50 protein-coding genes and 1 tRNA gene (1 of these 51 only partly in view) are annotated in these 57,043 nt (G+C 72.5%); 27 read left to right on the forward strand and 24 right to left on the reverse strand.

Translation table 11 applies throughout. The annotated features are described in order from the left end of the window. The 6 genes in view from ABD665_RS11950 to ABD665_RS11975 are tightly spaced (at most 11 nt apart) and all read left to right on the forward strand, a layout consistent with a single transcriptional unit that may run on beyond the window. Positions 1-563, forward strand: partial view of an alternate-type signal peptide domain-containing protein gene (locus ABD665_RS11950; RefSeq protein WP_204910460.1) — the 3' portion only. 1 nt of this gene lie to the left of the window's left edge; 563 of the gene's 564 nt are visible here — the last part of the coding sequence; the start codon is cut by the window's left edge — 2 of its three bases fall inside, at positions 1-2; it ends in the stop codon at positions 561-563. A gap of 11 nt (positions 564-574) precedes the next feature. Further along, on the forward strand, positions 575-1,216 hold the full coding sequence (locus ABD665_RS11955) for a hypothetical protein (protein ID WP_204910459.1): 642 nt from the start codon (positions 575-577) through the stop codon (positions 1,214-1,216). Then, positions 1,213-1,839 carry a signal peptidase I gene (locus tag ABD665_RS11960; protein WP_204910458.1) on the forward strand — a complete coding sequence of 209 codons (627 nt, stop codon included), beginning with the start codon at positions 1,213-1,215 and terminating at the stop codon, positions 1,837-1,839. Before ABD665_RS11955 ends, ABD665_RS11960 begins: the two co-directional genes overlap by 4 nt. Next, a complete protein-coding gene (locus ABD665_RS11965; RefSeq protein WP_204910457.1) occupies positions 1,836-2,402 on the forward strand; it encodes a SipW-dependent-type signal peptide-containing protein in 567 nt (188 codons plus the stop codon). The genes ABD665_RS11960 and ABD665_RS11965 overlap by 4 nt, the downstream gene beginning before the upstream one ends. A 6-nt stretch (positions 2,403-2,408) precedes the next feature. Beyond that, the gene (locus tag ABD665_RS11970) at positions 2,409-3,434 is read left to right on the forward strand and encodes a S24/S26 family peptidase (protein WP_204910456.1); all 1,026 of its coding nucleotides are present in this window, start codon (positions 2,409-2,411) and stop codon (positions 3,432-3,434) included. After that, positions 3,425-3,988, forward strand: a complete 564-nt coding sequence (locus ABD665_RS11975) for a hypothetical protein (RefSeq protein ID WP_204910455.1) — start codon at positions 3,425-3,427, stop codon at positions 3,986-3,988. The genes ABD665_RS11970 and ABD665_RS11975 overlap by 10 nt, the downstream gene beginning before the upstream one ends. A 19-nt stretch (positions 3,989-4,007) precedes the next feature. On the opposite strand, the gene ABD665_RS11980 is transcribed toward ABD665_RS11975, so the two are convergent. Together ABD665_RS11980 and ABD665_RS11985 are read right to left on the reverse strand one after the other, a co-directional pair. Beyond that, on the reverse strand, positions 4,008-4,808 hold the full coding sequence (locus ABD665_RS11980; RefSeq protein ID WP_204910454.1) for a hypothetical protein: 801 nt from the start codon (positions 4,806-4,808) through the stop codon (positions 4,008-4,010). After that, positions 4,805-5,431, reverse strand: a complete 627-nt coding sequence (locus tag ABD665_RS11985; protein ID WP_204910453.1) for a DedA family protein — start codon at positions 5,429-5,431, stop codon at positions 4,805-4,807. The genes ABD665_RS11980 and ABD665_RS11985 overlap by 4 nt, the downstream gene beginning before the upstream one ends. An 86-nt stretch (positions 5,432-5,517) precedes the next feature. On the opposite strand from ABD665_RS11985, the gene sppA reads away from it, so the two are divergent. After that, positions 5,518-7,179: a signal peptide peptidase SppA gene (sppA, locus tag ABD665_RS11990; RefSeq protein ID WP_204910452.1), complete on the forward strand. Its 1,662-nt coding sequence runs from the start codon at positions 5,518-5,520 to the stop codon at positions 7,177-7,179. A 19-nt stretch (positions 7,180-7,198) separates the two neighbouring features. On the opposite strand, the gene ABD665_RS11995 is transcribed toward sppA, so the two are convergent. The 3 genes from ABD665_RS11995 to ggt all read right to left on the reverse strand — a co-directional run bounded on the left by ABD665_RS11995 (position 7,199) and on the right by ggt (position 10,784). Further along, positions 7,199-7,942: a hypothetical protein gene (locus ABD665_RS11995; RefSeq protein WP_204910451.1), complete on the reverse strand. Its 744-nt coding sequence runs from the start codon at positions 7,940-7,942 to the stop codon at positions 7,199-7,201. Positions 7,943-8,057: 115 nt separating this feature from the next. Then, on the reverse strand, positions 8,058-8,789 hold the full coding sequence (locus tag ABD665_RS12000; RefSeq protein WP_204910450.1) for a GAF domain-containing protein: 732 nt from the start codon (positions 8,787-8,789) through the stop codon (positions 8,058-8,060). A gap of 96 nt (positions 8,790-8,885) precedes the next feature. Then, positions 8,886-10,784: a gamma-glutamyltransferase gene (gene ggt, locus ABD665_RS12005; protein WP_344742399.1), complete on the reverse strand. Its 1,899-nt coding sequence runs from the start codon at positions 10,782-10,784 to the stop codon at positions 8,886-8,888. A gap of 227 nt (positions 10,785-11,011) precedes the next feature. Between ggt and ABD665_RS12010 the strand changes: the two genes are divergently transcribed. Together ABD665_RS12010 and ABD665_RS12015 are read left to right on the forward strand one after the other, a co-directional pair. Continuing rightward, positions 11,012-11,491, forward strand: coding sequence for a DUF4383 domain-containing protein (locus ABD665_RS12010; RefSeq protein WP_204910449.1), 480 nt, complete (start codon positions 11,012-11,014; stop codon positions 11,489-11,491). Positions 11,492-11,520: 29 nt separating this feature from the next. Continuing rightward, positions 11,521-12,666, forward strand: coding sequence for an EAL domain-containing protein (locus ABD665_RS12015; RefSeq protein ID WP_204910448.1), 1,146 nt, complete (start codon positions 11,521-11,523; stop codon positions 12,664-12,666). Here ABD665_RS12015 and ABD665_RS12020 read toward each other — a convergent pair. Then, positions 12,615-14,960, reverse strand: coding sequence for a diguanylate cyclase (locus ABD665_RS12020; protein WP_204910447.1), 2,346 nt, complete (start codon positions 14,958-14,960; stop codon positions 12,615-12,617). The two genes, ABD665_RS12015 and ABD665_RS12020, sit on opposite strands and share 52 nt — an antisense overlap. A gap of 126 nt (positions 14,961-15,086) precedes the next feature. On the opposite strand from ABD665_RS12020, the gene ABD665_RS12025 reads away from it, so the two are divergent. Both ABD665_RS12025 and ABD665_RS12030 read left to right on the forward strand, forming a co-directional pair. Next, on the forward strand, positions 15,087-15,914 hold the full coding sequence (locus tag ABD665_RS12025) for an NAD(P)H-binding protein (RefSeq protein WP_204910446.1): 828 nt from the start codon (positions 15,087-15,089) through the stop codon (positions 15,912-15,914). Between the two features lie 135 nt (positions 15,915-16,049). Next, a complete protein-coding gene (locus ABD665_RS12030) occupies positions 16,050-17,120 on the forward strand; it encodes a glycerophosphodiester phosphodiesterase family protein (RefSeq protein ID WP_204910445.1) in 1,071 nt (356 codons plus the stop codon). A 42-nt stretch (positions 17,121-17,162) separates the two neighbouring features. On the opposite strand, the gene ABD665_RS12035 is transcribed toward ABD665_RS12030, so the two are convergent. Genes ABD665_RS12035 through ABD665_RS12045 form a run of 3 tightly spaced genes read right to left on the reverse strand, consistent with a single transcriptional unit; the run spans position 17,163 to position 20,127 of the window. Then, positions 17,163-18,008 (reverse strand): ATP-binding cassette domain-containing protein, encoded by an 846-nt coding sequence (locus ABD665_RS12035; RefSeq protein WP_204910444.1) that lies wholly within the window; start codon positions 18,006-18,008, stop codon positions 17,163-17,165. Beyond that, positions 18,005-19,078, reverse strand: a complete 1,074-nt coding sequence (locus tag ABD665_RS12040; protein ID WP_204910443.1) for an iron chelate uptake ABC transporter family permease subunit — start codon at positions 19,076-19,078, stop codon at positions 18,005-18,007. The genes ABD665_RS12035 and ABD665_RS12040 overlap by 4 nt, the downstream gene beginning before the upstream one ends. Continuing rightward, positions 19,075-20,127 (reverse strand): iron chelate uptake ABC transporter family permease subunit, encoded by a 1,053-nt coding sequence (locus ABD665_RS12045; protein ID WP_204910442.1) that lies wholly within the window; start codon positions 20,125-20,127, stop codon positions 19,075-19,077. The genes ABD665_RS12040 and ABD665_RS12045 overlap by 4 nt, the downstream gene beginning before the upstream one ends. 47 nt (positions 20,128-20,174) lie before the next feature. On the opposite strand from ABD665_RS12045, the gene ABD665_RS12050 reads away from it, so the two are divergent. Further along, entirely contained in the window at positions 20,175-21,179 is a 1,005-nt protein-coding gene (locus ABD665_RS12050) for an ABC transporter substrate-binding protein (RefSeq protein WP_204910441.1), read from the forward strand. Between the two features lie 117 nt (positions 21,180-21,296). Here ABD665_RS12050 and ABD665_RS12055 read toward each other — a convergent pair whose 3' ends face one another. The 7 genes from ABD665_RS12055 to ABD665_RS12085 form a co-directional block, all read right to left on the reverse strand. After that, entirely contained in the window at positions 21,297-23,345 is a 2,049-nt protein-coding gene (locus ABD665_RS12055) for a hypothetical protein (protein WP_204910440.1), read from the reverse strand. Continuing rightward, positions 23,342-24,406, reverse strand: coding sequence for a glycoside hydrolase family 130 protein (locus ABD665_RS12060; RefSeq protein WP_344742400.1), 1,065 nt, complete (start codon positions 24,404-24,406; stop codon positions 23,342-23,344). The genes ABD665_RS12055 and ABD665_RS12060 overlap by 4 nt, the downstream gene beginning before the upstream one ends. Beyond that, a complete protein-coding gene (locus tag ABD665_RS12065; protein WP_344742401.1) occupies positions 24,403-25,248 on the reverse strand; it encodes a carbohydrate ABC transporter permease in 846 nt (281 codons plus the stop codon). The genes ABD665_RS12060 and ABD665_RS12065 overlap by 4 nt, the downstream gene beginning before the upstream one ends. A 26-nt stretch (positions 25,249-25,274) precedes the next feature. Beyond that, positions 25,275-26,222 (reverse strand): carbohydrate ABC transporter permease, encoded by a 948-nt coding sequence (locus tag ABD665_RS12070; protein ID WP_344742402.1) that lies wholly within the window; start codon positions 26,220-26,222, stop codon positions 25,275-25,277. Positions 26,223-26,226: 4 nt separating this feature from the next. Then, complete coding sequence (locus ABD665_RS12075) at positions 26,227-27,531, reverse strand: extracellular solute-binding protein (RefSeq protein WP_204910439.1); 1,305 nt, start codon at positions 27,529-27,531, stop codon at positions 26,227-26,229. 60 nt (positions 27,532-27,591) lie between these two features. Next, on the reverse strand, positions 27,592-28,644 hold the full coding sequence (locus ABD665_RS12080; protein WP_204910438.1) for a substrate-binding domain-containing protein: 1,053 nt from the start codon (positions 28,642-28,644) through the stop codon (positions 27,592-27,594). 167 nt (positions 28,645-28,811) lie between these two features. Beyond that, entirely contained in the window at positions 28,812-31,349 is a 2,538-nt protein-coding gene (locus ABD665_RS12085) for a LamG-like jellyroll fold domain-containing protein (RefSeq protein ID WP_204910437.1), read from the reverse strand. Between the two features lie 328 nt (positions 31,350-31,677). Here ABD665_RS12085 and ABD665_RS12090 point away from each other — a divergent pair, with 328 nt between their 5' ends. Continuing rightward, positions 31,678-31,881 (forward strand): cold-shock protein, encoded by a 204-nt coding sequence (locus tag ABD665_RS12090; protein ID WP_183342061.1) that lies wholly within the window; start codon positions 31,678-31,680, stop codon positions 31,879-31,881. A gap of 64 nt (positions 31,882-31,945) precedes the next feature. Here ABD665_RS12090 and ABD665_RS12095 read toward each other — a convergent pair whose 3' ends face one another. After that, positions 31,946-32,428 carry a hypothetical protein gene (locus ABD665_RS12095; protein WP_204910436.1) on the reverse strand — a complete coding sequence of 161 codons (483 nt, stop codon included), beginning with the start codon at positions 32,426-32,428 and terminating at the stop codon, positions 31,946-31,948. A 103-nt stretch (positions 32,429-32,531) separates the two neighbouring features. On the opposite strand from ABD665_RS12095, the gene ABD665_RS12100 reads away from it, so the two are divergent. The 3 genes from ABD665_RS12100 (at position 32,532) to ABD665_RS12110 (ending at position 37,930) form a co-directional block, all read left to right on the forward strand. Beyond that, the gene (locus ABD665_RS12100; RefSeq protein WP_204910435.1) at positions 32,532-33,635 is read left to right on the forward strand and encodes a fatty acid desaturase; all 1,104 of its coding nucleotides are present in this window, start codon (positions 32,532-32,534) and stop codon (positions 33,633-33,635) included. Between the two features lie 185 nt (positions 33,636-33,820). Further along, positions 33,821-36,898 (forward strand): DEAD/DEAH box helicase, encoded by a 3,078-nt coding sequence (locus tag ABD665_RS12105; protein WP_425562152.1) that lies wholly within the window; start codon positions 33,821-33,823, stop codon positions 36,896-36,898. 87 nt (positions 36,899-36,985) lie between these two features. Further along, on the forward strand, positions 36,986-37,930 hold the full coding sequence (locus tag ABD665_RS12110; protein WP_204910433.1) for a restriction endonuclease: 945 nt from the start codon (positions 36,986-36,988) through the stop codon (positions 37,928-37,930). A gap of 106 nt (positions 37,931-38,036) precedes the next feature. On the opposite strand, the gene ABD665_RS12115 is transcribed toward ABD665_RS12110, so the two are convergent. Next, positions 38,037-38,112, reverse strand: a tRNA-Ala gene (locus ABD665_RS12115). Between the two features lie 269 nt (positions 38,113-38,381). Here ABD665_RS12115 and ABD665_RS12120 point away from each other — a divergent pair. Then, entirely contained in the window at positions 38,382-38,801 is a 420-nt protein-coding gene (locus ABD665_RS12120) for a DUF5318 family protein (protein ID WP_204910432.1), read from the forward strand. Continuing rightward, positions 38,794-40,941, forward strand: a complete 2,148-nt coding sequence (locus ABD665_RS12125; protein ID WP_204910431.1) for a transglycosylase domain-containing protein — start codon at positions 38,794-38,796, stop codon at positions 40,939-40,941. Before ABD665_RS12120 ends, ABD665_RS12125 begins: the two co-directional genes overlap by 8 nt. A gap of 35 nt (positions 40,942-40,976) precedes the next feature. Here the strand turns inward: ABD665_RS12125 and ABD665_RS12130 are convergent, their stop codons facing one another. Further along, entirely contained in the window at positions 40,977-41,930 is a 954-nt protein-coding gene (locus ABD665_RS12130; RefSeq protein ID WP_204910430.1) for a Dyp-type peroxidase, read from the reverse strand. A 48-nt stretch (positions 41,931-41,978) separates the two neighbouring features. Here ABD665_RS12130 and ABD665_RS12135 point away from each other — a divergent pair, with 48 nt between their 5' ends. The 7 genes from ABD665_RS12135 to ABD665_RS12165 all read left to right on the forward strand — a co-directional run bounded on the left by ABD665_RS12135 (position 41,979) and on the right by ABD665_RS12165 (position 50,813). Beyond that, positions 41,979-43,394, forward strand: a complete 1,416-nt coding sequence (locus ABD665_RS12135) for a glycosyltransferase family 87 protein (RefSeq protein WP_344742403.1) — start codon at positions 41,979-41,981, stop codon at positions 43,392-43,394. Further along, entirely contained in the window at positions 43,391-44,557 is a 1,167-nt protein-coding gene (locus ABD665_RS12140; RefSeq protein ID WP_344742404.1) for a hypothetical protein, read from the forward strand. The genes ABD665_RS12135 and ABD665_RS12140 overlap by 4 nt, the downstream gene beginning before the upstream one ends. A 42-nt stretch (positions 44,558-44,599) precedes the next feature. Then, positions 44,600-46,069, forward strand: coding sequence for an MGDG synthase family glycosyltransferase (locus ABD665_RS12145; RefSeq protein WP_204910429.1), 1,470 nt, complete (start codon positions 44,600-44,602; stop codon positions 46,067-46,069). A 77-nt stretch (positions 46,070-46,146) separates the two neighbouring features. Continuing rightward, the gene (locus ABD665_RS12150) at positions 46,147-47,205 is read left to right on the forward strand and encodes an aldo/keto reductase (protein ID WP_204910428.1); all 1,059 of its coding nucleotides are present in this window, start codon (positions 46,147-46,149) and stop codon (positions 47,203-47,205) included. A gap of 20 nt (positions 47,206-47,225) precedes the next feature. Further along, positions 47,226-48,416, forward strand: a complete 1,191-nt coding sequence (locus ABD665_RS12155) for an MFS transporter (protein WP_204910427.1) — start codon at positions 47,226-47,228, stop codon at positions 48,414-48,416. Positions 48,417-48,447: 31 nt separating this feature from the next. After that, positions 48,448-49,278 (forward strand): tyrosine-protein phosphatase, encoded by an 831-nt coding sequence (locus ABD665_RS12160; protein WP_204910426.1) that lies wholly within the window; start codon positions 48,448-48,450, stop codon positions 49,276-49,278. Between the two features lie 5 nt (positions 49,279-49,283). Beyond that, entirely contained in the window at positions 49,284-50,813 is a 1,530-nt protein-coding gene (locus tag ABD665_RS12165; RefSeq protein ID WP_204910425.1) for an FAD-dependent oxidoreductase, read from the forward strand. 44 nt (positions 50,814-50,857) lie between these two features. On the opposite strand, the gene ABD665_RS12170 is transcribed toward ABD665_RS12165, so the two are convergent. The 3 genes from ABD665_RS12170 to ABD665_RS12180 form a co-directional block, all read right to left on the reverse strand. Beyond that, positions 50,858-51,094, reverse strand: a complete 237-nt coding sequence (locus ABD665_RS12170) for a hypothetical protein (RefSeq protein WP_204910424.1) — start codon at positions 51,092-51,094, stop codon at positions 50,858-50,860. A gap of 112 nt (positions 51,095-51,206) precedes the next feature. After that, positions 51,207-52,265 (reverse strand): alanine racemase, encoded by a 1,059-nt coding sequence (locus ABD665_RS12175; RefSeq protein ID WP_204910423.1) that lies wholly within the window; start codon positions 52,263-52,265, stop codon positions 51,207-51,209. A 1-nt stretch (position 52,266) separates the two neighbouring features. Continuing rightward, positions 52,267-53,391, reverse strand: coding sequence for a peptidoglycan bridge formation glycyltransferase FemA/FemB family protein (locus ABD665_RS12180; RefSeq protein ID WP_204910422.1), 1,125 nt, complete (start codon positions 53,389-53,391; stop codon positions 52,267-52,269). A 124-nt stretch (positions 53,392-53,515) separates the two neighbouring features. Between ABD665_RS12180 and uraD the strand changes: the two genes are divergently transcribed. Both uraD and uraH read left to right on the forward strand, forming a co-directional pair. Next, on the forward strand, positions 53,516-54,067 hold the full coding sequence (uraD, locus tag ABD665_RS12185; RefSeq protein WP_204910421.1) for a 2-oxo-4-hydroxy-4-carboxy-5-ureidoimidazoline decarboxylase: 552 nt from the start codon (positions 53,516-53,518) through the stop codon (positions 54,065-54,067). Next, on the forward strand, positions 54,064-54,411 hold the full coding sequence (uraH, locus tag ABD665_RS12190; protein WP_204910420.1) for a hydroxyisourate hydrolase: 348 nt from the start codon (positions 54,064-54,066) through the stop codon (positions 54,409-54,411). Before uraD ends, uraH begins: the two co-directional genes overlap by 4 nt. Before the next feature lie 133 nt (positions 54,412-54,544). Here uraH and ABD665_RS12195 read toward each other — a convergent pair whose 3' ends face one another. Next, positions 54,545-56,005 (reverse strand): amidohydrolase family protein, encoded by a 1,461-nt coding sequence (locus ABD665_RS12195; protein WP_204910419.1) that lies wholly within the window; start codon positions 56,003-56,005, stop codon positions 54,545-54,547. Beyond that, positions 56,002-56,907 carry a factor-independent urate hydroxylase gene (gene pucL, locus ABD665_RS12200; protein ID WP_204910418.1) on the reverse strand — a complete coding sequence of 302 codons (906 nt, stop codon included), beginning with the start codon at positions 56,905-56,907 and terminating at the stop codon, positions 56,002-56,004. The genes ABD665_RS12195 and pucL overlap by 4 nt, the downstream gene beginning before the upstream one ends. Positions 56,908-57,043 lie beyond the last annotated feature (136 nt).

Genomic DNA, 57,043 nt, shown 5'->3' on the forward strand with positions numbered 1-57,043 from the left:
TGACGACACTGGCCCACGAAGCCTTCTCCGGACGACACAGAGCCACGAAGGGGATCGCTGCGCTGGCCGCGGCCGCCGCGCTGCTGCTGAGCGGCTACGGCAGCTACGCGCTGTGGACCGACACCGAGTCGCTGAACGGTGGTGACATCAACGCGGGCGAGCTCAAGATCACGGACGTGACCCCCGGGGTGTGGCGCGACGTGTCCGGCGGCGGCGCGGGCACGGTCATCCCCGACATCACCACGTTCCTCGTGGTGCCGGGCGACGTCCTCACCTACACCCTGGACGCCAAGGTGCTGGCCAAGGGCGACAACCTCCAGGCGACCCTGACCGCCGACCCGGCCTCCGTGACCGGTGACGCACCGCTGCGGGACGACATCACCGTGAGCACCGCGATCAACGTGAACGGGGCGCCGAGCACGGCCATCACCGAGGCCAACGACGGGCAGACCCTGCAGGCCGTGGTCACGCTCGACTTCGACGAGGCCTCCCTGAACCCGTCCCAGCTCCAGAACCTCGACCTGTCGGAGCTCAGCCTCGTCCTGAACCAGAACGCGCGCTGAGCGGGGCGGGGGTGGGCACGGTGCGGAACCTGGCGGGCGCTGCCGCCGTGCTCACCGTCGTCGGCTGGTCGGCGACCGGCACCTGGGCCTCGTGGGAGGGGGTCCAGCCGCTGGACCTCGGCCAGGTCCGGAGCGGTCACCTCGCGCTGCGTCTGAGCGGGGACGGCGTCGTCCAGGTCCCACCCTCCGGCGGGCTCACCTCGGTGAGTCCCGTGGGCCTGGACGATGCCGTTCCCGCTCAGACCACGTCGTACGAGCTGACCCGGCTGCAGGCCTCGGCCCTGCGTCCCGGGCACCACGTGCAGGCCCGCGTCACGGTCGGCAACGCCGGTTCCGTGGGGCTGCGCTACGGGATCAGCCGGGTCGCCGCGTCGAACCCCACCCTCGGCGCCGCCCTCCGGCTGACCGTGTGGCCGGTCGGCCCGGCGGGCTCGTGCCCGTCGGGGGCGGACGTCGCCACCCCCACGCCCGTCCCCGCCCCGCTCTTCGCCGGCACCCTCGACGGCGCGGCCACGCCCGTCGACCAGGCCCTCGCCCCCGGGGCGGCCACCGACCTGTGCCTGCGGGTGGGGCTGCCCACCGCCACCACCGACCGCCGTACGGAGGGCACCAGCACCTCGGCCGTCCTGACCTTCTCGGCGGAGCAGGCATGAGGGCGGCGAGGTTCGGCTGGTCCGTCCTGAGCTGGGTCGTGCTGCTCCTGCTCGTCGCCGTGCTCGCGCTCGGCGTCATCGGCCCGCGGCTGCTCGGCGGCCAGGCCTGGACGGTGCTGACCGGCTCGATGAACCCCCGCTACCCGCCCGGCACCCTCGTCGTCACCCGTCCGGTGGCGCCCGCCGAGCTGGGCGTCGGCGACGTCATCACCTACCAGCTGGAGTCCGGGCGCCCCGCCGTGGTGACCCACCGCATCGTGGCGGTCGGCACGAACGCGCGCGGGGAGACCGTCTTCACCACCCGCGGCGACGCGAACGAGGCGGCGGACCCCAGGCCCGTCCAGGTCGGCCAGGTCCGGGGGGAGCTCGCGTACGCCGTCCCCGTGCTCGGCCGCGTGAACGCGCTGCTCACCCCGGACCACCGCGTCTGGGTCGTCGCCGCCGGCGCGGTCAGCCTCGTCGGCTACGCCCTGCGGATGTTCGTCGGCGTCGCCCAGGACCGCCGCCTCGCCCGCCGGCGCCGGGCCGCCGCCACCGACGCCACCGCCGCCGGCCCTCCGACCCCGTCCGCCCCCGGTCCCGTCCTCGCCCCCGTCCCCGCCCTCGAAGAGGTGACGCCATGAGCACCCGCACCCGACGTCCACCCCGCACCTGGGACAGGGTGCGGGCCCTGCTCGCGCTCGGCACCGTGCTCGGGCTCGGCGCGGTCGGCACCCGGGCCGCCTGGACCGACGACGTGAAGGCGACGACCGGGACCTTCACGACCGGCACGGTCGACATCAAGCTGGGTGCGGCGGGCGGCACGACCGGCAGCGACGCGTACGCCTTCACCACCTTCACCGCCGCGAACCTCAAGCCGGGCTCGTCGACGGAGGCCTCGATCGAGGTCCGCAACGCGGGCACGCTGCCCTTCACCTACGCCCTGGGCAGCACCACCGTGACCGGCAGCTCCGCCACCCTCGGGCCCGCCGTCGACCTCAAGGTCGCGCCGGGCACGTGCACCGCCACTGCGGTGTCGGCCGCCGGGTCGACCCTCGACAGCGTCTCGCTGACCAGCCCCCGCACCCTGGCCTCCGGCGCGACGGAGACGCTCTGCTTCCGCGCCACGCTGGCCGCCACCGCCGGGACGGGCCTGCAGGGCCAGACGGGCAGCTACACCTACGTCTTCACGGCCACCAACACCTGAGCCGCGATGCCCGCCACGGTCGAGACCCCCGTCGACGCCCCCGCCCTGCCCGGCGGGGAGCACCCCCGCCAGCCCGTCCGGGAGCTGGCGCTGACGCTCGGTGCCCTCGCCGGCGTGCTCTGCCTCCTGGTGACGATCGCGGCGTCGGCGTGGCAGCTGACGCCGCTCGTGTTCCGCTCCGGGTCGATGGGTCCGGACATCCCCGTCGGGTCGCTCGGCGTCGCCCGCCGGGTGCCGGCCGGCGCGGTGGTCCCCGGGGACGTGGTGAGCGTCGACGACGCCGCCGGCGCCCGGGTCACGCACCGCGTGGTGCAGGTGACCCCGGCCGGGGGCGACGGGCCGACCCTGCTGCGGCTGCGCGGCGACGCCAACCCCGTCGAGGACGCGCAGCCCTACCCGGTGCGCGAGGTCGACCGCCTGCTGTGGTCGGCCCCGCGCCTCGGCTACGCCGTGGCGTGGCTGAGCAGCCGCCCGGCCACGTTCCTCGGCGGCCTCCTGGTCGGCGTCGCCGTCGCCTGGGCCTTCGGCCTGCGTCCGCCGACCGGTGCCCGGCGGGCCCGTCGGGACGGGCCGGGCGCGGGGACGACCGGCGGCGCACCGCGTCGCGCGCTGCTCGTCCGCCGCTCGACGGCCGCGGTCGCCGGCGCCGTGGTGCTGAGCACGTCCGTCGGGGTCGACAGCGCGTCGGCCGCCTTCACCGACACCGCTCCGGCGACGTCGGGGACCTTCACCGCCTACCAGGTGCCGACCCCGCCGACCCTGGGCTGCAGCACGGGGCTCGGCACGATCACCTTCAGCTGGGCCGCGCAGACCGGGCCGCTGACCCTGAACCTGGCGGTCAGCGGACGCACGAGCAACGTGGCCCTCGCCGCGGGGCAGACGAGCTACACCCTCACCTCGAGCCTGCTCGGCACCGGCGGCGGGACGGCCACCCTGCAGCGCAGCGAGGCGTTCACCTCGACGACGTGGACCGCGCTCGGCAACACCCGGAACATCACGATGGTGCTGGGGCTGCTGACGTCATGCAGCTGAACGGCGGCGGCCGACCGGGCCGCGGACGGACGATCCGGACGCTCGACCACGCCCACTTCTGGGCCGTCGTGGCCGCGATGGGGCCCGAGCTGATCCCGGCCCGGATGTTCATGACGCTCAGCGCCCTGGGCTGGGAGGAGCGCCAGGCGTTCTGCGAGCACCTGCGCCAGGTGGAGGACGCCCTGACCAGCGACCCGCACGAGCGCTCCGCCGCCACGGCCTGGGAGCTGCTGCGGCCGGGTCCCGGCCGGGCCGGAGCAGAGGATCACGACGACCGCGGACGCGCCGAGCAGCAGGAGCGGCACCGGCCACGGCTGCCGGCGGAGGCCGCCGACCTCCGGCTGACCGTGGTCGCCCACGGCTACGACGCCTGGGCCGCGGTCGTCGCCGTGCCCACCCTGCTCGGCGGGGCCTGGCCCACCGCGCTCGGCCGTTCGTTCTCGCTCACGGTGGCCCAGGCGTGCGGCACCAAGACCGGTTCGGTGGTCCGCGGACGCGGGGTGTCCCCGCGCCCGTCCGGAGCCGCGGGCGGGCCGTGGACGAAGGTCGTCTAGCCGTTCGCCGCCCGGCCGCTCAGCGCAGGTCGTCGAACGGGACGCCGCGCCGGTGGGCGGCGACGAGCGCCGCGCCCGTGAGCAGGCCCCAGGCCAGCAGCCCGAGGACCAGCAGCTCGGCCCCGTGCAGCCCGGGCCCGGGCGGGAGCCGGAGGGCGCGCGTCAGGTAGCGGGGGAGCGCCGACATCGGGTCGACCGCGACGCAGAGCGCGTACGGCGTCCCGAGGCAGACGAGCCACCGCACGGTCCGGGGCCAGACCCGGCGCTCCCGCCACCGCGTCACGAGCGGCACCGGCCAGTAGGGCAGCAGCACCGAGACGAGGTTGCCCACGCCCAGCCAGGTCAGCACGGGGTAGAGCACGCCCGGCAGCGTGAGCTCCAGGCGGTAGTTCGCCTCGTCGTGGATGGTGATGGCGGCGGTCGCGACCAGGGTCGGCAGGCCGACGATGACGAGCAGCACGAGGTTCTTGACCAGCAGGATCCGGGCCAGCGACAGGCCGCGCATCAGCCGGAGACGGGTGCGTTCGGTGTCGACGCCGAGCACGTTGGTGGTCGTCACGTCGGCGAGCACGAACACGGCGAAGTAGGTCCCGACGAGGATCGCCCAGTCCCGGTGGGTGCCGTCCCGCAGCGGGACGACCACGAGGTAGGCGAGGGACAGCAGCAGGTTGATCCCGATGCCGAGCAGCCAGCCGTACGGGCGGCGGAAGGCCCAGCGCAGGTCCTGGGCGACCAGCCGCGCGAGCCCGGGGTGGGCGTACGGCGTCGACGTGGCGGTGGCGGCGGTGGCACCCGCGAGGGGGGCGCCGAAGGTCGTCACGACCCCAGCCTGCCAGCGGCGGAGCGGTTCTCGCGCACGCGCCGGACGACGACCACCACCACGGCCAGCACGGCCAGGACGATCACCACCTCCTGGAACCGGCCCACCCAGGTCTGCACGACCTCCCAGCGGGACCCGAGGCCGTAGCCGGCGAGGATCAGCAGGGTGTTCCAGACCAGGCTGCCGGCCGCGGTGAGCAGCACGAAGCGGCCCACGGGCATCCGGGCGACGCCCGCCGGGATCGAGATCAGGCTCCGGACGCCCGGGACCATCCGGCCGAAGAACACGGCCTTGCCGCCGTGCCGGGTGAACCAGTCGTCCACCTTGTCGATGTCGGCCTCGCGGACGAGCGGGATCCGCCGGGCGGCCGCCCGCAGCCGGTCCTCGCCGACCTTGGCGCCGAGCAGGTAGAGGACGAGCGCGCCGACGAGCGAGCCGAGGGTGGTCCACGCCACGGCGGCGACGAGGTCGAGGTCCCCCCGGCTGGCGGCGAAGCCGGCCAGCGGGAGGATCAGCTCGCTCGGGATCGGCGGGAAGATGCTCTCGAGCGCGACGAGCAGGCCCGCTCCGGGGCTGCCCAGCCGCCCCATCAGGGACACGATCCAGTCGGTCACCGTCCCCATTGTCCGGGTTCGGCCGCACGCTGCCGGGTCGTCGGCGAACCTCGCCTTCCGGAGCGGCCGTCCCGACGCCGACCTACCGTGGACGGATGCCGTCTCCGACAGGTTCGCGACGGGCTCTGCCCGGCACCGGCCCGCTGCTGCTCGAGATCGACCTGACCGCGCCTCCCGCCGACCCGGCCCCGGGCGACCCGCTCGCCCGGCTCGCCGCCCGGGGGCGTGCGACCCGCGGACCTCTGCTGCGAGCCCTGCACGAGGCGGGCGCGGACCACCGGGTCGTGGGCCTCGTCGCCAAGGTCGGGGGCACGCTGCCGTGGGCGGTCGCGCAGGAGCTGCGGCTCGGGGTGGCCGCGTTCGCGGCGGAGGGGAAGCCCACGGTGGCGTGGGCGGAGAGCTTCGGCCAGGGCGGCGGCGACCTCCCGGCGTACGTCCTGGCCAGCGCCTTCGACGAGGTCTGGCTGCAGCCGAGCGGCGACCTCGACCTGCTCGGCGTGGCGGTGGAGACGACGTTCCTGCGCGGCGCGCTCGACAAGCTCGGCGTCGAGCCGGAGCTCGAGGGTCGCTACGAGTACAAGAACGCGGTCGACCGCATCACCCGTACGGGGCTGACCCCGGCCCACCGCGAGTCCCTGGAGCGGCTGAGCGGTTCGCTGCTCGACCGGGCGGTGCGCGACGTCGCCGAGGGTCGCGGGCTGACGACCGAGGAGGTCCGGCGGCTGGTGGACACCGGCCCCCGGACCGCCGACGCCGCCCGGCAGGCGGGTCTGGTCGACCGGCTCGGCTACCGCGACGAGGTGTACGCCTCCGTGCGCGACCGCGTCGGGCACGCGGAGCTGCTGTTCGCGGACCGGTGGCGCCCGCGGCGGCTGCCGTCCCTGCCCTCCCTGCCAGGACGCCCGCGCGGGCACGTCGCGCTCGTCGAGGTGCGCGGCGGCATCGTGGCGGGTCCCAGCCGCCGGGGGCCGATGGGCCGGTCGGTCGGCAGCGACACGGTGACGGCGGACCTGCGCGCCGTCCTCGAGGACGACGCGGCGAAGGCCCTCGTCCTGCACGTCGACTCGCCCGGCGGTTCGTCGGTCGCCTCCGACACCATCTGGCGCGAGGTGTGCCGCGTCCGCGACGCCGGCAAGCCGGTGATCGTGTCGATGGGCGCGCTCGCCGCGTCCGGCGGCTACTACGTCGCCTGCCCCGCCGACGTGATCGTCGCGCTGCCCTCCACCCTCACCGGCTCGATCGGCGTCTTCGGCGGCAAGCTCGTCGTCACCGAGCTGCTCGACAAGCTCGGCCTGACCACGGGCGCCGTCGAGCAGGGCGCCCGCTCACGGATGTACTCGAGCCGCCGCCCCTTCACGCCCGACGAGCGCGAACGCGTCGACGCCGCGCTGGACGCGGTCTACGAGGACTTCACTCGCCGGGTCGCCGAGGGACGGCACCTGTCCCGCGAGGCGGTCGAGCAGGTCGCGCGCGGCCGCGTCTGGACCGGCGCGGACGCGCTCGAGGTGGGGCTGGTCGACGAGCTCGGCGGCCTGCGGGACGCCGTCCGGGTCGCGCGGGAGCGGGCGGAGCTGCCCGAACGTGCCCCGGTCCGGCCCGCCCGGCACGTCCCGCCGCTCGCCCGGCTGGGCCGCCCCCGCAACAGCGAGGACCCCCGGGCCCTCGCGACGGCGCTCCCGCGGCTCGACGACCTGGCCGCCGTCCTCGGCCTTCCGCCGGGCTCCGAGCTGCGGATGCCGGCGCTCACGCTGCGCTGACCGGGGCGACCCGGGCCGCTCAGCGGAGCAGCTTCGCCGTCTCCTTCGCGGCCCGCTTGATGCCGCCGCGCTCGTCCAGGAAGCCGCCGGCCAGCCCGATGACCGGGACCTGGGCGACGGTGCGGAAGAGGATGTTCCCGCGGGGGCGCTCGTCGAGCACCGACTGCAGCTCCCAGATCTGGCGGGCGAGGTGCCACAGCGTCCCGGCCGCGCGACGGGCGCCCGGACCCAGGCCCTTGGCCTCCTCGGGCGCGGGGCTCTCGTCCAGGCTCGCGGCGGCCGCGTCGGCCTCCGTCTCGGGGACGGTGCGGGGCGCGACGTCGCGGTCCAGCAGGACCTTGGCCAGCAGCGGCACCCAGTCCGCCGGGTCGTCGACCCCGTGCTCGCGGGCGGTGGCGCAGACGGCCAGGCCGGCGGCGGACGCGCCGAGCGCGGCCTGCAGCGGGACCCGGCTGGCCAGCGCACCGGCGACCCGGGGGACCGCGGCGGCCAGGCCGGCGCTGACGCCGATCCGCCGGACCCACCAGTGGACGCGCTCGTCCAGCGGGCGGCGCCCCCAGTCGGGCGACGCCGGCGTCACCTCGCCGAAGGCGCGGTCGCGGACGGCGTCCAGCGCCTTGCGGGGGAAGCCGGCGCTGGGCGGCGGGTCGTCGTCGAGACCGAGCCAGCGGACCGGGTCGCCGATGACCCGGTTGGCCGTCCGCGCGTACAGGCCCAGCACCTGGGCGACGCGCTCGTTCGAGATCGCGGGGTCGTCGGCCACGGGGTGCCTGCCTTCGGGGTTCGGGGGTCGGGGTCGTGCGGGGGTGGTGCTTCGTGCAGGGGTGATGGTGCCAGAGCACGGCCCGCCGGGCCGGTCGGGCGGGCCGTCGGCGACCTCAGACGGCGGCCAGGACCTGCGACGTGGTCAGCAGGCCGTGGACCAGGTCGTCCACGACGGCGTCGAGCAGGTGGTCGGTGCGGAAGGCGTAGCCGCGGAGGATCGCCAGGGCGTCGAGGTCGCTCACCGCGGACGACTCCTGGATCATGCCGACCGCCAGCCACACCTGCTGCCGCTGCCGCAGCTGCTCGTTCGGCGGCCAGAGGAGCTGCTGCTCGTCTCCGGCCAGCGCCCCCAGGAGCAGCATCGCGACGATCGGCCCGACGGCGGCCTGGACCACGTCCAGCGGCTGGTGCAGCTCCGGGACCGGGTCGGTGCTGTAGGCGTCCAGGGCGGCGAAGACGTGACCGTCGGCCCGGGTCAGCGGGAGCGTCAGCGTGCCACGGTAGGGCGTGCGCGTCACCAGCGCGGCGTGGTACATCGGCCAGCGCCCGGCCAGCTCCAGCTCCGACGAGACCAGCGGTTCACCGAGCTCGGCCGCCGCGATGCACGGACCGTCCCCGAGGGTCACCTGGAGCTGCTCCGCCTCGGACACGTGCTCGCCCGCCGCCGCGACGGGGAGCCGGACCAGCCGGTCCATCATCACGATGCCGGCGCCGGCCAGCCCGAGCACGGCCCGCACCGCCTCGGCGACCCGGTTCGGCGGCAGGTCGAGGACCCGGCCCCCGTCCATGCGCCGCAGCTCGCCGACGAACCGCGAGCGCAGGTCCATCTGGTCCCCCAGCCTCATGTCGAGAGCGGGTCCACGGGCCACCCGGATGCGTCCACGAGCATCGTCATGCCTTCGTCCTCCGACCCCGCCACGGTTTCCGTCGTCCCGGCGCGCTCAACGCGAGCGCACCACCTCCGCGTCACCGCCGCCGCGCCGGACGGGTTCGGCGACCGCGAGGACGCGGCCCCCCTTGCGGAACTCCAGCGCCGCGACCGCCCCGATCTGGGCGTTGAGCGTGAACGAGTCGCCGCTCGGGGTGAGCACGTAGCCCAGGGCCTCGAGCTGGTCGCCGTACGCCTCGATGAACTCCGGCTCGGCCGCCGTGACCGCGCCGGCACCCGCCGGGCTCCCCGCCGGCGGGGCCGTGTTCCGTGCGCTCGCCCGCGGTGCCGCCACGGCCTCGGGCAGGGTCATGCCGAGGTCGATCCGGTTCACGAGGGTCTGCAGCACGGTGGTGATGATGGTCGCGCCGCCCGGCGACCCGACGGCGTACACGGGCTTGCCGTCCTTCAGCACGATCGTCGGGGCCATCGAGCTGCGCGGGCGCTTGCCGCCCTCGATGCGGTTGGGGTCGGCCGCGTCGTAGACCGGGGTGAAGTCGGTCAGCTCGTTGTTGAGCAGGAAGCCGCGGCCCGGCACCACGATGCCGGAGCCGCCGGTCTGCTCGATGGTCAGCGTGTAGGACACGACGTTGCCCCAGCGGTCGGACGTCACGAGGTGCGACGTCGACGTGCCCGTGTCGTTGCGGCCCACGGGCGGCGCGGTGGTGCAGCCGGAGCCGTCGAGCGCCCCGGGGTCGGTCGGCGTCGGGAGCGCGCGGTCGGTGATGGCGCACGCGCGGCTGCGGGCGAACCCCTTCGACAGGAGCGTCTTGAGCGGGACGTCCACGAAGGCGGGGTCGCCGACGTAGGCGTTCCGGTCGGCGAAGGCCAGCGAGGAGGCGTCGAGGTAGTCGTGCAGGGCCTCGGTGCGCGGCAGCGTCGAGAGCTTCTTCGTCTTGAGGATGTTGAGCGCCTCGCCGACGGTGGAGCCGCCGCTGGAGGACGGGGCGATCGAGTAGACGTCCAGGCCGCGGTAGCGGACCTTGGTCGGCTTGTGCTTGACGACGGAGTACGCCGCCAGGTCGGACTTCTCCAGGTAGCCCTTCGGGAAGGGCAGGGTCGCGTCCGCGGTCTTCGGCGGGCTCTGCACGGTCCGGACGATGTCGCTGCCGATCCGGCCCTTGTAGATGATCTTGGTGCCCTCGCGGCCGAGGGCGTCGTACGTGGCGGCTAGGTCGGGGTTCCGGAACACGGAGCCGACGGCCGGCGCGTCGCCGCCGGGCAGGTAGAGGTCGGCCGTCGTGCTGACCTGGGCGAAGCGGTCCTTGTTCTGCAGCGTCTGCTCCCGGAACGTGTCGTCCACGACGAAGCCGCGCCGCGCGATGCGCTCGGCCGGCTTCAGCGCCTGGCGCAGGCTCAGCGTCCCCCAGCGGTCGAGCGCCCGCTCCCACGTCGCGGGCGTGCCCGGCACGCCGACGCTGGCCGGGCTCGTCACCAGGTCCGGGGTGAAGGGGTAGGGCTCGCCGGTCTCCGGGTCGATGAACACGTCGCGCGGGATGGACGCGGGAGCTGTCTCCCGGCCGTCGAGCGTCGACACCTTCCTGCTCTTCGCGTCGTAGTAGACGAGGTAGCCGCCGCCGCCGATGCCCGTCGAGTAGGGCTCGGTGACGCCGAGCGCCGCGGCCGTCGCGATCGCCGCGTCGACGGCGTTCCCGCCCTTGCGCAGCACCTCGATGCCGGCGTGGGTCGCCTCGGGGTCGACGCTCGAGACGGCGCCGCCCGTGCCGAGCGCGGTGGCGTTCTTGGTGGTCCAGCGCTTGGTCGCCGAGGCCGCGTCGCTGGCCGCAGGGCTCGCACCCGCGCCCGGTGCGGCCGCCCGGGGAGCCGGGCTCGCGCTCGTCGGCAGGCTCGCCACGAGGGCGAGGCCGCAGGCGCCGGCCAGGAGGGAACGACGAAGGCGGTGACGGGTCACGGGGCGGGCCTCTCGGTGGGGTTGGTCACAGCCAAGCGCATGCCACCGACAGAAGTCGAGGGCCCCTCCCGTCACCGGTACGGCGGACCCGGTCCACGACGCCGCGGCCGACGCGCCGGACGGTTCCCCGACGTGGCGTCGGTCCGTGCGCCAGACTGGGCCCCGGGAACGTGCGTGGCCCCGACCCCCGGAGCCGCGCCCCGCAGGTGACGCGAAGGAGAACCCCCATGGCCGCGCTCGTGCCGGAACCGACACGACCCAAGCGGTCCCAGATCCAGCTGGGGGCCGCCGGCTTCGGCGTCGTGTTCCTCCTCGTCGGCATCGCGGGCTTCATCCCCGGCCTGACGTCGCACTACATGCACCTGGGCTTCGCGGGCCGGGAGTCCTCCGCCCGGCTGGTCGGCATCTTCCAGGTCTCGATCCTCCACAACGTGGTGCACCTGCTGTTCGGCGTCGCCGGCCTGGTCTTCAGCTCGACGCCGCTGCGCGCGAAGAACTACCTCTTCTACGGCGGCATCGCCTACGCCGTCCTCTTCTTCTACGGCATCGTGACGACGTACGGCTCGCCCGCGAACTTCGTCCCGTTCAACGCGGCCGACAACGCCCTGCACTTCGCCCTCGCCGGCGCGATGCTCACCGCGGCGCTCGTGCTCGACCGTGGTCCGACCTGGACCAAGGTCCTCCAGGAGGGCAAGGCCGACCTCTGAGCACCGAAGCCCCCCGCAGCCCGGCCTCCGTGGCCGGGGCCGCCCAGCCCGCCTCGGCCGCCACGGCCGCACGGCTGAGCTCCGTCGCGGCGCTCGCGCTCGGGTTCGACCACGCCACGATCCTGATGCCGGACGGGCGCGTCGCACCGGCGCAGAGCGGCCGCCCCGCCGCCGCGATGGAGCTGGACCGCAGCGTGCTGGCCTCGGGCAAGGCGCTGGTGGTGGAGCGGGCCGACGACGGGCTCCGCCCGCTGGGGGCGTACGCCGGCCTGCCGGTCTCCTGCGAGAACGCGGTCGTCTCGGTGCTGAGCGTCTGCGACGAGCTGCCCCGCACGATCTCGCGGCGCGACCTCGCGGTGCTGCTGGAGCTGGCGGAGCTGTGGTCGGTCGAGCTGTGCCGGGCGCAGGACGTGTCCACGGTGGTCGACCCGGTCGCCATCGACCTCGCGCGCGGGCTGGAGCGGGGCGAGGTCGTGCCCTGGTACCAGCCGATCGTCGACCTGGTGAAGGGCGAGGTGGTGGGGGTCGAGGCCCTCGCCCGCTGGCGCCGCGCGCCCGGCGTGGTGGAGCCGCCCAGCGTCTTCATCCCCGTGGCCGAGGCCTCCGACCTCATCCTCGACGTCGACCTCGCCGTCCTGCGGCGCGCGCTGGTGGACCTCGCCGGCTGGCAGCAGGCCGGCAAGACCGGCCTGTGGGTCAGCACGAACATCTCGGCCCGGCACCTCGGGCGCGACGACTGGCTGGACCAGCTCCAGGACGCGGCCCGGACGGCCGGGGTCGACCCGACCACGGTCGTCCTCGAGCTGACCGAGACCGTGGCGCCCGAGGACGCGGTGGCGAGCCGGGCCGTCGTCGACGCGATGCGCGACCTCGGCTTCCACGTCTGGTTCGACGACTTCGGCTCGGGCTGGTCGGCGCTGTCCGACCTCACCCGCTTCACGGTGGACGGCATCAAGATCGACCGCTCGTACGCCGACCAGCTCGGCACCAAGACGGGCGAGGTGGTCATCGCCGCCCTCGTCTCCGCGGCCACCGAGCTCGGGCTCAGCGTGACGATCGAGGGCGTCGAGACCCCCTCGCAGTACGAGCGGGCCCGCAACCTCGGCTGCCACTTCGGCCAGGGCTACCTCTGGTCGCGCCCCGTCCCGCCGCCGGCCGTCGCCCGCTGGTTGTGACCTGCGGACGATCCGGCGAAGGCCTGGATCGTCCGGCGGGGCATCGGGCCCTGCGCGTACGCGCAGCCGACCTGCGCCAGCACCGCGAGCTGGTCGGGGTCCCGCACCCCGCTGCCGACGACCTCCCAGCCGAAGGTGTGGGCCGTCTCCACGGTCAGCCGCAGCAGCGACGTCCGCAGCGGCCCGCCCGACAGGGCCTCGGGGTCGAACCGGACGAGGTCGACCGGCAGGCGTGACCAGCGGTCGGTCGGCCCCTCGTGCGTGCCGAACCCCTCGACGCAGACCCGGACGCCGGTGGCCCGCAGCTGCTCAAGGTGACCGATGACGGCCGGGTCGTCGGCCAGGTCCACCGCACCGACGACCAGGACGAGGCGCGAGGGCTCGAGCTCGCCGGTCCGCAGGGCGGTGGCGACGTCCTCGAGGACGCGGGGACGGCGCAGGTGGCGGCCCGAGAGCGGCACCGCGAGCATGGCGGGGGCCGAGCCGAGCGGGATGCACGCGGCCTGGCGGACGGCCTCGCGCAGCGCCCAGGAGTCGAGGTCGCAGACGAGCTCGCTGCGCTCGGCCACCGGGAGGATCTCCGCCCGGCCGAGCTCGTCCTCGTCCGGGCGCGGCCAGCTGACCGTGGCCTCGTAGCCGGCCAGGCGGTGGGTGCGCAGGTCGACGACCGGCTCGTGGCGCAGCTCGAGGTCGCCGGCCGCGATGGCGCGGACCAGCCCGTCCTGGAGGCGGTGGCGCTGGTCCAGCTCGCGGCGCAGCGAGGTGTCGAAGACCTCCACGCGCCCGCGCCCGGCGACCTTCGCGCGGTAGACGGCGACGTCGGCCTCCATCAGCAGCCGCTCGGGGTCGACGGCCCCGTCCTGCGCGACGGCGACGCCGACGCTGGCGCCGATCCCCACCTCGCGCCCGCCGGCGAGGACCAGCGGGAGGGTGAGGGCGGCGACGAGGCGCTCGGCCACGGCGACCGCCGACCCCTCCTCGTCGACGGGCTCGAGGAGGACGACGAACTCGTCCCCGCCGAAGCGCGCGACCACGTCACCGGAGCGGACGCACTCCTGCATGCGGTGGCTCGCGGTGACGAGCACCTCGTCGCCGGCGGCGTGCCCGAGGGTGTCGTTCACCTGCTTGAAGCCGTCCAGGTCGACGAACAGCAGCCCGACCACGGCGCCGCTGCGCTGCGCCCGGCCGAGCGCGCCGCGCATCAGGTAGGTGACCTGGGCGCGGTTCGGGAGGCCGGTCAGGCTGTCGTGCGCGGCCTGGTGGGCGAGGGCGACCCGTGCGACCTCGCGCTCGGCGTTGGCGGTCTGGATCTGGTCGAGCGAGAGCTTCATCCGGGCGATCACGAGCCCGAACACCGCCACCGAACCGGCGACGACGGCCCACACGTCGAGCGGCAGGCCGAGCACCCGCTGGGCGCCGAGCACGGCCGGCGGGACGAACGCGGCCACGGCGAGGGCCACCAGCCGCAGCCGGGTGAAGCGCACGGCCGTGGGCCGCGACGGTGCCGTGAGCGCGACCATCGAGGGGTCCAGCGCGGCGGCGCCGCAGGTGGCGTACGAGAGCAGCCAGAGCGGGTCGAGGGCGTCGCTGCTGCCCCAGGCCATGAGCTTGAGGGCCGTGAGCAGCGTGTCGGCGACGGCGAGCAGCGCCATCGAGGTGACGAGCAGGCGGAAGGACCGGCTCCGGCCGCCGGGGGTCGTGACCAGCCGGATGAGCAGGCCGACGAGCAGGATGTCGACGAAGGGGTAGGTCGCGGCGACCACCGCCGCGAGCGGGGAGTCGCTGTAGCCCTCGATCGTCGGCCGCGCGAGCAGGACCCAGCCCAGCACCCCGAGCGCGGCCGTGAGGATGGCGCTGTCGAGCAGCGAGGCCCGGTCGCGGCGCAGGTCCCGGCCCCGGATGAGGAGGGACAGGCCGGCCGCGACGACGCCGTAGCCGAGCAGGTAGGCCGGGTCGGCGGGCGTCGGGAAGGTCTGCACGCCCAGGACGTCGGCGTACCAGGAGCCGAGGACGTCACCCGTGGCCCAGAGCAGCGTGCCGAGCGCGAGCAGCCGCCACGGTGCGGTGCGGGCGGGACGATTCCGGCGGACGCCGACCTCGACGGCGACCACGGCGGCCAGCCCGAAGGCCACGTACAGGGCGTCCTGGACGGCCCCGTCCGGCAGCAGCAGGTAGACGCCGGTGGCCGCGACGGCCACGCCCAGGAACCACGCCCAGGCGGGGCGTCTCCCGACGAGGACCGCCGGGTCGACGGCGGTCGCCGTGGGCGTGCTGGCCAGGGCGTCAGGACGCACGGGACCCTCCTCGTCGTACGGGCCCCGAGCAGCACGAACCCTAGTGCGGTTCGGGGCGGCCCGGGCGGACCGTCGTAGGTTGTCGTCCCCGTGGGCGAGGTCCCGCGGGCGGGACGAGGAGGAGCCATGACGGTGCTGGCGGTGACGGGGTCCACGGGCCGGGTCGGCGGGCTCGTCGCCCGACGCCTGGGGCCGGCGGTCGGGCGGCTCGTGGTCCGCGACGCGACGCGGGCCCCGCACGTCGAGGGCGATCCGGAGGTCGTCGAGGCCACGTACGGCGACCTCGCCGCGAGCCGGCGGGCGCTGGAGGGCGTCGACGTCCTGTTCATGGTGTCGGCCGCGGAGTCGCCGGTCCGGCGCGAGGAGCACCGGACGTTCATCGACGCCGCGGCCCAGGCCGGCGTCGGGCAGATCGTCTACACGAGCTTCGCCGGCGCGGCGGCCGACGCGATCTTCACCCTCGGGCGCGACCACCACGACGCGGAGCAGGCCGTCCGGGCCAGCGGCATGGCGTGGACCTTCCTGCGCGACAGCTTCTACTCCGACTTCTTCCCGCTGTTCGCCGGCGAGGACGGCGTCGTGCGCGGCCCGGCCGGCGAGGGGCGGGTGGCCGCCGTGGCCCGGGCCGACGTCGCCGACGTGGCCGTGGAGGTGCTCCGCGACCCGGCACGGTACGCCGGCGAGACCTGCACGCTGACCGGGCCGGAGGCGTTCTCGGTGCGCGAGGCGTGCGCGCGCATGACCGCGGCCCTGGGCCACCCCTTCTCCTACGTCGAGGAGACGGTGGAGGAGGCGTACGCGTCCCGGCGCCGCTGGTCGACGCAGCCGTGGCAGCTCGACGCCTGGGTGAGCACCTACCTGGCCATCGGGTCGGGCGAGCTGGCCGCGGTGAGCCCGGACGTCGAGCGCATCACCGGGCACGCGCCCCGGACGCTCGAGCAGGCGTTGTCCTGAGCCTGTCGAAGGGCGTTGCTGGAGGTCTGAGGCTTCGCCCGGCCGGGTCGCGCGACACGCAGAGTTCACCTCGGCGACGGCGACCCGTGCGGGTGGCGCCACCGCGCTGACGTGTCGGGGTGGCGCCATGGACACATGCTGAGTCCCGCCCACGCGGCTGCGACGAACCATCACGACCGTCTGGTGGTCGCCCACCGCGGCGCCAGCGGCTACCTGCCCGAGCACACGCTCGCGGCCTACGAGCTCGCGATCGCGCAGGGCGCGGACTTCGTGGAGCCCGACCTCGTGGCCACGGCCGACGGACGCCTGGTCGTCCGCCACGAGAACGAGATCGGTGCCACGACCGACGTGGCCGGGCGCCGGGAGTTCCGGGACCGGCGCACCACCAAGGTGGTGGACGGCGAGACCCGCACCGGCTGGTTCACGGAGGACTTCACCCTCGCGGAGCTGACGACGCTCGGTGCCGTCGAACGCCTGCCCCACCTGCGCCCCCACAGCTCGGCCTTCGACGGCGTCTTCTCGGTGGTGACGTTCGAGGAGGTGCTCGACCTCGCGCAGCGCTCCCACCGGGCGGACGGCGGCCCCGTCGGCGTCCTCGCCGAGCTCAAGCACGCCACGTACTTCGCGGGCCTCGGCCTCGACCTGCTGCCGCCGCTGCTCGACGCGCTGGAGGAGGCGGACCTGGAGGACGAGGGCGACCCCGTCATCGTCCAGTGCTTCGAGACCACGATCCTGCGCCGCCTCGCCGAGGTCTCGGGCGTCCGGCGCGGCCAGCTCCTCGAGGGGGCCGGCGCCCCGTACGACCTGGTCGCCGCGGGGGACCACCGCTCGTTCGCGGACCTGTGGTCGCCGGCCGGGCTCGCCGAGATCAGCCGCTACGCCGACGTCGTCGGGCTGGACAAGGACCTGGTGATCCCGCGCGACGCCGACGGCCGCCTGCTCCGGCCGACGAACGTGACCTCCGCAGCCCACGACGTCGGCCTCGAGGTCTTCGGCTGGACGTTCCGCCGGGAGAACTGCTTCCTGCCCCAGGAGTTCCGTCGGGGCACCGAGCCCGGCGCGGCCGGTGACCTCGCGGGCGAGATCGCCACGTTCCTGGCCGCCGGGCTCGACTCGGTCATCACCGACCACCCCGACCTCGCGCGCTTCGCGCCGGTCTCTGACGCCCGGTCGGAGACGGTCCTGCTCGAGGCGACCGCCGCCTAGCCCGACCGGCCGGCGCCGACCGGCCGCTTCAGGTCGGACGGGTCAGACGCGCTCGGTGCAGTGGTGCCGGCCGATCGGCACGACGGTCGGCGTCCGCGAGACGGGGTCGGCGACCACGAGGGACTCGAGGCCGAAGACGCGCTGCACGAGCTCCGGGGTCACGACCTCCGCCGGCGGTCCCTCCGCCGCCACGGCACCCTCCGCCATGGCGATCATGTGGTCGGCGTAGCGGCAGGCCAGGTTCAGGTCGTGCATGACGACGACGATGGTCGTCCCGCGCTCGCGGTTGAGGTCGGTCAGCAGGTCGAGCACGTCGATCTGGTGCGACAGGTCGAGGTAGGTCGTCGGCTCGTCCAGCAGCAGCAGGTCCGTCTCCTGCGCCAGGGCCATGGCGATCCACACCCGCTGGCGCTGGCCGCCGCTCATGTCCTCGATCCGGCGGTCGGCCAGCTCCGTCGTGCCGGTCGCGGCGAGCGCGTGCGCGACGGCCTCGTCGTCGGCCGCCCCCCAGTGCCGGAACCAGCCCTGGTGGGGGTAGCGGCCACGCCCGACGAGGTCGGTCACCGTGATGCCCTCGGGCGCGACGGGAGCCTGCGGCAGCAGGCCGAGCGCGCGCGCGACCTCCTTGCTCGGGGTGTCGTGGACGCTCCTGCCGTCCAGCAGCACCGCACCGCGCACGGGGCGGACGAGACGGGCCATGCCGCGCAGCAGCGTCGACTTGCCGCAGCCGTTCGCGCCGACGATGACGGTGATCCGGCCGTCGGGGATCGTCACGCTCAGGTCGTCGACCACGGGCCGGTCGCCGTACGACAGCACCAGGCCCTGGGTCTCCAGCCGGTGCGGACGGGCGTCCGGCGCGCCCTCGACCAGCGGCCTCGTCCCGCTCATCCACCCACCCCCGCACGGTTCGACCGGACCAGCAGCCACAGCAGGAACGGCGCCCCGACCGCGGCCGTGACGACGCCGACGGGCAGCTCGACCGGCAGCAGGTGCTGGCCCGCGACGTCGGAGAGGACCACGACCACCGCCCCGACCAGGGCGGCCGGGACCAGCGACGGTCCGCTGCCGCGGGTCAGGCGCTTGGCGATCGGCCCGGCCACGAAGGCGACGAAGCCGACCGGGCCGGCGGCCGCCGTGGCCACGGCGGCGAGCGTCACCCCGAGCACGATGGCGACCAACCGGGCGGCCTCGACCCGCAGGCCGACGGACGCGGCCACGTCGTCCCCGAGCTGGAGGACGAGCAGCGCGCGTCCGCTCAGCAGCGCGAGGGGTACGAGCACGAGGCAGGCCAGGGCGAGCGGCTGGAGCTGGGCGGCAGACGCGCCGTTCAGGCTGCCGGTCAGCCACACCAGGGCGGCCGTCGCCTCGTACACGTCGGCGCGCGTCATCAGGTAGTCGACGACCGCGAGCATCAGCGCCGAGACGCCGACCCCGACGAGCACGAAGCGGTAGCCCGAGAGGCCGCCGCGCCAGGCGAGGGCGTAGATGAGCCCGGCCGAGAGGAGCGCGCCGCCGAGCGCGGCCCCGGAGACCGCCATGCCGGTCCACCCGAGCAGCAGGATCGCGAGCACGCCGCCGGCGCTCGCGCCGTAGCTGATGCCGATGATGTCCGGGCTGGCCAGCGGGTTGCGCAGCAGGTTCTGGAACGTGGTGCCCGACAGGCCGAAGCAGACGCCGACGAGCAGCCCGGTGAGCACCCGCGGGAGCCGGAGCCCCAGGACGATGAAGTTCGACGCGGTGGTGCCGTGGCCGAGCAGCGTCGCGACGAGCTGGTCGAGCGGCAGCGGGAAGTCGCCCAGCACGAGCCCGGCGCCGGACACGACCACCAGCACGACGACCAGGCCGAGGCAGACGGTGGTCGAGCGCGTCCGGGCGTGGCGGCGGACCCGACGGACCGAGCGGACCCCGACCCGCGAGATCCCGGAGGCCCGCGCGGCGGACGGCGCGTACGCGGTCACAGGCCGGCCAGGCGGTGGCGGCGGACGAGGACGACGAACACGGGGGCTCCCAGCAGCGCGGTGACGATGGCGACCTGGACCTCGGCCGGGCGGGCGATCACCCGGCCGACGACGTCGGCGGTGAGCAGCAGGACCGGCCCGAGCAGCATCGAGGTCGGCAGGATGCGGCGGTAGTCGGTCCCGACGAGCGCCCGGGCGACGTGCGGGATGGTGAGCCCCACGAACCCGACCGGGCCGGCCGCGGCGGTGGCCGCACCGCAGAGCAGGACGACCGCGACGGCGGTGCCCACGCGGATGAGCCCGACGCGGGCGCCGAGGCCGCGGGCGACGTCGTCGCCGAGCGCGAGCGTGTTGAGCCCGCGGCCCAGGACCAGGGCCAGCAGCCCGCCGACGACGAGGAACGGCAGCACCGCTGCGGTCACCCCGAGGTCGCGGCCGTTCAGGCTGCCGACCTGCCAGAAGCGGAACTGGTCGAAGGCCTGCTGGTCGCGCAGCAGCAGCGCGGTGGTGATCGCGCCGAAGAAGGCCGTCAGCGCCGCGCCCGCGAGGGCCAGCTTCACCGGGGTCGCGCCCTCCCGGCCGAGCGCCGCGACGGTGTAGACGAGGACGGAGGCGACGGCCGCCCCGCCGAAGGCGAACCAGACGTAGCCGGCGGCGTCCGTCACGCCGAAGACGCTGATGCCCAGCACGATCGCGAGCGCGGCACCGCCGTTGACGCCGAGGATGCCCGGGTCGGCGAGGGGGTTCCGGGTGACGCCCTGCATCGCGCAGCCCGCCAGCCCGAGCGCTGCGCCGACGAGCAGGCCGAGGACGGTGCGGGGGAGCCGCGAGGTGACGACGACGAGCTGGTCGGTGCTCGTGAGGTCGTAGTGCGTGAGGGCGTCCAGGACGGTCGACGTCGGCACGCTCCGGGCGCCGACCGCGAGGCTCGCGAGGCTCAGCAGGACCACGATGCCGGCCGTCAGCAGCAGGACGGGCGCCGTCCGGCGACGCGCGGTGTCGGGGTCCGAGGCGCGACGAGCCGCCGTGGGCGTCGTCGTGAGGACCATGGAGGTAAGGCTAACCTAAGCGTCTTCCGACCGCGAGGAGACGACCCGTGACCCACCCCACCCGCCCGAGCCGCCTGTCCCGGCGCACCCTGCTGGCCGGCCTGGCCGCCGCCCCCGTCCTGGCTGCCTGCGGCGCCCCGGGCAGCGGAGGTTCGGGTGCCCCGAGCACCTCGGCCGCCGCCGCCGGCTTCACCTACACCGACGCCCGGGGCAAGGTGATCGACGTCAACCCGGTCCCGGCGAACGTCGTCGCCCAGAGCTCCGCCGCCGCCGCCCTGTGGGACGCCGGCATCAAGGTCAAGGGCGCGTACGGCGAGCTCAAGACCGGCGCGGACGGCAAGCTCGACTACCAGGCCGGCAACCTCGACCTGGGCCAGCTCACGGTGATCGGGGCGTCGTACGGGGAGTTCAGCGTGGAGAAGCTCGCCACGGTGGCGCCGCAGCTGCTGATCGACCTGTCGTTCGACGACAAGACGCTCTGGTACCTCGACGCGAAGGTCGAGGCGCAGGTCGCCGCGCTCTGCCCGACCCTCGGCGTGCACACCCTCGGGCTCGACCTCCTCGGCCTGATCGGGTCGTTCACCGACCTGGCCGTGAAGCTCGGCGCCGACCCGGCCGTCTCGGCCTCGGCGAAGACCGGCTTCGACCAGGCTTCCACCACGCTGCAGGAGGCCATCAAGGCCACCGGCGGCGCGACCGTCGCCCCGCTGAGCTTCGACCAGGACAACGCCTACGTGGGTCTGCCGACGCAGAGCCCGGACCTCGCGCACCTCAAGAAGCTCGGCGCGAACTTCGTGGAGGCGTCCAGCAAGCCCGAGGACTACTTCGCCACGATCAGCTACGAGAACCTGCCCGACTACAGCGGCGACATCATCCTGCTGGACGCGCGGAACACGTTCACCGGCTACCAGGACTCCGCGGTCTGGAAGTCCCTCCCCGCCGTCAAGGCCGGTCGGGTCTTCCCGTGGAAGCCCGCCGCGCCCTACTCCTACGCCTCCAACGTCGCCGTCTTCGAGGGCTACACCCAGGCGTTCGCCTCCGTCGACTCCTGATCGGCCCCGGTCCGCCGGTTTTCCGACGCTCGTTCGTCCCGGAACGCCCTCAGGGGTTCTCGGGCGTCAAGGAGCGTCGGAAAGCCGGCGACGCCGGACGGTCATCGCCGTCCGGAGCTAGCCGGTGACGATCGCGATCCCGTGGCCCGGGAGGCGCACGGTGGTCGGGCCGTCGACCGTCTCGGACCCCGTGAGCCGGCCTCGACCGTCGTAGACGCGCACCTTCGCCGAGCTGCCGACCGGCGCGACCTGAACCGTCTGGCGGTCCGAGGACGACGACTGCAGGAGCGTGGCCGTGATCGTGCCGCGCAGCACGGCCCGGCTCACCAGCGGTCGGACGAGCACGGCGTCCAGCTGAACCCCCGCCCGCGAGACCGCGACCGACACCGGCCCGTCGGCGGGGCGGACAGTCTTGTCGAGGTTCTGCGGGAGCAGGGCGCCCGAGGCGGCCGTGATGCCCTGGTCGCCGACCCGGTGGTGCAGCGTCCCGAGGTTCCGGTCGCCCTGGGTCCAGCGCGTCCGGGCCGTCCCGTCCTCCTCCTGCCAGGCCACCGGCTCGACGTTCACCGGGTCCGGGCTGTCGCCCAGGTCGAGCGTCGCGGTGCCGCCCTCGTCAAGGGCGAGGTACTTCCCGCCGCTCCACGAGGACTCGCCGGTCCACGCCGAGTCGGGCGTGACGACCGTGCCCGTGGTCGGCGTCGCCGCCTCGGCCTCGACCACCCGCAGCCCGTCCCGGCCGACCACCGAGGTCAGGGCCGTCGCCTGCGCCCGCACGGACGGGTGGGCGTCCAGCGCCAGCATCGTCAGCAGCCCGTGGATCGTGCTCTCCGCGCCGCTGTTCGGGTTGATCCGGCCGTCGGCCTCCAGCCCGTCGAACGTCACCCCGGTCGTCGGGTCGTACATCGCCTTGCCGGACCGGTTGGCGCCGAAGAACCACGCCGCCTCCAGCGCGGCCAGGTCGCGCCCGGCCTTCGTGCCGCCGGCGTCGCTCACCGCGAGCAGCGACTGCACGCCGCTGTCCACGCCGTACGCGATCTGCACCGTCTCGACGGGCGTCGGCAGCCAGCCGTTGTCCGCCCCGCCGCTGGTCAGCAGCGTCGGGTCGAACCGCACAGCCTCGGTCACGGCGGGCTTCAGCAGCGACGGCTTGCCCAGCACCTCCGAGCTCCGGGCCAGGGCCGCAGACTGCTGCGAGCTCCAGGCGTGCCAGTCGGACCGCGACTGCGCCCAGGGCAGCACCGCCCCGTACGGCCAGCCGTCCGCGTCGGTCGCCATCGCGGCGATCCCGCGGGCGAGCTTGCGCAGCGCGTCACGGACGAGGTCGTCGCCCTTCGCCGCGCCGACGTACGCGCTCAGGCCGAGCACGGCCTCGGCGCTCGCGTCGCTGCCGTCCTGGATGAGCCAGGACGGCACCTTGACCCCGTCGGCCTGCTGGTAGTCCCCGTAGCGGGCGAGCACGTCGTGGTTCAGCGCGCGCACCGAGAGCCGGATCCGGTCGCGCAGGAACCGCGCGAACGCGGGGTCCTCGCGCTTGAACGCCGCGTACCCCTCGCCGTACGCCCACAGGCTCCGCGCCTGCCAGTAGCTGTCGTCGGAGTCGGACGGGTCGGGCAGCTCGGCCGGCTTCGCGCTCGGGTTCAGCGTCCCGTCCGCCTGCATCCACAGCACCGAGCGCCCGTACGACGGCCCCGAGGTCGTCTGCAGGTAGGCGACCGCACGCAGCAGGTCGTAGGCCTTGGCCCTGCTGTCGGCGCTGCCCGTCTGCTGCCAGTGCCGCAGGTAGACGACGGCCGCGCGCGCGATGTCGTCGGTGTTGAACGCGCCCTGGCTGTAGTCGCCCGTCTTGGGGTCCAGGTCGCCGCCGCCGACGCGGGAGTAGCTGCCGTCGTCCTTGCGGTCCGCGTACGTCCACGGCACCAGCAGCTCGGGGTCCTCCGCGAACCGGTAGGTGGTGTGACCGGTGACGGCCTTCGGGCTCACGTCGTCGAGGAGGAAGTCGAGGTGCGCGAGGTTGGTGACGGTCGTGGTCGCCGCCTCCGCGGGCGCCGGGCGTGCGGCCGGCCCGCCGACGAGGCTCGCGGCACCCAGCGCCACGGACAGCGCCAGGACCACGAACGGACGGGTGGAGCGGGACGTGCGAGCGACGTTGCTCGACGGGTGGGTCACGGGTTCCTCCGGGTGAGTCGGGCGACGCCGATGGCCGAGTCGGCCATGCCGTAGAAGACGTAGTGCTGTCCGTCGATCTCCTCGATCGCGGTGGGGAAGACGACGTTCGGGACGATGCCGACCCGCTCGGCGTCGGTCGAGGGCTCGAGCAGCGGGTCGACGGAACGCTCCCGCACCAGCCAGGGCCGGTCGCGGTCGAGGATGATCCCGCCGGCCACGTAGCGGACGCGCTGCTGCTGCGCCCGCTGCTCGTCGATCTCGCCGGTGACCCCGTGGTGCAGGACGAGCCAGCCCTCGGGCACCTCGAGCGGAGGCGGGCCGCCGCCGATCTTGATCTGCTCCCAGGGCTGCTCCGGCCCGGCGAGCCAGCGGTGCCCGCGCCACACCGTCAGGGCCGACCGGTCGGCCAGGACGTCGGCGAGCGGGACGAAGCTGATCCAGATGCTCTGGCGCTCCTCGGCCGGTCCCGGCGGGGTCTCCCGCGCGGGGTCGTCGCCCCGGAACGGCCGCAGCATGCCCATCGGCCGGTGCAGGACGGCGAGGCTCTCGACCCCGTCCGGCGCGGTGACCGGGACCGGGAAGAAGACCGTGTCCTTGTTGTGGAACAGGTTGAGGTCGGCCTCCGCGTCGGCGTCCCACCGGAACGCCACGGGCCCGAGCCGCTCCCACGTCCGCAGGTCCGTCGAGACCGCGATGGCCGTGCGCGGACCCAGCGGGCCGAAGGCGACGTACGTCATGACGTGCAGCCCGAGCGCCTCGACCCAGGTCACCCGCGGGTCCTCGACGCCGGCGTTGCCCTCGGCCGTCTCCCAGGTCGTCTCCGGCTCGAGCACGACGCCGAGCCGTTCGACCCCCGACGGGACGCCGTCGGCGACGACGACCCGCGCCAGACCGACGCGGGAGACGTTGCCGTCCGACACCATCCGCGGCAGCAGGTAGAGCTCGCCGTCGGCGCCGCGGGCCGACGCCGGGTTGAGCACGCCCTCGGACTCGTGCGGGTCGGCCGGGTCCGGCGTCATGACCGTGCCCACGCGCTCCAGCGCGTACGGGAAGTCGCTCATCCCTTCACCCCGCTGCTCACGTCGGTGTTGATGAAGTGGCGCTGGAACACGACGAACAGCACCGCGATCGGCACGACCAGCACCACGGCCCCCGCGAGCACGGCGCCGAAGGGGTTGGCGGTGGAGTTGGCCACGTTGGTGAGGTAGTTGGCCAACGACACCGCCAGCGGCTGGAGGTCCGCGCGCTTGGTGATCAGGAACGGCCAGAGGAACTCGTTCCACGGGCCGATGAAGGTGACGAGCACGACCGTGACCAGCGCCGGGCGCACCAGCGGCAGGGCGATCTTCGTCAGGAGCTGGATCTCGCTCGCGCCGTCGATGCGGGCGGCCTCGAAGATCGCCTGCGGCAGCTGCAGGAAGTACTGCCGGAAGATGATCACCGCGGTCGAGCTGATCGCGAAGGGCAGGATCATCCCGAGGTAGTTGTCGGCCAGCCCGTAGCTGCGCGCGATCAGCACGTAGAGCGGGATGAGCAGCAGCTGGAACGGCACGACCTGCACGAGGATCGCGAGGGCGAAGACGGCCCCGCGGCCGCGCCACTGGAGCACGGCGAGCGCGTACCCGACCAGCGTCGCGAAGACGACGGTGCAGAGGATCACGCCGCCGGTGAAGATCCCGGAGTTGATCACCGAGCGCACCAGGTCCAGCCGCGCGTCGATGGTGACGTAGTTCTCGAAGGTCAGGTTCCCGGGCTGCGGGAAGGCACCGGCCACGCTCTGGTCCGGCTCGCGCTGCAGCGAGCCGATGACCATGTAGTAGAAGGGGAAGAGGAACGCGAGCGCCCCGATCCCCAGGACGACGCCGCGCAGGACGGCGGGAGCTCTCGTGCCCCTGGTTTTCATTCTCGCTCCCTGAGCCTGTCGAAGGGTCATGTGTCGTCTCCTCCGGCGAAGCGGTTGGACAGGTAGGACAGGATCAGCGTCCCGATCACGAGCAGCACGCCGATCGCGGCCGCGTAGCCGGGCTGCCCCTGCTGGATGCCCTTCTGGTACATCACGAGCACGGGGGAGGCCGAGGCGCCGTTCGGGCCGCCACCGCCCGTGAGCAGGTACGGCTCGGTGAACAGGTTGGCGCCGGTGATGATCGCCAGCACCAGGACCAGCACGGTGGCCGGCCGCACGGCCGGGACGGTCACGTTCAGGAAGCCCTGCCACCGGCTGGCCCCGTCCGTCGACGCCGCCTCGTACAGGTCGCGCGACACGTTCTGCAGCGCCGCGAGGTAGAGCAGGATGTAGAAGCCGAGCCCCTTCCAGGTGACGAAGAGGGCGATCGACGGCATCGCCAGGCGCTCGTTGATCAACCAGGTCGGGTCGGGCGCCAACGGGCCGAGCGCGCGGTTGACGATGCCGCCGCCGTTGAACAGGAACAGCCAGACGCCGACGACCGCGACGCTCGAGGTCAGGTAGGGCAGGTAGAAGGAGACCCGCAGGAACGCCTTCGCGTGCACGACCCGGTCGAGCAGGGTGGCCAGCACCAGCGCGAGCACGACGGTCAGGGGGACGTTGATCAGCAGGAAGACGCCGACGTTGCCGAAGGCCTGCCGGACCGCCGGGTCGGTCAGCGCCGCCGTGTAGTTCTCGATCCCGACGAACGGCTTCGGCACGGTCACGCCCGGAGCGGTGAAGAAGTAGTCGTGGAACGACATGTAGACCGCGAAGCCGAGCGGGTAGGCGAAGACGACGGCGATGAAGACGAGGTAGGGCGCGCTGAACACGTAGCCCAGCGGGTTGCTGCGCAGCCCGCGTCGGCCCCGCGAGCCAGGCTCGCGGGGCGACGCGGTGACCGCGACGGGCGTCGTGGTCGTGGTGGCCGTCACGGGACTAACGGCTCCCGGCGAGCGAGGTGACCTTGTCGGCCGCCTCGTTCATCGACGCGGTCAGGTCGCCCTGGCCGCTGATGACCGACTTCGTGTACGCGTCGCGCAGCGTCTGCAGGATCTCGACCGTGTTCGGGCCGGCCGGCACCTCGACGGTGCGCGACGCCAGGTCACCGAACTGCTTGTAGGCCGGGTTCTTGCTGAAGTAGTCGGCGTACGTGGTGGAGAGGTCCTTGCGCAGCGGCATCTGGCCGGTCTGGGTCAGCAGCGCGGAGTCCTGCTCGGCGCTCGTCGCGAACTTGAGGACGTCCCACGCCGTGCCCTGGTTCTGGCAGGCGGTGAAGAGGCCGATGTTCTTCGCGTCGCTGAAGGTGTGGATGTCGCCGATGGGCATCCCCGTCGACGTCGGCACCGGGACCGCGCCCCAGTTGACCTTGCCCTTGTAGACCGCGATGGCCCACGGGCCGACGATCGCCATGGCGGCGGTCTTCGACGCGAAGGCGTCGCCCTGGACCGTCTCCTTGCCGGCGAGCCCCTCGCCGTAGATCGTCTTCCAGAAGTTGGCGACGGCCAGCCCGGCCGGGTCGTTGAACGTCGCCTTGCCGTCCGCCACGATCGACTTGCCGCCGGACTCCGCGGAGTAGAGCGGCATGAAGTCGAACTGGGTCTGGTAGAACTCGCTCGTCGGCGCCGGGTTGATGGCGTACTTGGCCGCCCCCGAGGACTTGATCTTGCGGGCCGCGTCGAGGAACTGGTCGTACGTCGCCAGCTGCGGGCTGTCCGGGTCGAGCCCGGCCTTCTTGAACAGGTCCTTGTTGTAGAAGATCATCACGGGGTTCGACTTCCACGGCATCTGGTAGTAGCCGCCCTCGGGCGACTGGTACTGCTTGGCGAGGTCGCCGCTGCGCTCGGTGATGTACGACGCGCCGTCCGGGAAGGTCGCCAGGTCGACGAGCCCGCCCTGGCGCTGGAACTGCCCGACGGCCGAGGGCGCGGTGTTGAGCACCAGGCAGGGCGCCGTGCCGGCGGTGACGGCCGCGCCGATGACCTCCTCGCTGCTCTTGCCCGCGGGGATCTCCTGGCCGGTGACCACCTGGTCGGGGTGCGCGGCGTTCCAGGCGCTCACCATCGCCTTGCCCCAGGCGACCTCCTGCTCGTTGTTCGAGTACCAGACGGTGATGGGGCCGCGTGCCGTCTTGGCGGCGTCCTGCGCGCCGGAGCTGCCGCTGCCCCCGCCACCGCAGGCAGCGGTGAGGGAGAGGCCGAGGACGGCGGTGGCGGCGAGGATGCGGGTGATGCGTCGTTGCACGGGTGCTCCTGTAGGTGGGGACGTGCCCTGGACCCGTCGAAGGGCCAGGGGTGGGGAAGGTCAGTCGGTGGGGCCCGGGGCGGGACCGGTGGAACGGGCGACGACGAGCTGCGCGGGCGGCAGCTCCACGCTCGCGGCGCTGCCGGACGTGGTGAGAGCGAGCAGGGTGCGGGCGGCGGCGGCCCCCCACTCCTGCGGGTCGGAGCGGACGGTGGTCAGCGGCGGGTGCGTGTGCCGGGCCATCTCGGTGCCGTCGAAGCCGACGACGGACATCGCGTCGGGGACCTGGGTGCCGGCCTCCTGCAGCACCCCGAGCCCGGCGATGGCCATCGGGTCGTTCGCGTAGACGATCGCGGTCGGCCGGGTGCGGCCCGCGAGCAGCGCGGCGGTCGCGGAGGCGCCCTGCGCCATGGAGAAGTCGGTGTCCACGACCGCCGTCGGCACGAGGCCGCGCGCGGCGACGGCGTCCTCGAAGGCACGGCGGCGGTGCCGGGCGTGCAGCAGCGCGGGGTCGCCGCCGACGTGCGCGATCGCGCGGTGACCGAGGTCGACCAGGTGGTGCACGGCGGCGGTCACGCCCGGGGCGTCGTCGAGCACGACGGACGGGAAGGGGGCCGGGCCGTCCGGGCGGCCGACCAGGACGGCGGGGATGCCCAGCTCGCGCAGCAGGTCGACCCGGTGGTCGTCGTGGCGCAGGTCGTTGAGGAAGGCGCCGTCGACCCGGCGGTCGGCCGCGAACGTGCGGTACGCCCGCTCCTCGGCCTCCGCGCTGCCCACGACGCTCAGCACGAGGACCCGGCCCTCGTCGGTCAGCACCGTCTCGATGCCGGCCATGAAAGCGGGGTAGAAGGGGTCGGCCGCGACGATCCGCAGGTCGCGGCGCAGGACGAGCCCGAGCGCATACGTCCGCGAGGTCGAGAGGGTGCGGGCCGGGAGGCTCGGGCGCCAGCCCAGCCGGTCGGCGACCTCGAGGACCCGCAGGCGGGTCGCCTCGGACACCCCCGGACGGTCGTTGATCGCCAGGGACACCAGGCCCTTGGACACTCCCGCCGCCCGCGCGACGTCCACGATCGTCGGCGCTGCGGGCGCCTCGCGGGGTGGTCGCGGACTCATCGACGGTCGACCTTCGTTGGTCGGTGCTGCGCTGAACCAGTTCAACTGAACCGGTTTAGTCGCAACGTAGACCCGCCCGTCGGGGCCGTCAAGGGGTCGACGAGCCAGGGGGAGACGACGAAGGGGACCCCGGCTCGGCCGGGGACCCCTCGTCGTGCGTGCGGCGGCTAGCGGGCTCCGGCGTCCGCGATGTCCCCGACCTCGGCGGCCGACAGCGCGCGGTCGAAGACCGTGACGTCGTCGACGGAACCGTTCAGGTAGTCGACCGGGTTGCCGCCGAACCTGCCCCGGCCCACGGCCAGGACGCCGGTGGCCACGTCGGGCGTCGCCAGCACGCTGGTCGTGCCCGCGGCCTTCCCGTCGACGTAGATCGTCAGCGTGCCCCTCGTCGTGTCGCGCACCCCGACGAGGTGGTACCACTGGCCGGTCTTCGGCTTGCCGAGCTCGGTGGCCAGCGCCCGGGCCCCGACGAAGCTGAAGGCCCACCGCTGGTCGGCGCCCGAGTACTGCAGGAAGAAGGCGCTGTTGGTGTCGCCGTCCTCGCTCACGACGGTCTGGAAGGCCCCGTCCGCGGTGTCGAGCCGGACCCACGCCGAGACCGAGAAGTTGATGCCCCGGGTCGGGACCACCGTCGTCCCCGTGTCGGCGAACTGCTCGCCCGTCAGGTGCAGCGCCGTCCCGGCGCCGGTCGTCGGCCCGTCCGTCCAGGTCGCGCCGTTGCGCAGGGTCAGCGGGTGCTCGCCCGCGGCGTCCGCCGCGGTCGTGCCCTGGCCCTCGTCGAGGGTCCAGTGCCCGACGCCGCCGAGCCCCGGCGTACCGGGCGGCGGCGCGGGGGCCTGCTCGTTGCCGGCGGCGATCACCGACAGGTTGCTGGCCCGCACCCGGGCCTCGTCGACCTTCTCGACCTGACGGTCGTAGGTGAAGAAGCCGTTCTGCTCGCCCTCGACGTCCGTGATCTGGGTGTAGACGCCGCCGGACAGCCCGTTCTTCGCCCCCAGGTCACGCAGGTCGTCGTTGTTGGCGACGTACTTCTCGTTGAGCTCCGCCGCGTCCTTGACCGCCCCGTACGGGTTGATCGAGGCGCTCGGCCAGAGGTGACCGGGCACCGACAGGGTCAGACCGCCGTGCTCGCCGTCGATCGAGGCGCGCGTCGCGTCCGGCGCCGGCAGGGCCGGCCCCTGGTACTGGTGGTAGTCGATGACGTCACCGTTGCCCGGGTCTCCCGGGGTGTCGCAGCAGTTCGAGCCGCTGCGGGCGTCGACGAGCCGGGTCGGGTCCTGCTTCTTGACCTGGTCGGCGAGGTCGGCCGCGGCCTGCACGCTCCACTGCCCCCAGCCCTCGTTGAAGGGCACCCAGCCGATGATCGACGTCACGCCCTTGAGCTGGTCGACCATCCGCGCGGTCTCGCTGCGTAGGTTGGCCTTCGCGGTGCTGCTCAGCCGGTCGTTGCGGCCCGTGGGCAGGGCGGGCTGGTCCTGCCAGACCAGCATCCCGAGCCTGTCGGCCCAGTAGTACCAGCGCGCCGGCTCCACCTTGATGTGCTTGCGGATCGTGTTGAACCCGAGGTCCCTGGTCTTCTGGATGTCGAACCTGAGCGCCTCGTCGGTCGGCGCCGTGTAGATGCCGTCCGGCCAGTAGCCCTGGTCGAGCGTGGAGAGCAGGAAGGTCGGCCTGCCGTTCAGCACGATGCGCTGCTTGCCGTTGACCTCCTTCAGCCCGACGGTCCGCAGGCCGGCGTAGCTCTCGACCTTGTCGGTGCTGCCGCCCTTCTTCAGCGTGACCTTGAACGTGTAGAGGAAGGGGTCCTCCGGCGACCAGAGCCGCGGGCTCTTGATCTTGAGCTTGAGCTGCCGGTCGGCCTTGCCGGTCACGCTCCCGACCTTCTTCTTGCCCGCGTACGCCTTGACCGTCACCTTCGCGTTCTTCGACGGTCCGTCGACCGCCGTCGCCACCGTGAAGGACTTGAGGTCGGCGTTCGGCGTCGCGGTGAGCGCGCGCACGCTCGTCCGCGCCACCGGCTCCAGCCACACGGACTGCCAGATGCCCGACGCGGCGGTGTAGAAGATGCCGTCCGGGTCCAGGCGCTGCTTGCCGACGGGGATGTCCTCGCTGTCCACCGGAGAGGCGACGCCCACGACGATCTCCTGGGGCCCCTTCTTGCGGAGCGCGTCGGTGATGTCGACGCTGAACGCCTCGTAGCCGCCAGTGTGCTCGACCAGTCGGGTGCCGTTCACCCACACGGTCGCGGCGTAGTTCACGGCGCCGAAGTTCAGCCGGACGCGCTGCTCGTCATGGCGGAACGAGGCCGGCACGGTGATGGTGCGGCGGTAGAGCATGAAGTCGGAGTGCTCCATCACCCCGGACAGCGCCGACTCGGCCGGGAAGGGCACGAGGATCTTGCTCGACAGCTTCTCGCCGAACGTCGGCGGCGTGAACCCGTCGGAGGGCTCGTACTCCCACAGCCCGTTGAGGCTCAGCCAGGTCGGCTTCGCGACGCTCGGCCGGGCCAGCTGGGGGCGCGGGTAGTCCGGCAGCGCGTTCGTGGGGGAGACCTGCGAGGTCCACGGCGTCGCCAGGGGAGCGGACTTGTCGCTCCAGGTGTTCGACGCCGCCGCCTGCGCGGGGAGGACAGGCGCGATCATCGCGACCGCCGTGCCGGCGGCGAGGAGCGCACCGAGCGTGCGCGTGGGGTGGGGGAAACCCATGGAGACCAACTTCCTTGTCGGTGGGTCGAGCGCTCGGGCCCGGGGGTCAGGCCGTCACGGGGAGGACCGAGATGCATGGTCCAACACTGCGCCGACAGTTCTGAAGGGCATACCCGGGCTATCTGTCGTCCCACCCCGGTCGCAGCTCGGGGGCAGCCGCATTAGACGTGGGTTTGACCCTGTGCAACACTTGTCGTGCTGTTGCAGTTCTTGAGCCGTGGTATGTGCTACGCCCGATAGATCTAGCGGTGGGCGGTGGGCCGAGACCCGGCGCCCGGCAGCATTCCGAGACTGCGAGGTGCGGTCCGGAGAGTCTAGGGAGATACACATGGCACAGGGAACCGTCAAGTGGTTCAACGCTGAGAAGGGCTTCGGCTTCATCGCCGTCGACGGCGGCGGGCCGGACGTGTTCGTGCACTACAGCGCGATCGAGTCGTCGGGCTTCCGCTCGCTCGACGAGGGCCAGCGCGTCGAGTTCTCGACCGCGCAGGGCCCGAAGGGCCCCCAGGCCGAGAAGGTTCAGGCCATCTGAGGTCTTTGACCTCGTAGGACCAACGAGAAGCGCCGACCCTCCGGGGTCGGCGCTTCTTGCCGTTTCAGGACGTCCAGCGCCCGCTGGGCCCGAACTCCATCACCTCGACGACGGGGCGGGCCGCCGGAGCGCTGTAGACCAGGCGTGACGTCGCCAGCGGGCTCGGACCCGCCGGAGCGGTGAGCGGCTCGAGCGGGCCGAAGGCCGACAGCGCCGCCTCGGCCTCCCGCACGTCGCGGACGAGGTGCTCGCGCGCCATCCGGTTGGCCATCTGCCGGGTCGCCGTCATCCACTCGTCGTCGAGGATCAGCCGCTGCACCCGGTCGAGGTGCCTCCGCAGCTCCTCGAGCCGGATCGTCGCCCACCGCCGCAGCACCGCCTCGTCCGGCGGGTCCGGCAGGACGACCTGCCGCCACACCCAGACGGCCGCCGGCTCGAGCCGCACCCGCAGCCGCCGCCACACCGGTGGCCTGGCGAGCAGCCAGCCCACGAGCGGCAGGCACATCACCACGAGGAACGCGTACGCGTCGCTGCCGTGCTCCTGCATGGTCTGTCCTCGTCGTCGAGGGGTGCGGCGTCGAACCTGCCGTGTCCCCATCGTGCGCCGCGGGGTCGCGGTTGAACAAGCATCGCCAGGGAATACGCCAGGCATGACCGCGACAGACCTCACCCGGGACGCTCCGTCCGTGCGGCCCGCGCCCTCCGCTGGTCGCGCGAAGGGGCCGACCCACGCGTACACCGAGCTGATGCAGCAGGTCCGCGCCGCCGGACTCTTGCGCCGACGCGTCGGTTGGTACGTCGCGCTGTTCGTGGTCCTAGCCGCCCTGACCGCCGCCCTGGTCGGGGTTGCCGTGGCCCTCGGGCAGTCCTGGTGGGCCCTGCTCGTCGCTGTCGGGCTGGGCGTCCTCGTCGCGCAGTTCGGGTTCCTCAGCCATGAGGCGTCGCACCGCGAGATCTTCGCCAGCGGGCGCGCGAACGACCGCGCCGGGCAGATCATCGGCAGCCTCGTCGTCGGCGCCAGCCTCGCCCAGTGGGGCCGCTCGCACGTGCGTCACCACACGCACCCGAACCAGATCGGCGCCGACCCGAGCGTCGCCCCGGGTGCCCTGATCTTCGAGACGGAGGAGGCCGCCCGTACGCGGGGCCTCCGCGCTCGCTACACCCGCCGGCAGGGCTGGCTCCTTCTTCCGCTGCTGACCCTCGCCGGCGTGAACCTCTACGTCGACGGCTGGCGCGCCGTCACACGCCGCGGGCCCGTCGCCGGCCGCTGGCTCGAGCTGCCGCTGATGCTCGTGCGCCACGGCGGCTACCTCGCGCTGCTCGTCTGGGCCTACCCGCTCCCGCTCGCCGCCGCCTTCGCCGTCGTGCAGACCGCCGTCTTCGGCCTCGTGATGGGCGGCGCCTTCGTCCCCAACCACATCGGCATGCCGCTCATCGCCGCCCGCGCCAAGGTCGACTACCTGCACCGCCAGGTGCTAACTTCGCGCAACGTTCGCGGCGGCTGGTTCACCACCTGCTGGATGGGCGGCCTCAACTACCAGATCGAGCACCACCTCTTCCCGAGCATGGCCCGCCCCAACCTCGCCCGCGCCGCCGAGCTCACCCGCACCTTCTGCACGGAACGCGGCCTGACCTACACCGAGGTCCCACCCGTCGCCGCGTACGCCGCCGTCGTCCGCTCGCTCAACGAGATCGGCCTGGCCGCGGCTAGAAGGTTCGACTGCCCGACGGCGCAGGTGCTGGGGCGGGGCTGAGGGCTTCCATCGCGCCGGGCGGCACGCAATGTGACCGTTCGCTTTCTGCTAGTCGGCACGTCCCCTCGAGCGGTGGGAACCTGGGATGAAGGGCGCTCTGATGCTGCTGTAGCGCGATCACGTGGTTGGCCCGCCGCCGAGCGAGGGTCGTGACAAGCTGCACTTCCGCTGTCGGGAAGGTGCACGTGGAACAAGGTCTGTACGAGCAGTTGCTGACGCAGGGTTTCCGGTCGCAACTTGCTCAGGAGGTCGGGCTTGAGCAGTTAGTGAGCGGCGTCGACGAAGGCGACCAACCGCACGTCCTCGCTCGACACGTCGAGAGCGTGCTCCAGCGGGCTCTCGCGGCCACGGCAGATCCGGAGCGTCGGCTCACCCTCGTGAACGACGTGCTCGCCGTCCTGTCCGCAACGACTGACACGGTGGTCCACCCACCGCAACAGCTCCTCTCCATGCGCACGCCACCTGGTCCTGGTGTGCTCACCTACGAGAGCGTTCGTCCCTCCACCCCTCTGGCCGAGGCGGCCCTCCTCACCAACACCCGGGGAGAACCGAATCTTGGTTCGGAGCTGAAGGCTGAGCTCGACACCGCCGACGAAGTCGACCTTCTGTGCGCCTTCGTCAAGTGGTATGGCTTGCGCCTCCTGGAGCCAGAGCTTGCGCGGCGCCGAGACCGAGGAGCGCCTTTTCGTGTCATCACCACGACCTACATGGGTGCGACGGATCCGGATGCTCTTGACCGTTTGGTTCGTGAGTTCGGTGCGGACGTGAAGATCCAGTACGACGCTCAACGAACACGGCTGCACGCCAAAGCGTGGATGTTCCGCCGTCGAACCCTCTTTGACACCGCGTACGTCGGGTCGTCGAACCTGTCGCGGGCGGCTCTGCTCGAGGGCGTGGAGTGGAACGTCCGGCTGTCGCGGGTGGGTACGCCAGCTCTGCTGGAGAAGTTTCGGGCCACCTTTGATACCTACTGGAACGACCCGAGCTTTGAGCGGTACAACCCCGACGAGGATCGGGATCGACTCGACGACGCCCTAGCCGAAGCGAGCGGACGAACGACCAGTGGGCGGGTCACGCTCTCGCTGTCCGGACTGGAAGTAAGGCCCTATCCCCATCAGCAGGCGATGCTTGACGCCCTCGACGTCGAACGCCACGTCCACGATCGACACCGCAATCTGCTGGTGGCTGCGACCGGAACCGGCAAGACGGTGATCGCTGCCCTTGACTACCGGGCATTGACGGCAGCTGCCTCTGAGCGGCCGTCGCTCCTGTTTGTCGCTCACCGGCGCGAGATTCTTGAGCAGTCGTTGCGGACGTACCGCGAGGTCTTGAATGACCCCGACTTCGGCGAGCTGTACGTCGGTGGCGCACGACCCGAGCGGTGGCGCCACGTGTTTGCGAGCGTTCAATCTTTGACGGCCTACGGCGTAGCCAACTTTGCCCCGGACGCTTACGACGTCGTCGTCATCGATGAGTTCCACCACGCAGAAGCAAGCACCTATCGACGTCTCCTCGACCGCCTGCAGCCGCAGGAGTTGCTCGGTTTGACGGCGACGCCCGAGCGCACGGATGGGCTCGACGTGCGGTCCTTCTTCGGCGGACGGACGGCGGCTGAGCTCCGTCTCTGGGACGCCCTTGGGGCCGATCTGCTGTGTCCGTTCCACTACTTCGCCATCTCGGATGGCACCGATCTGCGCCGTGTGGCCTGGTCGCGAGGGCGATACGACGAGGCGGAGCTCACCGGTCTCTACACCGGGAACCGAGCACGCGCTGCGCTCGTGTTGCAGCAGCTACAGGACAAGGTTCTCAACCTTGCCGGCATACGGGCCCTTGGTTTCTGCGTCAGCGTCGCGCACGCGCAGTTCATGGCCGAGGTCTTCCGGGCGGCTGGCGTCGCTGCGGTCGCGGTCAGTGGCACCACGCCACCTGCCGAGCGTGCTCAAGCGCTGGCCGACCTTCGAGATCGTCGGGTCAACGCGATCTTCGTCGCCGACCTGTTCAACGAGGGCGTTGACCTTCCTGACGTCGACACCGTGCTCTTCCTTCGGCCCACTGAGAGCGCCACGCTCTTCCTGCAGCAACTTGGGCGTGGTCTTCGACGGACGCGGGACAAGGCCGTTTTGACGGTTCTCGACTTCGTTGGTCACCACCGGAAGGAGTTCCGCTTCGATCATCGACTTCGTGCGCTGACGGGCGAGACGCGGCGGGGGCTGGTGCGTGCCGTCGAGCGTGGTTTCCCCTTCTTGCCTTCCGGATGCCAGATCGTCATGGATCGCCAGTCCCAGCAGCTCGTGCTGGAGAACATCCGCAGCCAGGTGGGGAATCGGTGGCCGCAGATGGTGGCGGAGCTCCGGGCGTATGGAGATCAGGACCTGCCCACGTTCTTGCAGGAGTCAGGTCTCGAGCTGTCGGACGTGCTGAGGAACAACCACTCCTGGACCGAACTCCGTCAGGCTGCCGGCCTACCAACTCGCGCCGGAGCTGACCGGGAAGCCGCGCTGTTGAAGCGTGGTCGAGCACTGGCCCATGTCGACGACCCATCCCGCGTTGAGGCGTACCGGCGGCTCCTTCACGATGACGCTCCCGGCTACCGCGACCTGAGCCTCGCGGAACGTCGTCTGGCCGACATGCTCTTCTTCTCCCTGTGGCCCGGAGGCGGAGACCACCGGTCCATAGAGGTGGGGCTCGAGCAACTTCGTACGGAGGCGGCAGTCCGGGACGAGCTGCAGGCGGTCGTCGACCTTGCCTTTGATTCCGCGCCGCACGTGACTTTTGGCCTGGAGGGTCAGCTCCGCGATGTGCCGCTCCGAGTGCACGCCAGGTATCAGCGCGAGGAGGTGCTTGCAGCCCTGGGTTACGCCAGCTTCCAGCGCAAGCCAAACTCCTTCCGCGAGGGGGTCCTCTACGTCCCCGAGCGTGACGTCGACGCCTTCTTCGTCACGCTGCAGAAGTCTGAGGCTGATTACTCTCCGACGACCCTGTACCAGGACTACCCGATAAGTCCCACGCTCTTTCACTGGGAGAGCCAATCGACCACGTCGGTCGCATCCAGGACGGGGCAGCGTTACCTCTCCGGTTCCAGCACCAAGCTCCTCTTCGTCCGGCAGCACAAGTCGGACGAGTTCGGGACGAGTCCCTACCTGTTCGCCGGTCCCGTTCGGTACGTGCAGCACCGCGGCGAGCGGCCAGTCGCCATCACCTGGCAGCTCGAGCACCCACTGCCGAACGATTTCTTTATTGAGGCGTCGGTAGCCGCAGGTTAGTCGTCTGTTCGCCTGCCAGCACGCGCTGCCACGGAGCGCTAGCGGACCCAAGTGCCGAGACGGGTCTGGTCTACACTGCAGATCATTATGGTCAAACCGGAGCTTGTTGAGCCATCCAGCAACATGCCTACTTGGGAAGCCTTCATGGCTCCCACGCTCCGAGTGCTACATGACGGTATCGTTCGAACGCGCCGAGAGATTCGACCGTTAGTTGCCAGCGAGAGTGGTCTTTCGGAAGCGCAGAAGGCGGTAACCCTGTCGTCCGGGCAACCAACCTTCGAGAATCGCATTGGCTGGGGATTGTCGTTCCTCACAAACGTCGGCGCGCTCGAACGACCAAGCCGGGGCAACTACGTCATCACGGACGCTGGCAGGTATCTTCTTCAGCGTTTTCCCAAGGGGTTCGTCGAGCGCGACGTAAACCTACTTGGCAAGGATCCCAGTTCTCCGATCCGCCCGTACATATCAACTGTGACCACGAAGGCGACTGTTGGTGACCCGGCTGTGGATGACGAAGTTCTTACTCCGATTGAGCAGGTGCAGAGTGGGGTCACGCGAATTCACGAGAAGGTTGCAAACGAGCTGCTGCAACGGCTACAGGAGAAGGACCCCGGCTTCTTCGAGCAGGCTGTTGTAAAACTCCTGTTGGCGATGGGGTACGGAGGAGCGAACGGGAGCGGATCTGCGACCCAGTTAAGCAATGACGGTGGAATTGACGGAGTTATCGATCAGGATATCCTTGGGCTGAGTCGCGTGTACATCCAGGCCAAGCGCTATGCTAACGGTAATTCTGTTGGCCGACCTGATGTCCAAGGGTTCGTTGGTGCACTACACGGGCGAGCGGATAGCGGTGTCTTCATTACGACGAGCCACTTCTCCCAAGGTGCTCGCGATTATGTCGCCTCTTCCCCGACGAGGATCGTCTTAATTGACGGTAAGCGACTAGCCGAGCTGATGATTAAGTTCAACGTCGGTATTCAAGTCAGCGAAACCTACACTATTGTAGAGTTGGATGAAGACTTCTTCTCGTAAATAAGGGCCACTAGCTGGCGCGAAGATCAATTCGTCCTTGCGCTCATGAACGACGGCGAGGTTAGAAGCTAGGTCGCCCTCGCGAGGTGGGTCGCGCCCGTCTAAGTGGTGGAGCCAAGGGGACTCGAACCCCTAACCCCCTGCTTGCAAAGCAGGTGCGCTACCAATTGCGCCATGGCCCCGTGCCGGCTGGGCCGGACGATCGATCGATCGTACGACGCGGAGGGCCTCGTCAGCGAGCCAGCGGACCCGCAAAGGAACTGCTGACCGCCGCCACCCGGAGGGCAAGACCCGCGTACGAGCTCAGCGGTTCCTGCGCCGAGCGGCGGCTGAGGGCGACGCGTACCCGTTGGGGAGCTTGCCGAGCATCGACCTGAAGGTTGGAACAAGGACGCCGAGCCGGGCCCGCAGCAGCTCGAAACCGTCACCACCACGACCTACGCTGGAACCCATGTGGTCGCAGCGCGAGGTGATCGATTACGCCTTGCAGCGGCGTCGGACGCTGGAGGGGCTGAAGCGTCCCGGCAAGCGGCTGGCGAAGCTCGACGCGTGCGACGCGGACCCGATGCTGCTGCGCGCGGCGAAGTACCACGGGGAGCAGGCCAAGGTGCCGTGCCCGGTGTGCGAGTCGACGGAGATGTACAACCTCAGCTACACGTTCGGTGAGCAGCTCGGGCAGTTCTCGGGGCGGATCAAGCCGCCGGCGGAGCTCGAGGAGATGGCGCACTCCTACGGCGAGTTCAAGGTCGTCGTGGTGGAGGTGTGCCTGCGCTGCAGCTGGAACCACATGATCGTCTCCTACCTGCTCGGCGACGGGGTGAAGCGCAAGCCTCCTCGCCGGCAGCAGACCGTCGAGGACATCTATGGCTGACCCCTCCTGGGGCCCGGTCGCGCAGCGCCCGGCCGGTGCGCCGAAGCGTGGCAGCGTCCGATGGTTCCGCCGTGTCGTCGGCGCCTTCGCGATCCTGGTCGCGCTCTGCGTCGTGGTCGGTGCGGGTGCCGTCGGGTACGGGTACTCGACCACCAAGCTGCCGAACCCCAACAAGGACTTCGAGACGGCGACGACGTTCGTCTACTGGGGCGACGGCAAGAGCGAGTTGGGCGACTTCGCCATCCAGAACCGGCAGCCGCTCGACTTCGACGAGATGCCCGACACGATCAAGCAGGCGGTCGTCGCGGCGGAGAACCGCACCTTCTGGACCGACCGCGGCGTCTCGCTGCGCGGCATGGCGCGGTCGGCGTACGTGATCGCCCGCGGCGGGAGCCTGCAGGGCGGCTCGACGATCACCCAGCAGTACATCAAGATCCTCTACCTCAACAGCGAGCAGACGGTCAGCCGCAAGTACCGCGAGCTGTTCCTCGCCTACAAGCTGAGCCAGCAGAAGAGCAAGGAGGAGATCCTCCAGGGCTACCTGAACACGATCTACTTCGGGCACGGCGCGTACGGGATCCAAGCCGCGAGCCAGGCGTACTTCAAGGTCGACGCCAAGAAGCTGACGGTGCCGCAGGCGGCCGTGCTGGCGAGCGTCATCAACAACCCCACGGCGTTCGACCCGGACGAGAAGGACAACCGCCCGCGGCTGCTGGACCGCTACCGCTACGTCATCGGCTCGATGGCGGAGACCGGCGACATCACGCCGAGCCAGGCGGCGAAGTACAGCAAGGGCCTGCCCAAGTTCCCCAAGGTGTCGGTCAACGAGCGCTACGGCGGACCCAACGGCTTCCTGCTCAAGATGGTCGAGCAGGAGCTCACGACCGCCGGCTTCTCCTCCTCCGACATCCAGGGCGGCGGGCTGCGCGTCACGACGACTTTCCACGAGGACGACCAGGAGGCCGCGATCAAGGCGGCCGAGGACACGTCCGAGCAGGCCGCGAAGGCGTCCGGCGAGAAGGAGTCCGGCCTGCACGCCGCCGTGGCCTCGGTCGACGTCAGCTCGGGCGAGGTGCTCGCGCTCTACGGCGGCCCCGACTACGTCGAGAACTCCCGGAACTGGGCGACCACGGCCCGCCCGACCGCGTCGACCTTCAAGGCCTTCACCCTCGCGGCCGGCCTGGAGAACGGCTTCAGCCTGCGCTCCGACTTCGAGGGCAACACCTGGCGCATCCCGGGCGACCCGACCCCGGTGCGCAACGAGTACAGCCAGAACTACGGCTACCGGGTGAACCTGGTCGAGGCGACCGCCAAGTCCATCAACACCGCCTTCGTCGACCTCATCCGGCAGCTGCCGGACGGCAAGGACAAGACGCTGGCGATCGCGGAGAAGGCGGGCGCGCCGAAGAGCCGCGGCTGGGACGCCGCCGAGCGGAACATCCCGATCGGCACGCCCGAGGTCAGCCCGCTCAACCAGGCCAGCGCGTACGCGACCTTCGCCAACGGGGGCGTCCACGTGGCGCCGCACGTGGTCAAGGAGGTCAAGGACGCCGAAGGGAACGTGCTCTACAAGGCCGACCCGAAGACCGACCGCGCGGTCAGCAGCGACGTGGCCGACGACGTCACGTTCGCGCTCTCCAACGTGGTCGAGACGGGCACCGGCCGGGCCGCGTCGAGCCTCGGCCGCCCGGTCGCCGGCAAGACCGGGACCAACGGCGTCGAGGACGGCAACGGCGACAACATCGTGAACTCGTCCTGGTTCGTCGGCTACACGCACCAGATCTCGACGGCCGTCATGTACGTCGCGGGCAAGAGCGGGAGCGCGAGCCTCGACCCCTACCGGCGCCCCGGGGACAGCACGTTCTTCGGCGCGACCTACCCGCTGCAGACGTGGGTGGGCTACATGAAGTCGGCGACCGACGGCCAGGACGTCGAGAAGTTCGACCCGCCGGCGTACGTGAACTCCTACGCCCAGCCGACCTACACGCCGCCCGCGCCGCCGCAGCCGGACCAGCCGCCGACCCCGGTCCAGCCGCCCTCGCCGCCGGGTCCCCCCGGACCCCCGAGCGCGACCGCGCAGCCGAGCACCACGCCGTCGAACCGGCCGACCCCGGGCGGGACCGTCACGCCCCGTCGCTGAGCAGGCGCCGCGAACCTTCCCGTCCCAGCAGCGGGTCAGCCGCCGAGGCTCGCCAGCTGGTCGGCGGACGGGGCGAAGAAGATCGTGCCCGTGGTCGCGGTCGACACGTCGAGGATGCGGTCGTACATCCCGAGCGGGTCGCCCAGGAACATCCGCCGCAGCATCGTCAGGGTGACGGTCACGTTGCCGGCGTAGCCGATGAAGTAGGTGCCGAACTCGCCGCTCCCGGCGCGGCCGAAGGGCATGTTGTCGCGCAGGATCGCGCGCTCGACGCCGCCGACCTCGAGGGTCGCGAGCGTCTTGTGGGCCTTCTGGCCCGTCTCGGCGTCGGGGTGCTCGGTGTTGTCGGCCTTGTCCCGGCCGACGATCTCCGACTGCTTGTCGGCGCCGTACGAGGCCCAGGTGCTCAGGTCGTGCAGGTACTTCTGCACGACGACGTAGCTGCCGCCGGCGAAGTCGGGGTCCTCGTCGCCGACGAGGGCGGCCTCGGTCAGCTCGGGGCCGACCGGGTTGGCCGTCCCGTCCACGAACCCGAGGAGGTCGCGGGCGTCGAAGTAGCGGAACGCGGTGGTCTCGTCGACGACGGTGACGCTGCCGCCGAGGGCGTTCATGACCACGCGGACGAACTCGAAGCAGAGGTCGCTGCGCTCGGCGCGGACGTGCAGCAGCAGGTCGCCGGGCGTGGACGGGGCGACGTTCTTGCCGCCGTCGATGGCCGGGAACGTCCGTAGCTGACGGGGACGGTGGCCGGGGGAGAGCCGGTCCCAGGCGGCGCTGCCGACGCCGACCACGCAGGACAGACGGGCCGACAGGTCCCGGAACCCGACCGTCTTGAGCAGGTCGTCGATGCCCGAGATCGTGTCGCGGACGGTCGCGAGGTCGTCGTCGCCCGGCCCGATGTCGAGCACGAGGAACGTCGCGAACTGGCTCAGCGTCGCCTCGATGGTCTGCGCCGCGATCGGCACCCGGTCCCAGGCCCCTGAGCTCATGGGCCGAAGTCAACCACCGGGGACAGGCTCCGCTGGTAGGTTCTCGCGGTGCCCGAGGTCCAGCCTGCGCGGACCGACGGCTTCGCCGCGGTGATGAGCGAGCGCCTCGGCGGGCCGCTCGGTCGCTACGCCGACGTCGTCCGGGACTTCTGGAGCCCGGCCCGGGTGATCCTGGCCGTGACGACGCTGACCTACCTCGTGGGGATGGTCTTCCGCCTGCCGTGCCGGGTGACCGTCGCGGGGCAGTCACCCGACGCGTTCCGGATGCTCTGCTACTCCGACATCGGCCTGCTCTACGGCGACCGCGGCCTGCTGCAGGGCAACACCCCCTACCTCGACTCGGGCGGCTACCAGGTGCTCGAGTACCCGGTGCTGACCGGCTGGTTCCTCGAGCTGGAACGGCGCATCACCGTCGGGCTCGGAGCCCCGTCCGGCGCCGGCCTGAGCGCGCAGCAGGCGGTGGACGCGACGCTGAGGTTCGTCGACGTCAACCAGGTGCTGCTCGGGGCGCTGCTCCTCGTCGCCGTGTGGGCCCAGGTGCACACGTCGGTCGGCCGCCCGTGGGACGCGATGATGGTCGCCGCCTCCCCGATGGTCGCCGCGGCGTCGCTGGTCAACTGGGACCTCCTCGCGGTCGCCCTCACCGCCACCGGGATGCTCGCCTGGAGCCGGCGGCGACCCGGTCTGGCGGGGGTGCTCCTCGGGCTCGGAATGGCGGCCAAGCTCTACCCGGTCTTCCTGCTCGGCCCGCTGCTCCTGCTGTGCCTGCGCTCCGGGCGGATGCGCGCGTACGGGGTGCTGCTGGTCGGGTTCGTGGTCAGCTGGCTCGTGGTGAATTTGCCGGTGCTCGTCCTCGCGCCGGACGCGTGGCTGAGCTTCTGGACGTTCAACGCCGACCGGGCCGGCGACTTCGGGTCGATCTGGTACGTCTTCTCGCTCGCCGGGCACCCGGTCCCGCAGCTGAACCTGGTGAGCGGCGGCCTGTTCGCCCTGGCCTGCGTGCTGATCGGCCTGCTCGTCCTGCTCGCCCCGCGCCGGCCCCGCCTCGGCGCGGTCGCCTTCCTCGTCGTCGCGGCGTTCCTGATGACCAACAAGGTCTACTCGCCGCAGTACGTGCTCTGGCTGCTGCCGTTCGTCGTGCTGGCCCGGCCCCGCTGGCGCGACTGGTGGGTCTTCACCTTCGGCGAGATCGTGTACTTCGTGGCGATCTGGTGGCACCTCGGCGGCGAGCTGAGCCCGGGCGACGGCGGCGACGACCGGGTCTACTGGTGCGCCGTGGTGCTGCGCCTCGCGACGGAGGGCTGGATCGTCGCCCTCGTCGTCCGTGACGCGCTGCGGCCGGACCGCGACCCCGTACGCGCCCTTCGGCTGGCTCAGGGACCATCGGCCGACGACCCGACCGGCGGTGTCCTCGACGGGGCGCCGGACGCGTCGTGGCGCGCCCGGCTGAAGGTGCCCGCGTGACGGCGACGGTGGCGAAGACCCCGCGCACGGAGGGGCGGACGGACGGCGGCGGGCGGCTGGTCGTGCAGGCCTGGCTGGCGAGCCGCGGGCTGATCGCCCTGGTCGCGCTGGTGCTCGCGCTGACCACGGGGCGCAGCGTCACCGACATGGTGAGCAACTGGGACGTGCAGCACTTCAGCCGCCTGGCGGAGGGCGGCTACTGGGCGGACGCGGACGGGACGCTGATGGCGTTCTTCCCGGGCTTCCCCGGGCTGCTGGCGCTGGGGTTGGCCGTCGGTCTGCCCGTCGCCGTGACCGGCGTGGTCGTGTCGCTCGCCTGCTCCGCGGTCGCCGCCGGCGCGCTGCACCGCCTCGGCGGACCCGCGGCCGCGGTGGCCTGGCTCTTTGCGCCGACCGCCGTGTTCACGGTGGTGCCGTACACGGAGTCGATGTTCTGCGCCGCGGCGTTCTGGGCCTGGGAACGGGCCCGCGCCGACCGCTGGGTCGCGGCGGTCCTGCTCGCGGCGGTCGCCTGCTCGGTCCGGGTGTCCGGGCTGTTCCTCATCGGCGCGCTGGCCGTGATGATCCTGACCAGCCCCAGGGTCGCGGTGGGAGACCGTGCGCGTCGCCTCGCGCTGCTGCTCGTGCCCGCCGCGGTCATCGGGGTGTTCGCCACCTACCTGCACGCGATCAGCGGCAGCTGGACCGCCTGGTACCACGCGCAGTCCACCGGCTGGGTCCGTGAGCTGACCTGGCCGTGGCAGTCCTTCCTCAACACCATCCCCGCGGTCGTGCCCGGCGCGTACGCCGACCACCCCTGGTGGGCGGCCGTGTTCCGCGGAGAGATGGTCTCGATGGCCGTCGGCCTGCTGGTCGTCGTCTGGGCGGTGGTCCGCAGCGTCCGGCTGCTGCGGGCGGGGGAGCGGCCGCTGTGGGGCGAGGCCGCGTGGGTCGGCGTGCAGGTGCTGGCGTTCTCCCTGTCCTACTGGTTCTTCTCGGTGAACCGCGCCACGCTGCTCTGGTTCCCGCTGTGGATCATGCTCGCCGAGTGGGCCCGGCGCCGGCGGCCGACGCCGGCCGGCCGGGCGACGCACCGGACCCTCGTCGGCGCCGCCCTCGCGCTCGAGGTCGTGCTGATGCTGTGGTGGTGCTGGCTCTTCTTCACCGGCCACTGGGCCAGCTGAGCCTTCACCCCTGGGGGTGGGGCAACCCGTACGATCCGAGACGTGCCCTCGCGCGTCCTGGTCCTCAGCGCGAGCGTCGGCGCGGGCCACACCATGGCCGCCGACGCGGTGGCCGCGGCGTTCCGCGGACGGCCCGACGTCGAGGAGGTCATGCAGCTCGACGTCCTGCGCACCACCAACGAGGTCTACCGGCTGCTCTACGACGACGGCTACTTCGCACTGGTGAAGAGCGTGCCCTGGCTGGTGGGCTGGGGCTACGACAAGAGCGACCAGCCGTTCAACATGGCCCGCGCCCTCAAGGCCTGGGACCGCGTCAACAACCTCGACACCGTGCGGGTGATCAAGGAGTTCCGGCCGACCACGGTCGTCTGCACCCACTTCTTGCCGCTGCGGATCGTGTCGCTGCTCGTGTCCCAGGGCACGCTGCGCTGCTCGGTCAGCGCGGTCACGACCGACTACGACTTCCAGGGGCTCTGGCTGAGCGGGGCGTTCACGCGGATGTTCGTGGCGCGGCCCGAGACGCGCGACCACCTCGTGGCCATCGGCGTCCCCGAGCGGCGCGTGACCGTCTCCGGCATCCCCGTCCGCGCCGGGCTCGGGCAACCCGTCGACCGGGCGGCCGTCCTGCGCAAGCACCGCCTCCGGGGCGACCTGCCGACGGTCCTGATCTCGGCGGGCGCGGCGGGCGGGGACTACGTCCGCGCGATCGTCGGGCAGGTGCAGCGGATCCCCACGCCGCACCAGACGGTCGTGGTGTGCGGGCGCAACGCGACGCTCAAGGCGGCGATCGACGCCCAGACCTTCGACGACGACGCCGTGCGCGTCCTCGGCTACACCGACGACATGCCCGAGCTGCTCGACGTGGCCGATCTCTTCGTCGGCAAGCCGGGCGGGCTGTCGTCGTCGGAGTGCATGGCCGTCGGGCTGCCGATGGCCCTGGTGAACCCGATCCCCGGCCAGGAGACGCGCAACAGCGACTACCTGCTCGAGGAGGGCGCCGCGGTCCGGTGCAACTACGAGACGACGGTCGGCACCAAGATCGAGGGGCTGCTGAAGGACCGGGCCCGGCTGCCCGCGATGTCCGCCGCCGCCCGCCGGATCGGCTACCCGCGGGCCGCGGAGACGATCGCCCACGACGTGCTCGGCGACGTCGACCAGCTGCTGTGGATGACCCGGTCGGCGCAGAAGGCGATGCTCCGGGTGGCGGAAGCCGGCCAGCCGCTGGAGAACCCCCGGCCCGCGCGCACCCTCGCGATCCTGGCCGAGGCGCGCAGCGGCATGCCGGTGGCCGTCGTCACCGACGACGAGGTGAGCCGCGTCGACGACTACTTCGGCGGCGGGCTGCGGCACGGCGAGGAGGTGACGGTGTCGCTCGACCAGCTCTCCCGGCCCGACCGGCTCGCGCTCCGCGTCCGGCCCAAGACCGACCCGCACCTGCTCCTGGTGCTCCGGCGCCTGGTCGGGGACCGTCCGAGCGTCGCCCTCCGGATCGAGCGGACCGCCGGCGTCTGAACCACCGCTGCCCGGCACCCCGTCACCCCGGGTCGGGCGCCCGTACGCCCACCGCCCCCGCCCACTAGTTTGAGCGGATGGACTACCGCCAGCTGGGAGCCTCCGGGCTCCGCGTCTCGACCATCACCCTCGGCACCATGGGCTTCGCCGGCACCGGCTGGGCCCAGCCCGTCGGCAACCTCGACGTGGACGGTGCCCGCCGCCAGATCTCGCTGGCCCGGGACGCCGGGGTCAACCTGTTCGACACCGCCGACGTCTACTCCGCCGGGCAGTCCGAGGAGATCCTCGGCGCCGCGCTCGGCTCGGACCGCGACGACGTGCTCATCGCCACCAAGGTCCGCATGCAGATCGGTGACGCCGACGGGCCCAACGACCTCGGCCTCTCCCGCCACCACATCATCCGCGGGGTCGAGGGCAGCCTGCGCCGCCTCGGCACCGACCACATCGACCTCTACCAGATCCACGAGTGGGACGGCCAGACCCCGCTCGAGGAGACCATGTCGGCGCTCGACACGCTCGTGAGGTCCGGCAAGGTCCGTTACATCGGCGCCTCGAACTACACCGGCTGGCAGCTGATGAAGGCGATGTGGGTCGCCGACAAGGGCGCCACCGAGCGCTTCGTCAGCCAGCAGATCTACTACTCCCTCCAGGCGCGCGACGCCGAGAAGGAGCTCGTCCCCGTCTCCATCGACCAGGGCCTCGGCATCCTCGTGTGGAGCCCGCTCGCCGGCGGCCTGCTGTCCGGCAAGTACCGCCGCGGCCAGGACGACCCCGAGGGCACGCGCCGCTTCCAGGGCTGGAGCGAGCCGCCCGTGGAGAACGAGGACCAGCTCTACGACACGATCGACCTGCTGGTCGAGATCGGCGAGGGCCACGGCGTCTCGGCGGCCCAGGTCGCGCTGGCCTGGACGCTCACTAAGCCGGCCGTCACCTCGCTGGTGATCGGCGCGCGTACGGAGGAGCAGCTGGCCGACAACCTCGCCGCCGCGACGCTGGTGCTGAGCAGCGACGAGGTCGCCCGGCTCGACGCGGTGAGCCTGCAGCCGCTGACCTACCCGCACTGGCACCAGGCGAACGCCGCCTCCGACCGGCTCGGCGCGACCACCGAGTCGCTGCTGCGTCCGCACATCGGGTAGGTCCCGCTAGGGTCGCGCCCGTGGACCCCAGCCGACCGACCATCGGGCGTGGCCTGACCTTCCTCTTCGCGGTCGCGGCCGGGGCGGCGGTCGGCAACCTCTACTGGGCGCAACCCCTGCTCGACCTGATCGCCGACGACCTCGGGGCGCCGACCGCGGACGCGGGCTGGCTGGTGACCACCACCCAGCTCGGGTACGCGGTCGGCATCCTGCTGGTCGTCCCGCTCGGCGACGTGACCAACCGGCGGAGGCTCGTCCCGCTGTCGATGCTGGCGGCAGCCGTGGCGCTCGGGCTGTGCGCACTGGCGCCCTCGTTCGGCTTCCTCGTCGCCGCGCTCGGGCTGGTCGGCCTGCTGACGGTCGGCGGGCAGCTGCTGACGCCGCTGGCCGGCGACCTCGCGACCGACGCCGACCGGGGCGCCGTCGTCGGGACGGTCGTGTCCGGGATCCTCACCGGCATCCTGCTCTCCCGCACGGTCAGCGGCTTCGTCGCCGACGCGTTCGGGTGGCGCTCCATCTACGTCGGTGCGGCCGTGCTCGACGTCCTGCTCGCCGTGCTGCTGTGGCGGGCCATCCCGGACCTCGAGCCCAAGGCCAGGGTGCGCTACCCGGCGCTCATCGCGTCGGTCTTCGTGGTGGTCCGGCGCGAGCGCGTCGTGCGCTGGACGCTGCTGCTCGCCGGGATCGCCTTCGCGCTGTTCACCATGTTCTGGACGTCGCTCACCTTCCTGCTCAGCGGACCGCCGTTCAGCTATCCCGTGTCGGTGATCGGCCTCTTCGGCCTCGTCGGGCTGGTGGGGGCGATCGCCGCGCAGCGGGCCGGCCGGCTGCACGACGCGGGCTGGTCCGTCCGCGCCTCCGGCATCGGCTGGGCGGTGGTCGTCCTGTCCTTCGGCGTCGCGGCGCTCGGCGGGCGCTCGGTCGTGCTGGTCGTGGTGGCGATCCTGCTGCTCGACGTGGCGATCCAGGGGATCGGCATCCTCAACCAGACGCGGATGTTCGCCGTGTCGGGCGAGGCCCGCAGCCGGCTGAACACCGCCTTCGTCACCAACAACTTCCTCTGGGGAGCGGGCGGCTCGGTGCTGGCCACGGTCCTGTGGCACGCCGGCGGGTGGACCGCCGTCACCCTGACCGGCGCCGGCCTCGCGCTCGTGGCCCTCGTCGTCTGGGCGTTGGGCCGCCGTGGCCCGCTGGTCGTCCCGAGGTCATGAACGTGTCCGGGCCCCCACCTACGATGGCGCGGTGCCCCGGTGGATCGAGCTCGACGAGTTGGCCAACCTCCGCGACGTGGGGGGTGTGCCCACCCTCGACGGCGGCGAGATCGCGCCCGGACGGCTGCTGCGGTCGGACAACCTCCAGACCCTGACCGACGCGGACGTCGACGCGCTGCTCGCGCTCGGCGTGACCGACGTCGTCGACCTGCGCAGCGACTACGAGCGCGAGGCCGAGGGGCCCGGCCCGCTCACGAAGACCGAGGTGGTCCACCACCCGCACTCCTTCTTCCGGGAGTGGCGCGAGGGCGTGGGCGAGGACAAGGACGGCGACGCCGCCGAGGCCGTGGAGGAGCGTCCAGAGGCCGTGCCCGACGAGGCGCTGCCCTGGGTGGACCTCGAGCCCTCGGTGAGCCTGCAGAACGAGACCGCCGGGGTCTACCTGTCGTACGTCGTGGACCGCCCGGACTCCGTGCTGGCCGGCCTGCGCGAGATCGCCGACGCCGAGGGGGCCACCCTCGTGCACTGCGCCGCGGGCAAGGACCGGACGGGCACGCTCGTGGCCCTCGCGCTCCTGCTGGTCGGTGCCGACCGCGAGGCCGTCATCGACGACTACGCGGCGAGCTCCGAGCGGGCCCAGCGGATCCTCGACCGGCTGCTCGCCTCCGACACCTACGCCGAGAACCTGCGCGGCCGGCCGCTCTCCTCGCACCTGTCCCGGCCCGAGACGATGCGCGCGTTCCTGGAGCACGTCGACGCCACGTACGGCGGGGTCGAGCCGATGCTGCAGCAGCTCGGCTGGACGGCCGACGACACCGCCCGGCTCCGGGCGAAACTGCGCGACCCCGCGGAGCAGAAGTAACGGTCATGGCTGACGACACGCTGGACCTGACCACCGGCGTGCAGCTGGCCGACATCCCCCTCGACGGGCTCCTCGCCGGCAAGGTCGGCGACGCGGACGTGATGCTCGCGCGCTGGACCGACGACGCCGGCCGCCCGCAGGTGAGCGCGCTGGACGCGGGCTGCACGCACCGCGGTGCCCAGCTGCCGAACGGCCTCCGGTTCGGCGACACGGTGGTCTGCCCCTTCCACCACGCGTGCTTCGACCTGCGCAACGGCGAGGCCGTCGCCGCCCCGGCCATCGCGCCGCTGAAGGCGTGGGCCGTCACCGTCGACGGTGACCGCGTCACCGTGGCCGCGTCTCCCGAGCCCGCCCCGCTCACGCCCGAGCGCGTCGACAACGACCGCGGCGTCACCCGCGTGGTGGTGGTCGGTGGCGGCGCCGGTGGGTTCGCGGCGGTGGAGCGGCTCCGCCGCGCCGGCTACGAGGGCGCGCTCGCCCTCGTGTCGGGCGAGGCCGGGCTGCCGATCGACCGGCCCGAGCTGAGCAAGAACTACCTCTCCGGCGCCAAGCAGCCCGCAGACCTGCCGCTGCTCCCCGCCACCTGGTACGCCGAGCACGACGTGGAGACCCACCTCGGCGTGACGGCCACCGCGCTCGACCTGGCCGAGCGGTCCGTGACCCTGGCGAACGGGACGACGCTGGCGTACGACGCGCTCGTCCTGGCCACGGGGGCGTCGCCGGTCCGGCCGGACCTGCCGGGCTTCGACCGTCCGGAGGTCTTCGTCCTGCGGAGCCAGGAGGACGCCGACGCGATCGTCGCCGCGAGCGAGGGCAAGCGGGTCGCCGTCGTCGGCGGCGGGTTCATCGGGCTGGAGGTCGCCGCCGCGCTGCGCCAGCGCGAGGTGGACGTGACCGTGGTGATGTCGGGGTCCGTGCCCATGGCCGGTCAGCTGGGCGAGGACCTCGGCGGCGTGCTCCGGACGCTCCACGAGGAGCACGGCACCCGCTTCGTCGAGGGTCGCGCCGCGGCGTGGGACGGCAGCGAGCTCGAGCTGGAGGACGGCGGCCGCGTGCCCGCCGACGTGCTCGTCGTCGGGCTCGGGGTCGAGCCGCGCACGGAGCTGGCCGAGGCGGCCGGCCTCACGGTCGACGACGGCGTGCTCGTCGACGCCACCTTCGAGACGAGCGTCGGCGGCGTGTTCGCGGTGGGTGACATCGCCCGCTTCCCCGACCCGCTGACCGGACGGCTCGTCCGCGTCGAGCACTGGGCCCAGGCCGAACGGTCCGGCGCGCTGGCGGCGATCAACCTGCTGGGCGGCCAGCAGGCGGTCACCGAACCGCCTTTCTACTGGACGCAGCAGTTCGGCACGAGCTTCCGGCTGAGCGGGCACGCGACGTCGCTCGAGCACGGCGAGGCGGACGGTTCCGCGGCGGACAAGAAGCTCCTGGTCACGTTCCGCGAGGACGGGCGGGTCGTGGCCGCCGCCGCGCTCGGCCGGGACCACGACCTGCTGGTCGTCGAGGACGAGGCGCTGCGCCAGCCGGCGCTCTGACCCCGACGCGGTTCAGCTGCGCGGCGGTTCAGCTGCGCGGCGGTTCAGCCGTGCCGGTGCGGGCCGGCGTCCTCGTCGTCGTCGTGGTGCGGCCCCAGGATGTTCGAGAGGTACTTGCGCTGCAGCTCCAGGGCCCAGCCGGGGCACCAGCCGTCGGTCGTGGTGCTGCGCCTGCGGCCGTCCGCCGGAGGGCTCACGGTGCCGTGCAGGCTGCCGTCCTTGGCCCAGTGGAGCATCTCCTCCTCCCAGGGCCGGTCCTGCAGCGATCGACGCTCGCGCATCGCCCGTCTCATCGCCCGCGGCAACCGGCGAGCGCTCCACCACCTCATCACGAGGAACTACATCGCTGTAGGCCCTGAGATGTTTCACCTTCAAGCAGGAGTGATCAGATACTTACGCTGCGCACAGGAAGACGGCGTCGACCGTCGCGATCGTGAGCCTCAGCTCGACGGGGACCTCGTCGCCGACGGCGGGCGGCGTCGCTGACGCCGGCAGGAAGACGAGGCTCGACTGCATGTGCGGCGGTTCCAGGAACCACCGCTTGCGTCCGTCGATCGTGAACGGGCTGAGGGCGCGACCCGCCGCCTCCAGTGTCCCGGAGGCGAGCGCCGTGGCGCGCTGGCGCCAGGAGGACGCGGAGGTGGGCGCCTCGAGCCCGACGCCGTGCGACGTGCCGCCGGCCACGACCACGACCCACCCGTCGCCCGGGACCACGCGGCCCCGGTAGCCCGCCCGCTCGCCCCGGCGTACGGGGTGGACGTCGAGGACGGTCGCGGTGACCTTCCGGCCCGCCGCGTCCCCCAGCCACAGCCGGGTCCCGACGCGCGCGCGGACCGGGACCGCACCCTCGGGGCCGCCGAGCTCGGCCGCGAGCCGGCGGACCTGGTGGGCGGGCAGGTGCGAGAGCCAGAGCGTGCCGGCGGCGGTTCCGAGGGCGGCGCGGGCGAGGCGGACGGCCTCGGCGTAGCGGTCCTCCTCGCGCAGGGGCAGGTGGATGGTCCAGCCCTCGAACGTCACCTGGTCCAGCAGCGGGCCCGCGGCCGCGAGGTCGTCGACCGACAGCCCGTGGCGGCGCATGGAGGTCAGGACCTCCACGACCACGCGCGGGCGGCCACCGGCGGCCGCGACGGCGCGCAGGTCGTCGAGCCGCGAGACGGTGGTGATGACGCGGGGGTCGGCGAGCAACGTGTGGGCGAGCCCGCCGTCGCCCTGCTCGTACGGCTGCAGGATCACGACGTCGCCCTCGAAGGTGCCCCGGACGACGCCGACCTCGGAGGCCATGCCCACGGCGAGGGTGTCGAGGCCGAGCCGGCGGCACTCGGCCGCGAGCCGGACGAGCCCGAAGCCGTACCCGTGGCCCTTGACCACGGGCACGATCGCCGGGGCCTCGGCGACGACCTCCGCGAGGTGCGCCTGCCAGCGGCCCTCGTCGAGCGTGACGGAGACGCCCACGTCAGCGGCGCTTCATGTAGACGTCGAAGGCCTTGTAGAGCAGCGGGTTGAGCGGGAGGTCCCACTCGCCGAGGTACTCCACGGCCTGCCCGCCGGTCCCGACCTTGAACTGGATCAGGCCCAGGTGCGGGTCGTCGGCCTCGAGGCCCTCGGTGATGCCGCGCAGGTCGTAGACGCTCGCGCCCGCCTCCAGGGCGTCGCAGATCATCCGCCACTGAACCGCGTTGCTGCCGCGGACCTCGCGCTTGGCCGTGCTGCTGGCGCCGTAGGAGTACCAGGCGTGCCGGCCGACCCGGACCCAGGTCGTCGCGGCGACGAGGTCGCCCTCGTGGTGGGCGAGGTAGAGCCGGATCCGGTCGGGGTCCTCCTCCCGCAGCGCGTCCCACATGGTCTCGAAGTAGGACAGCGGCCGCGCGGTGAAGTGGTCGCGCTCGGCCGTCTCGACGTAGAGCGGGTGGAAGGCGGCGAGGTCGTCGCGGCCGCCCTGGGTGACGGTGACGCCGAGCTTCTCGGCCTTCTTGATGTTGCGGCGCCAGAGCTGGTTCATACCGGCGAGCAGCGAGGCGGGCGTCTCGCCCTCGACGGGCAGCTGGAAGACGAAGCGGGGCTGGCCGGCGGCGAAGCCCTCGTCCTCCGACGGCGGGTGCCAGCCGAGCTCGCGCAGCTGCTGGCGCAGGGCGCTGGCCGCGTGCTGGACCTCGTCGGGCACGGCCTCGCTGAGCCGGGTGACGCGCTCGTCGGCGATCGCGCGCTTGACCGTGTCCGCGCCCCAGCGGCGGGCGACGACGGGCGGCCCGATGCGGACGCCGAACGCGCCGGCCTTGTGCAGGTGCTCCGCGAGCGGGACGAGCCAGGCCTGCACGTCGCCCCCGGTCCAGTCGATGACCGGGCCCTCGGGCAGGTAGGCCAGGTACTTCTTCACCCGCGGCAGCTGGCGGTAGAGCACCAGGCCGGCCCCGACGGGGGCGCCGTGCAGGTCGCCCTCCTCGAACCAGCCGACCGACTCCGCCTTCCACTCGCTCTTGACCTTGCCCCAGGCGGGCGTCTGGAGGAAGGAGACCGACGGCTGGCCGGCGACGAAGCGGCGGTGCTCCTGAGTCGTGATGGTGCGTACCGCGAGAGCCACCCTGCGAGGTTAGTGGTTCGTCCGGCCCGGGGGTGCCACCGTGCGCGCCGCGTCACGCCGTGTCAGCGGGGGCTGACAGGATCTGGCGCACCAGTGGTCGTGACGGTCGAGGGGGAGGTCGCTCGTGAGCAGCACCGGGTTGCAGGTGGACGAGGCCGAGCTGCGGCAGGGCCTGACCGCCTGCCTGCACGTGCCGCGCTGGGTCGACGAGGTCGTGGCGCACGTGCCGTTCGCGTCGGTGGACGCGTTGCTCGCGGTGGCCGCCGAGGCGGCGACGCCGCTGAGCCCCGACGAGATCGACGAGGCGATGGCCGACCACCCGCGGATCGGGCAGCGCCCGGCGGGCACGGGGGCCGCGGCGTCCTTCTCCCGCGCCGAGCAGGCGTCCAGCCAGTCGGAGGACGAGGCCCTGGCCGCGCGGCTCCAGGCCGGGAACGCGGCGTACGAGGCGAAGTTCGGGCGGGTGTTCCTGATCCGCGCCGCCGGTCGGGCCCGGCCCGAGATCCTCGCCGAGCTCGAGCGTCGGCTGCGTCTGGAGCCGGCGGACGAGCTGGAGGTCGTCGGGACCGAGCTGCGCGACATCGCGCTGCTGCGGATCCCGCAGCTCTTCGCCCACGTCGACGCCGTCGCGCTCGACCAGTCGGCGGGCTACGACGACGGTGAGGCGGCCCGGTGAGCGAGGGTCGGAGCCGGGTCACGACGCACGTGCTCGACGCGGTCAGCGGACGGCCCGCCACAGACGTGGCGGTGCTGCTCGAACGACGGGGTCCCGACGGGTGGGGCCCGGTGGCGGAGGGCCGTACGGACGGCGACGGGCGGATCGGGCGGCTCGGCCCGGACGACCTCGAGGCGGGGACCTACCGGGCGACGTTCGCGGTGGGGGACTACTTCGCGGCGAAGGGGCAGGACACCTTCTACCCGGAGGTGGTGATCGGCTTCACGCTGGACGACCCGGCCGCGCACTACCACGTGCCGCTGCTGCTGAGTCCCTACGCGTACTCGACCTACCGGGGGAGCTGACGGACCGCTCTCGCGGTTCGTCGTCGGGCCCCCGAGACCACCCGACGACGCCATCGGTAACCCGGGATAGGGGATGCGCAGGGGATGGGCCTACCCGCGCGGGGAACACGACGCAGGCCGGACGCATCACGACCTATCCCGGGCGTCCGATGGAGAGAACTCCCGCAGACAAATCTAGCGGACGCGACTCGACTTCGTGGCCCTTCACCACAACAGATGTGATTGCTTTCTCAGCCAGCTCCATGAGGAGGGTGAAGAGCAGGGCGACGTCGGCCTCCGCGGGGTCCTCCGGCCAGGACCCGGCCTCCAGCCGACGGGCCAGCGCGGGCGCTCCCGCGACGTCGATCAGCACCACGTCGGCGTCCTTGCCCACGTCGAAGTTGCCGATGCGGTCGTCCAGGTCGAGGGCCTGGGCGCCCGCCAGCGTCCCGGTGTGGAGCAGCTCGGCGGGGTGCAGGGCGACGGCGTCCGCGCCGGGTTCCGAGAGGTGCACCTTGTAGGCGTCGTTCAGCACGCCGGGGATCAGCCAGCGGTCGCCGGCGCCCACGTCGGACCCGGCCGCGACGGTGACCCCGGCGGCGGTCGTCCGCCGCCACGGCATGGTCCCGGAGCCGAGGAACTGCTGCGAGGTCGGGCAGTGCGCGATCGAGCTCTGCGTCTCCGCCAGCCGGGCGAGCTCGGCGTCGGTGCAGTGCACGGCGTGGGCGAAGACGCTCCGGCGGCCCAGCAGGCTCTCCCCGCCCACGCGCGAGCCGGGGTGGAAGCGCCCGTCGTAGGTGTCGAGGTAGCTCTCCACCTCGTACATCGCGCGGACGGCCTCGACCTCGCCGCCCTGGGGGCTGCTGTTCTCGCTCAGGTGGGTGTGGACGTAGACGCCCGACCCGCGCGCGTCGCGGTAGAGCTCGCCGAGGCCGGCCAGGGTCTCCCGGGTCACGGACAGGGCGAAGCGCGGGACGACCGCGACCTGGAGCAGCGCCCTGCTCGGGTCGGCCGCCGGCGTGAGGTCCGCCTCACGGCCGTGCCAGCGCTCGATCTCGTCGACGACCAGGCCGAGGGCGTCCGCCTCGGCGGTGATCAGGGGGTTCGCGGAGGCGGGACCGACGGTCTGGATCCCGCGGCCGCTGACCAGCCGCAGCCCGGCCGCGGCGTGCGCCCGGAACAGCGCGTCCTGCGCCGCCGGGAACGCGGACCCGAAGACGAGGGCGGTCGTCGTCCCGACGGCGACCCGGCGGGCGACGAAGTCCTCCGCGGCCCGGACCGCGAGCTCCTCGTCGGCCAGCCGCGCCTCGGTCGGGAAGATGCACCGGTCGAGCCAGTCGAGCAGCCGGCCGCCGCCGTACGCCGCCGTCGCGTGGACCTGCGGGTAGTGCAGGTGGGTGTCGACGAAGCCGGGCAGCAGGAAGTCGGCGCGGGTGACCGCGAGCCCGGCGTACGCGGGGGGCAGCTCGGCGTACGAGCCGGTCCAGGCGATCCGGCCGGCCTCGTCGATGACGAGCGCCCCGTCCCGCAGCGAGACCAGCGAGGCCACGGCGTCGGCGAGCCGCGCGTCCCCGGCGACGTGGAACAGGTGGCCCCGCAGGACCCGCGCGGTCACACGAGACCGGTGTAGGCGTCCCACGCCGGGCCGGCGTCGGGGGCGTCGTCGCGCGTCACCTGCGCCTGGATCAGCCCGTAGGGGCGGTCGTCGGCGTGGAAGACCTCGCCGTGGTTCTCGATGCCGAAGCGCTCGAGGTCGTAGAGGAAGTGGTGCTTGTTGGGGGCGGACAGGCGGACCTCGGCGACGACGTCGTACGCCTCGAGAACCGCGCGGCCCATCTCGAAGAGGGTCTGCTGCAGCGCCAGCGAGTGCAGCGTGGCGAAGCGGCTGACCATCAGCGCCTTGATCCCGGCGTAGGTGGCGTCCCAGTCGACGTCGGTGCCCGTGAAGCGCCACCGCGCGACCAGCGACGTCGCCATCACGCGGTCGTGGGTGGGGGCGAGGGTCGTGAACTCGTCGACGTAGAAGTCCGCGAACTCCGAGCCGGTCGACTTGAGGATGACCAGGTCCTTGAACCCGCCGGTGACCCAGGTCTGCTGCGCGTCGCCGATGCCCTCGACGGTGACCGAGCAGAGCCGCGTCTCCTGGCCCTTGCGGACGAACGTGTGGTCGTGGCCCTCGCCGTCGACCTGCACGCGCTCCCAGGGGTAGTCCTCGATCTCGATCCGGGCGCCCTCGACGGGCGGGACGTCGTCGACGTAGTGCCGCGCCAGCGCCAGGCCGTAGTCCTCGATCGTGTTCAGCCCGACGACCTTCGCGTACGCGTACGCCATGTTCTTCTGGGTGTCGGTCGGGAGGACGTTCCGTTGGTCGCCCTCGAGGTGCGCGGGCGCGAAGTCGCCCTTGAGCGCGCTGGAGACGTTCACGTCACGGATCTCGTGGCGGGCGGTGTCCCGGTAGATCCGGACGACCCGGTTCTCCGCCTTGCCGTACCGGTGCGAGCCCAGGATGATCGCCATGCTCGGATGCTAGGACCCGCGCGTTACGACGACGCGACGACAGCCGGCGCCCCGGTTGTGGGGCAGGTTGTGCACCGAGTTCGGTGCACAAGGTGACGCGGTCCCGGACCTGTCCACAGGCAGCGGGGACGACCGG

This window comes from Microlunatus spumicola (assembly GCF_039536445.1).
Classification (GTDB): Bacteria; Actinomycetota; Actinomycetes; order Propionibacteriales; family Propionibacteriaceae; genus Microlunatus; species Microlunatus spumicola.

Excerpts from the sequence above, each read along its gene's own strand:
- ABD665_RS11960 (WP_204910458.1), top strand. The coding sequence starts at position 1,213 with ATGAGGGCGGCGAGGTTCGGCTGGTCCGTCCTGAGCTGGGTCGTGCTG.
- ABD665_RS11965 (WP_204910457.1), top strand. The coding sequence starts at position 1,836 with ATGAGCACCCGCACCCGACGTCCACCCCGCACCTGGGACAGGGTGCGG.
- ABD665_RS11970 (WP_204910456.1), top strand. The coding sequence starts at position 2,409 with ATGCCCGCCACGGTCGAGACCCCCGTCGACGCCCCCGCCCTGCCCGGC.
- ABD665_RS11975 (WP_204910455.1), top strand. The coding sequence starts at position 3,425 with ATGCAGCTGAACGGCGGCGGCCGACCGGGCCGCGGACGGACGATCCGG.
- ABD665_RS11985 (WP_204910453.1), bottom strand. The coding sequence starts at position 5,431 with ATGGGGACGGTGACCGACTGGATCGTGTCCCTGATGGGGCGGCTGGGC.
- sppA (WP_204910452.1), top strand. The coding sequence starts at position 5,518 with ATGCCGTCTCCGACAGGTTCGCGACGGGCTCTGCCCGGCACCGGCCCG.
- ABD665_RS12000 (WP_204910450.1), bottom strand. The coding sequence starts at position 8,789 with ATGAGGCTGGGGGACCAGATGGACCTGCGCTCGCGGTTCGTCGGCGAG.
- ABD665_RS12010 (WP_204910449.1), top strand. The coding sequence starts at position 11,012 with ATGGCCGCGCTCGTGCCGGAACCGACACGACCCAAGCGGTCCCAGATC.
- ABD665_RS12025 (WP_204910446.1), top strand. The coding sequence starts at position 15,087 with ATGACGGTGCTGGCGGTGACGGGGTCCACGGGCCGGGTCGGCGGGCTC.
- ABD665_RS12030 (WP_204910445.1), top strand. The coding sequence starts at position 16,050 with ATGCTGAGTCCCGCCCACGCGGCTGCGACGAACCATCACGACCGTCTG.
- ABD665_RS12035 (WP_204910444.1), bottom strand. The coding sequence starts at position 18,008 with ATGAGCGGGACGAGGCCGCTGGTCGAGGGCGCGCCGGACGCCCGTCCG.
- ABD665_RS12045 (WP_204910442.1), bottom strand. The coding sequence starts at position 20,127 with ATGGTCCTCACGACGACGCCCACGGCGGCTCGTCGCGCCTCGGACCCC.
- ABD665_RS12060 (WP_344742400.1), bottom strand. The coding sequence starts at position 24,406 with ATGAGCGACTTCCCGTACGCGCTGGAGCGCGTGGGCACGGTCATGACG.
- ABD665_RS12065 (WP_344742401.1), bottom strand. The coding sequence starts at position 25,248 with ATGAAAACCAGGGGCACGAGAGCTCCCGCCGTCCTGCGCGGCGTCGTC.
- ABD665_RS12080 (WP_204910438.1), bottom strand. The coding sequence starts at position 28,644 with ATGAGTCCGCGACCACCCCGCGAGGCGCCCGCAGCGCCGACGATCGTG.
- ABD665_RS12085 (WP_204910437.1), bottom strand. The coding sequence starts at position 31,349 with ATGGGTTTCCCCCACCCCACGCGCACGCTCGGTGCGCTCCTCGCCGCC.
- ABD665_RS12090 (WP_183342061.1), top strand. The coding sequence starts at position 31,678 with ATGGCACAGGGAACCGTCAAGTGGTTCAACGCTGAGAAGGGCTTCGGC.
- ABD665_RS12095 (WP_204910436.1), bottom strand. The coding sequence starts at position 32,428 with ATGCAGGAGCACGGCAGCGACGCGTACGCGTTCCTCGTGGTGATGTGC.
- ABD665_RS12100 (WP_204910435.1), top strand. The coding sequence starts at position 32,532 with ATGACCGCGACAGACCTCACCCGGGACGCTCCGTCCGTGCGGCCCGCG.
- ABD665_RS12110 (WP_204910433.1), top strand. The coding sequence starts at position 36,986 with ATGGTCAAACCGGAGCTTGTTGAGCCATCCAGCAACATGCCTACTTGG.
- ABD665_RS12120 (WP_204910432.1), top strand. The coding sequence starts at position 38,382 with ATGTGGTCGCAGCGCGAGGTGATCGATTACGCCTTGCAGCGGCGTCGG.
- ABD665_RS12125 (WP_204910431.1), top strand. The coding sequence starts at position 38,794 with ATGGCTGACCCCTCCTGGGGCCCGGTCGCGCAGCGCCCGGCCGGTGCG.
- ABD665_RS12130 (WP_204910430.1), bottom strand. The coding sequence starts at position 41,930 with ATGAGCTCAGGGGCCTGGGACCGGGTGCCGATCGCGGCGCAGACCATC.
- ABD665_RS12150 (WP_204910428.1), top strand. The coding sequence starts at position 46,147 with ATGGACTACCGCCAGCTGGGAGCCTCCGGGCTCCGCGTCTCGACCATC.
- ABD665_RS12165 (WP_204910425.1), top strand. The coding sequence starts at position 49,284 with ATGGCTGACGACACGCTGGACCTGACCACCGGCGTGCAGCTGGCCGAC.
- ABD665_RS12170 (WP_204910424.1), bottom strand. The coding sequence starts at position 51,094 with ATGCGCGAGCGTCGATCGCTGCAGGACCGGCCCTGGGAGGAGGAGATG.
- pucL (WP_204910418.1), bottom strand. The coding sequence starts at position 56,907 with ATGGCGATCATCCTGGGCTCGCACCGGTACGGCAAGGCGGAGAACCGG.